Origin of the sequence: Andreprevotia lacus DSM 23236 (genome assembly GCF_900176275.1) — a bacterium.
Lineage (GTDB): Bacteria > Pseudomonadota > Gammaproteobacteria > Burkholderiales > Chitinibacteraceae > Andreprevotia > Andreprevotia lacus.
The window spans coordinates 56,707-112,587 of record NZ_FWXD01000014.1; the positions used below are offsets into that span (position 1 = coordinate 56,707).

Consider the following 55,881-nt stretch of genomic DNA (forward strand, 5'->3'; position numbering starts at 1 on the left):
GAATGCATATGCACTGGCCGTAGCCGTCTGCGCATGAAGAGAAATGATATTGCTCATCGGTATGAAGACGGAGCGCATGGCAGCCGCCCGAAGGCGACCGCCATGGTTCATGCTGTTTCCTTATCTGTGCATCTGGTTCACGACGCCCCGCTTCGTGCCGCTGACGAGCCTGAGCGAGGCTCCCTCGCGGCGGCGAGGGCGGGGGGAGTGGAGTCGAACAGGGAGCGCCGGCGGGCAACGTCCGACGCCCGCAAGAACCCGGCCATGCCGGGTTCTTGATGCCGCTTATCCACCACAACGGGCACCAGATGCATCAAGGCGCTCAATAGTAACCACGCGGACGCAACGGGCTGACGCCGCCAACCGACGTCATATAGCTCTTCCATTGCTGGATCAGCGTGCTGGTCAGTTGCGGGTACTGCGCCGACAGGTCCTTGGTCTCGCCACGGTCCACGCTCAGGTCGAACAGCTCCCAGTGGCCGTCCAGCGGGCCGAACGGCGGCTCGGTAAAGCGCGCCTTCCAGCGGCCATCGGCACTGTAGATGGCAGTACGCCCGTAGCTTTCCTCGCCAAACGGCACCACGCGCACCGCGCTGCTGCTGTTTTGCTTGAGCGCATCGACCAGCGATTTGCCGGTCACCGGGTACACATTGCGACCGTTGTAGACCACCTTGCCGCTGTTCAGATCCTTGCCGGTGGCAGGATCGAGCTTGGGTGCTGCCGCCTGTGTCGGCAGCGTCACCTTGCCCAGCGCCAGGAAGGTGGCGGTGTTGTCGGTCACATGCGTAAAGCCGCTGAACGGTGGCAGGCCGGTTTTCTGGCCCGGCAGCTTGGCAATGGCCGGCGTGGAAATGCCACCCTCGCCCATATGGCCCTTGGTCTGCGCGAACGGCGTGGCGCTGACTTCACCCCAGCGGATGCCGTAGGCGAGGCCCGGCAGGCTGGCATAGCTGATGTCGGTGCCCAGCTTCTCGTACTTGCCTGGCTGCGCGTTGGCGGTATCGGTCGCAAGCGGGTCAGCGCCCGAATCGATCGGCCAGCCTTCCGCGCCGTTATCCGACTGGAACAGGATGAAGGTGTTGTCGTACTGACCGGTGTCCTTCAGGTGCTGGATCAAACGGCCGATGTTCCAATCGAGGTTGGACACCATGCCGGCGTAGATTTCCATGTAGCGCGCCTGTGCCTTCTTCTCGTCGGCGGTCAGGCTGGCCCACTTCTTCACTACGCGGCCCGGGCCGTAGTCGACAAAGCCGTCGGCAGCGGCATTGACGGCGCTGGTGTACTTGGCGCTGGCGGTGCCGTTGTTCGGCGTGGCAGTCGGACGCACCAGTGTTTCGGGCGAGCCGGTGCTGGCCGGCTGGCCGGCCGGGATGATGCCCAGCGCCTGCAGGCGGGCATAGCGCGCGGCCGCAATCGGCTCATAGCCTTGGTCGTATTTGCCCTTGTACTTGCTCAGCCAGGGTTCCGGCACCTGCAGCGGCCAGTGCGGCGAGGTATAGGCGGCGTAGGCGAAGAACGGTTTGCCGTCCTTGGCATTGCTGTCGATGTAGGAAATCAGCTTGTCGGTATAGAAATCGCTGGAGTAAAACACCGCCGGGCTGCCGCCCGTGCCACCCGGCTGGCCGGGTTGGCCCGGCTGCACGTAACGCCCGTCTTCGGTGTAGTTCTTCGAGCCGGCGGCTTCGTGGCCGAAATGGTTGCTGGCCGCGCCACCCAGCAGGGTGTAGCTGCGCTCGAAGCCCCACTGGTCCGGCGTCTTGCCGGCCGTTGCCGGGCCGCCGACGATGGACGAACCCAGATGCCACTTGCCGGCGATATAGGTGTGGTAGCCGTTGTCCTTGAGCAGTTGCGCCACCGACAGCGAGCTGTCGTTCAGATAGCCCTCGTAGCCCGGCAGACCCTTGCGTTCATCCTGCGGCGCACCCATGGTGCCCTCGCCCACCAGATGGTGGTCGGTACCGGAAATCAGCATCGAGCGCGTGATGGCGCTGACGGTGCCGGTGTGATGGTTGGTGAGGATGCGCCCGTCTGCCACCAGAGCATCCAGATTCGGCGTGTCGATTTCACCGCCGAAGGCATGGATGTCCGAATAGCCGAGGTCGTCGGCCATGATGTAGAGGATGTTGGGGCGGCCATCGGCCACCGAAGGGCTAGGGGTAGGCGTCGGATTGGCTGCGCTGCTGTCCGAGCTGTCGCAGCCGGCCAGCGCCAGACCGGCGACGATGGCGATGCACAGCGCGCTTTTCCCGAAGCGGCCGGGCAATTTGCCGTGTACAGGCATGATTCACTCCCTGAAGTGATCGTTATGGGAATGAACGATGCTAGCGATGCTCATTAAGTCCAATTAATACTTAATAAGCATCACCATAAAACAAATAGAACTATATGATCAGCAAACAATACAGAAAGGCATGTAAACCTTTGCCTTTATTGCCGTTCCTGCTGATGACAGCAGTGCTGCTTGCGCAGCAGCCGCACTGCTGGGTTATCCGCAGATGTGTGGTTTTTATGCAGATTGCCGACCACTACCGCATGTCCAGTGGTACCTCAAGTCCCGGCCAGAGCCGCTGACGAGCGATAGCGAGGCCCCCTCGCGGCGGCGAGGGCGGAGGGTGTGGAATCAATCAAAAGAGCGCCGTTGTTTCGCCCCCGGCAGCCGGTGAGCACCTGGCTTTGCCGGGCGCATGCTGCCGGTTGATCAACACCCGGCCCCCAAGGAAAGAAACAGGCGCTCAAGCCAGATGGCCCAGCCCGGCACGCGCCAGCAGGCTGGCGGTTTCATGCACCGGCAGGCCCATCACGCCGGTAAAGCTGCCCGAGAGCTGCGACACGAACAGCCCGCCCCAGCCCTGGATGCCATAGCTGCCGGCCTTGTCCATCGGCTCGCCACTGGCGACGTAGGCGGCGATCTGCGCCTCGGTCAGCGTGGCAAAGGTCACGTCGCTGACCGACAGCACCGCATCAATGTCATCGCCCCGGCATAGCGCCACGCCGGTCAGCACCTGATGCGTGCTGCCCGATAGCTGGCGCAGCATGGCGGCGGCATCGGCCGCGTCTTCCGGCTTGCCGAGGATGAGCGCGCCGAGCGCGACGGTGGTATCCGAACCCAGCACCGGCAGTGCCGGCTTGCCCTGCGCCTGCGCGGCCAGCCAGCCCGAGCGCGCCTTGGCGCGTGCCAGCCGCAGCACGTAGTCGTGCGGGTTTTCATCCTGCAGCACGGTTTCATCGACTGGCGCGCTGACGATTTCAAAGGTCACGCCGGTTTGCGCCAGCAGTTCGCGCCGGCGCGGGCTGGCAGAGGCAAGGTAGAGGTCGGTCATGCGGGGGTTCCGAAACAATATGAATATGTGAAATGAGCCAGCCGCTCATTCCCGGTGGTAAGGGTGGTTGTGCAGGATGGAATAGGCACGATAGAGCTGCTCGGCCAGCAGCACGCGCACCATGCCGTGCGGCAGGGTCATGGCCGACAGCTGCAGCAACTGGTCGGCACGCTGCTTCACGCTCGGGTCCAGCCCGTCGGTGCCGCCGATGATGAACACGGCATCGCGCCCGTCGGTGTGCCAGCCCTTCATCTTGTCGGCCAGCTGCATGGTGGTCCAGTTGGCGCCGCGCTCGTCCATGGCCAGCACGCGCGCGCCCTGCGGCACGGCGGCCAGGATGCGCTCGGCCTCCTCGGCCATCACCTGCTGCGGCGTTTTGCTGCCGGCGCGCTTGTCGGGCTTGAGTTCGATCAGGCTGAGCGCAAATTCGCGCGGCAGCCGCTTCTGGTATTCGGCAAAACCGTCTTCGATCCAGCCCGGCATTTTGTGGCCAACGGCAATGATGATGAGCTTCATGGCAGGCGCATCGCTAAAATGACACGATTTTACGCCAGAACCGCCGCCGCACCCCATGTCCGCCACCGATCCCGCCCACAGCCCCTATCCCGATTGCCTGACCCTGCACACGCCCGAGCCCGATCACGCGGCAGTGCTGCAGGTCGAGGCCGATTTCATCGTGGCCTACAAGCCGCCCGGCATGAGCTTCCACCGCGAGGGCGAGCTGCCCGGGCTGCTAGACCATTTGCGCGTGCTGCACGAGGGCGAGCTCTACCCGCTGCACCGGCTGGACCGGCTGACCTCGGGCCTGCTGCTGCTGGCACGCAACGCCGCAGCGGCCAGCGAATTCGGCAGCATGTTCGCCGCGCACCGGCTGGACAAATACTATCTGGCGCTGAGCGCGCGCGCGCCGCAAAAAAAGCAGGGCACGGTGGCCGGCGCCATGTTGCCGGCACGCGGCGGCAGCTGGCGGCTGGGCGAGGGGCAGGAACAATACGCGGTGACGCAGTTCTTCAGCCATGGCGTGGGCAATGGCCAGCGCCTGTTGCTGCTGCGCCCGCTATCCGGCCGCACCCACCAGCTGCGCGTGGCAATGAAAAGCCTGGGCGCGCCGCTGCTCGGCGATGTGCGCTATGGCGGCGCAGCGGCAGACCGCGGCTATCTGCATGCCTATGCACTGGCCTTTCTGTGGCGCGGCCAGCCGCATGCCTATCGGCTACCGCCGGCCGCCGGCATGCACTTCACCTCGCCGGCATTCAGTCAGCTGCTGAGCGGCATGTCATTGCCATGGGATTATGCGTGGCCAAGCCGCAAGAAATAAGTGACAGCAAAAAGTCAGCGCGACGTTAGAAACAAACAAAAAGACAATACCATTACAACAGCACGAAGCACGCCACTCGGCTGTTTTTTGCATAACAGACTACATTTCTGTACGTTATTTTCTTACATAAGAAAGCACTAATTGCTGCCATGCAGCATGAAAATATTAGACAAAAACTCATACTTATCAAAATGTTAACAACATGCATCGCACCAGCAGCATGCAGGTGCACAAGGGGAAATGTAGTTGTAGCTGTTTTTGTTACAAACGCACTTTCATGGCGTCAGGCAGGCTATTGACAAGCCGCAATACCTGCCCGCTAATCATCATCCATGGCTGGTATCTGCGGATGCACAGACCTGTAGCGCTGACATTCTTACCAAAGACTGACGAGCGCCGGCCACGGCGAAAAGCCGGGTCGACCCAAACAATGGATGGAGAGAGTAAATGCTCAATCGTTTCGCCCTGGCAGCCATTCCGGCTGCACTGTTTGCTGTTCATGCCTATGCCGCCTACCCGGCTTGGCAGGAAGGTACGACCTACACCGCCGGCACCTTCGTCAGCTACAACGGCCATGACTACAAATGTCTGGTTACGCACACTGCCTATGTAGGCGCCGGCTGGACCCCGTCCGGCACGCCGACACTGTGGCAGGATCAGGGCGTGAGCAGCGGTGGGACGCCGACTCCGGCGCCCACCGCAACCCTGCAGCCAACTGCGACACCGAAACCGACCGCAACACCGGTACCAACGGCCAGCCCGACTGCAGCACCGACAGCAACACCCAAGCCCACCGCCACACCGGCACCGACAGCTACCCCGCTGCCGACTGCGACCCCGGCCCCGACCGCTGCACCGACTGCCACACCGGCACCGTCGGCCGGTTGCTATACCGCGTGGAGCAGCAGCACTGCCTATAACGGTGGCGACAAGGTGACCTACAACGGCCGCAACTATCAGGCCAAGTGGTGGACCCAGAACAATATCCCGTCGTCGAACACCGGCGACGGCCTGCCGTGGACCGACCTCGGCGCCTGCGGCGGCGTGAACCCGACCGCGACACCCGCACCGACCGCTGCCCCGACAGCCACACCGAAGCCGACCGCCACTCCGGTACCGACTTCGACCCCGACAGCCACACCGACCAACACGCCGACGGCTACACCGAAACCGACAGCAACACCGGTTCCGACCGGCACACCGACCGCCACGCCGGCGCCGGTTGCCACCCCGGTGCCGACCTCGACCCCGGCTGCCTACAAGCCGCAGATCACTTACATCACCGCACCGGCCGGCTATCCGACCGATGCACAATTCAGCGCTGCAGAAACCGCACTGGCTTCGCAAGTCGGCACCGATTCGAGCACGCTGGCCCGCATCCGCGCCGCACTGGCCGTGCTGCCGGACGCACAAGTGAACGCAGTCACCGCCGGCAACAGCAACAACCCGGACAATGTGAAGCGCGTCGAGCGCATCATGAATGAAGCGAAGTTCGATTCGCTGTTCCCGGTGCGCAACGTGGCCTACACCTATGTGAACTTCCTGCGTGGCGTGGCCAAGTTCCCGGCGTATTGCACCACCTACACCGACGGCCGCGACAGCGATGCCATCTGCCGCAAGCTGCTGGCTACCTCGTTTGCCCACTTTGCGCAGGAAACCGGTGCCAACTGGCCGGCACTGACCCCGGCCACCGCGCGCACCTACCCGGCGCAGAACAACCCGGTGCTGGCGACCATGGACCAGAACACCGCCATCCCGTCGTACAAGCAGGCACTGTGGTATCTGCGTGAGTCGGGTTACAACGAAGGCTCAGCAGTTGGCGCATACCAGGATTGCTTCCGTGGCGCCGGCAGCTCGATCTTCTCGATCTTCTACCCGTGCGGCCAGAACTCGGCCGGCCAGACGCTCGATTACTTCGGCCGTGGCTCCAAGCAGCTGTCGTGGAACTACAACTTTGGCCCGTTCAGCAAATCGCTGTATGGCGACGTGAACGTGCTGCTGGACAACCCGGGCCAGGTTGCCGACACCTGGCTGAATTTTGCCTCGGCCATCTGGTTTGCCGTGTATCCGCAATCGCCCAAGCCGCCAATGACCTGGGTGGTTGACGGTACTTGGGTGCCGAACGCAGTGGACGTGGCCAACGGCATGAGCCCTGGCTTTGGCGCCACCGTGCAGATCATCAACGGCGGCATCGAGTGCGGTGGCGGCGGTGCTGAAAAATCGCAGGTGCAGAACCGTATCGCAGCCTACAAATCGTTCACTGCCGAGCTGGGCGTGACGATTCCGGCCAACGAAGTACTGGGTTGCGCCAACATGAAGGGCTTCCAGCCGGGCTCGGCCGCGGCCACCAAGACCTATCTGGACAAGAACTGGGGCTACAACGCCAACAACCCGGGCGGCGTGAGCTGGGCGTGCTCGCTGGTGGATTACCAGATGCCGTTCTCGCTGGCCAACCCGGGCGATTACAAGCAATGCGTCGATTACATGTTCCGTGGCCAGGTGAAGTTCAATGGCCAGGTCGTGATCGACAACACCAAGTAACAACCGAGCAGCAGGAACTTGAACGGCGACCTTAGGGTCGCCGTTTTTTTATCTACTTAAGCTCGCACCAGTTATTGCGATAACGATCAAGCTACCTTGGCTTGCACGATTTCTTTAGGGCGCCTGGCCAGCAGGTACACCGCCAAGCCAACTGCACTCAAACCGGCCCCCAGCACCGACACCCCCAGCCAGCCAGCATGCGCATAAGCCAGCGCCGACAGCAACGAACCACTGGCGCCGCCGATGAAATAGCTGGTCATATAGGCCGAGGTGATGCGGCTGCGTGCCTCGGGGCGCAGTTTGTAGATCACGCTCTGGTTGCTCACGTGAATGGCTTGCACGGCGAAATCGAGCACCAGGATGCCGATGATGAAGGCAATGATCGACGACGGCGCGAACGCAATCGGCAGCCACGACAGCAGCAGGCTACCCAGACCCCACAAGGTGCTGCGCTCGGCATGGCCGCGATCTGCCCAGTGGCCGGTCTGGCGTGCAGCCAGCGCACCGGCGGCGCCCACCAGACCGAACAGCCCGATCATGGCTTCGGAAAAATGATACGGCGGCGCGCTGAGCAAAAAGGCCATCGGTGTCCACAACACGCTGAAAATCGCGAACGACAGCCCGCCCAGCAATGCACGCAGGCGCAACTGCGGAAACTCGACCATCAGCCCCCAGACCGAGGCCAGCAGCTGCGGGTAGCTCAGCCGGTTGGCTTCCTTGTGCTCGGGCAGCGCACGCCACAGCGCAACGGCGGTCAGCAGCAGCAGCGGGGCGGCCACCCAGTAGACGGTGCGCCAGCCACCCAGCCCGGCCAGCAGGCCGGCCACGGTGCGCGCCAGCAAGATGCCCAGCAGCAGGCCGCTCATGATGGTGCCCACTACCTTGCCACGTTGCTCCGGCTCGGCCAGCGTGGCCGCGAACGGCAGCAGGATTTGCGCCACCACCGACAGCAAGGCGGTGAGCGCCGTGCCCAGCAGCACCATGCCGATATGGTTGGCGCTGCCGGTAATCAGCAGCCCCAGCGCAGCCAATACCGTCATGCCGACGATGAGCTTGCGCCGTTCGAGCAGATCGCCCAGCGGCACCAGCAGCACCAGCCCGACAGCGTAACCGAGCTGCGCAGCAGTGACGATGAAGCCCGCCGCGCCCAGGGTAATGCCAAAGGTGGTGGCCAGCGTTTGCAGCAGCGGCTGCGCGTAGTAGTTACTGGCAACGGCAAGGCCGGTGGCAAAGGCCATCAGCCCCACCAGCGCGGGGGTCAGTACGGGTTTTGTTGTCATTTGGCAGCTCCAGTTACCTGCAGCGCAGTATGCGTGTGGCCTTATCCATGACACCAATGTATTGTTTTCATTCCATCCATCGTTTTTTGAGATGACATGAACCTGCGCCAGATTGCCTATGCCGTTGCAGTGGCCGAGGAAGAAAACTTCACCCGCGCTGCCGAGCGCTGCCATACCGTGCAATCGGCACTCAGCCACCAGATTGCGCGGCTGGAAGAGGAACTGGGCGCGCAGCTGTTCGAACGCAGCTCGCGCCGCGTGCGCCTTACCCCGGCCGGCCATGCCTTTCTGCCCGCCGCGCGACAGTTGCTGCACAGCGAGCAACGCATCCGCGATGAAGTGGCCGCTGCCACCGGGCAGATCCGTGGCTCGCTGGTGGTGGGGCTGATTTCGGCGCTCACCGTGGTCGATACCGTCGATCTGCTCGGCCGTTTCAACACGCTGCACCCGCGCGTGGACGTGCGGCTGGCATCGGGCATGAGCGAAAACCTGCTGGTGGACGTGCGCGAGCACCGCAGCGATGTGGCCTTTGTCGGACTATGGCCGGGCGAGCGCATCGAGGGGCTGAATACGCTACTGCTGGCCGACGAAGCGCTGGTGGCGGTGATGCTGCCCGACCACCCGCTGGCGCAGGGCGGCAAGGTGTCGCTGCGCGATCTGTCGGTGCAGCGCTGCGTCGATTACCGTGCCGGCAGTGGTGCGCGGCGTCAGACCGACGAGGCCTATGCCGCTGCCGGCCATGCGCGCCATGTGCATTTCGAGGTCGATCACGCCACCCTGCTGGAGCGCATCGTGCGGCGCGGCCTTGCCATCGGCATGGTGCCGGCGGAAACCGCCGTGGGCATGCAGGGCCTGGCCATCGTGCCGGTGTGCGATGCGCCGCGCCGCCGCGTGTATTGCGTGTGGGCGCAACACCCCACGCCGGCCGCCATTGCCTTTATCGACATGGTGAAAACGCAGACCGCCGCAGTGCGCGATGCCTTGCAGACACGCATGGCCGAGCACGTGTAACGAATGCACAGCAGCGGCATCAACAGCGCTATCATCCGGGCTGATTTTCCAACTTCCTGCGCCACCCATGCCCACCACCATCCCTGCCCTCGCCCGTGACCTCCAGCCTGCGCTGCAACACAAGCTGGACCGCAAGACCAAGCCAATGGGCAGCCTGGGCCGGCTGGAAGCGCTGGCGCTGCAACTGGGCCTGATCCAGCAGCGGCTGGACCCGCAAATCGTCCAGCCCACCATGCTGGTATTTGCCGGTGACCATGGCCTGGCGCGTGCCGGCGTCAGCCCCTTTCCGCCCGAAGTCACGCCTCAGATGGTGCTCAACTTCCTGTCCGGCGGCGCTGCCGTCAACGTGCTGTGCCGTGCCAACGGGCTGGACTTCAAGGTGGTGAATGCCGGGGTAAACTACAAGTTTGCCCCGCACCCGCTGCTGATCGACGTACCGCTGGCACACGGAACAGCCAGCAGCCTGGATGGCCCGGCCATGACGCGCGAACAGGCCGAACTGGCGCTGCAACGCGGCGCGGACATCGTAGCCGGGCTGGCCGCGCAGGGTTGCACCGTGCTGGCGCTGGGCGAGATGGGCATAGGCAATACCTCGGCCGCTTCGCTGTTGATGGCGCAGCTGACCGACGTACCGCTGGCCGACTGCACCGGGCGCGGCACCGGGCACGACGACGACGGGCTGGCGCGCAAACTGGCCGTCCTGCAGCAGGTGCAGGCGCGCCATGCAAGCCTGAGTGCCCCGCTGGACATCCTCGCCGCCGTGGGCGGTTTCGAGATCGCCATGATGGCGGGTGCGTATCTGGCCGGCGCGGCCAGCGGCATGCTGCTGCTGGTGGATGGCTTCATCGCCACTGCCGCGCTGCTGGTGGCCAGCCGCATCAACCCGGCCGTGCTGGACTACTGTGCCTATGCGCATTGCTCGGGCGAGCAGGGCCACCGCCGCCTGCTGGCCGAGCTGAGTGGCGAGCCGCTGCTTGATCTGGGCCTGCGCCTGGGCGAAGGCAGCGGTGCCGCCACGGCCTTTCCGCTGCTGCGTGCGGCCGCAGCCATTCTCAACGAAATGGCCTCGTTCGAATCGGCTGGCGTGAGCGACAAGGATGGCTGAGCAGCCGCTGAACGCGCTGCAACGCAGCCTGCGCCCGCCGCTGGTGGCGCTGGCCTATTTCACCCGCATCCCCATTCCGGCCTGGGTAGGCTACCGCGACGACGATCTGGACCGCGCCGCGCGCTGGTTTCCGCTGATCGGCATCGCGGTGGGCTGCATCGTGGCGCTGGTGTGGTGGCTGGGTGTACACGTTTTTCCGCTGCGCGTTGCGCTGGGGCTGAGCCTGGTGGCCAGCGTGCTGCTCACCGGCGCATTCCATGAAGACGGCCTTGCCGACGCCATCGATGGTTTCGGCGGCGGCTATACGCGCGAGCGGGTGCTGGAAATCATGCACGACTCGCGCATTGGCAGCTTTGGCGCCATCGCACTCATCCTCGCACTGTGGCTGAAACTGGAAGCGCTGGCAGCACTGCCGCAAGCATGGATCGCCCCGGCACTGGTTGCCGCACACGCGGCCAGCCGCTGGCTTGCGGTCAGCCTTTTGTGCACGCTCGACTACGTGCGCCCCGAGGGCAAGGCCAAGCCGGTGGCCACACGTCTGGGCGGTGCCGGCCTGCTGATTGCCACCGTGTGTGGCCTGCTGCCACTGGGCCTGCTGCCGGGCTGGCAGGCCGCCCTGCTGGCGTTGCCACTGCTGGCGCTGCTGCGCATCGCAGTGAGCCGTTACCTGCGCCAGCGCATCGGTGGCTATACCGGCGATGCCTTGGGCATGACACAACAACTGGCCGAACTGCTGCTCTATCTGGGCTGGCTGGCCTGGGTGCACAACGCATGGCGCTTTATCTGATCCGCCACTTTCCGCCGCGCATTGCCGCCGGCGTGTGCTACGGCCGCCTGGACATCCCCCTGCTCGACCCGGCGGATGCCAGCCCGCTGCGCGCGCAGTTGCCGGCGCAATTCATCTGCCACAGCAGCCCGCTGCAGCGCTGCCGGCTGCTGGCCGAAGCCCTCACGCCGCGCCCCGTGATCGACCCGCGCTTGCAGGAAATGGATTTCGGCCGCTGGGAGGGCCTGCGCTGGGATGATATTGGCCCGGCCACGCTTGATCACTGGATCGCCAGCGGTTACGACGCGGTGCACGGCGGCGAAAGCCTGCGCCAGCTGCAGCAGCGCGCGTATGAATGGGCTGGCGAGGCCGCCAGCACTGGCGGCGACGTGGTGGCCCTCACGCACTCGGGCGTGATCCGCGTGCTGCTGGCGGCGCGCTATGGCTGGCAGGTGGAACAGATGCTCAGCCACAGCGTACCCTGCGGCAGCGTCACCATCCTCGACTGGAGAGCCCGATGAGCATCACCCTGATCCTGGGCGGCGCGCGCTCGGGCAAAAGCCGCCATGCAGAACAACTGGCGCAGGCCAGCGGCAAGGCGGTGACGGTGATCGCCACCGCCACGGCGGGCGATGCCGAAATGGCGGCGCGCATAGTCCGCCACCGGCAGGATCGGCCCGCCCAGTGGCAGGTGGTCGAAGAACCCTGCGCACTGGGCAGTGCCATCCTGCACGCTGCCGCACCAGACCGGCTGGTGCTGGTGGATTGCCTGACCTTGTGGCTGGCCAATACGCTGTTCGGCAGCGACAGCCATGCCGAAGACGCCATCCCCGCCCCCTCGCCGCTGTTCGAGCATGAACGCAGCGCTTTGCTGGCGGCCTTGGCCCAAGCTACTGGCGATGTGGTGCTGGTGAGCAACGAAATCGGTCTGGGCGTGGTGCCGCTGGGTGCCGGCAACCGGCTGTTCGTCGACGAGGCCGGCCGGCTGAATCAGGCAGTGGCGGCGGCCAGCCAGCGGGTGTTCTTTATCGCTGCTGGCCTGGCCCTGCCACTCAAAGGCTGATTAGCGCTCGCTATCGAGGTGGGCCATCTGCTGCGCCATATAGCGCTCGCCCGCTGCCGCACCGGCCGGTACTGCCGCCTCGATGCGTGCCAGATCGGTGGCCGATAGCTGCAAGGTGGCCGCGCCCAGCGATTCGGCCAGCCGCTCGCGGCGGCGTGCACCGATCAGCGGCACGATATCGTCACCACGCGAGCGCACCCAGGCAATCGCCACTTGCGCCACCGTGGCGCCCAGGTCGGCCGCCACTGCGCGCAGTGCCTCGACCAGTGCCAGATTATGCGCCAGGTTGTCTGCGCCAAAACGCGGACTGACGCTGCGGAAGTCGCCCTTGGCGAGCTGCGTATCGGCAGCCCAATGCCCGCTGATCAGGCCGCGCGACAGCACGCCATAGGCGGTGATGCCGATGCCCAGCTCACGGCAAGCGGGCAGGATCTCGGCCTCGATCCCGCGCGAGATCAGCGAATACTCGATCTGCAGGTCGGAAATCGCATGCACGGCCGCCGCGCGGCGTATGGTATCCGCGCCGGTTTCGGACAAGCCGATATGGCGCACCCAGCCCGCCTTGACCAGATCGGCAATCGCACCGATGGTGTCCTCGATCGGCACATCCGGATCGACGCGCGACAGGCGATAGATGTCGATGTAATCGGTACGCAGGCGGCGCAGCGAATAGGCGGCAAAGTTCTTCACTGCCTGCGGGCGGCCGTCGTAGCCCAGCCAGTTGCCGGCGTAATCGCGCAGCGCGCCGAACTTCACGCTCAGCTGCACCTGCTCGCGCTTGCGGCCCTTGAGTGCATCACCGATCAGCATTTCGTTGTGGCCCATGCCGTAGAAATCACCGGTATCGAGCAGGGTGATGCCGGCATCCAGCGCTGCATGCAGGGTGGCAATGCTCTCGGCCTCGTCGGCCGGGCCATACAGGTCGGACATGCCCATGCAGCCCAGACCCAGGGCAGAGACTTGCGGGCCATTGCGGCCCAGGGTGCGCTTTTCCATTTCCGGTTTCCTTTGCGTTCAGTTGAAGGCATCCGGCAGCCTGGCCGCCGTGACGTTTGGAACTGAGACGGATTGTGCGCCGACCTGCCGCTTGAATAATCCAGCCAGAATTGAAATGATTATTCGAATTTACCCAACAATCTGGAGCCCGCATGGACCAGCTGCACGCAATGCGCGTGTTTGCCCGCGTGGTGGAAACCGGCAGCTTCACGCAGAGCGCCGAGCAGCTCAACCTGCCACGCGCCAGCGTGACCAATGCGGTGCAGCAGCTGGAGCGGCATCTGGGCGTGCGCCTGTTGCACCGGACCACGCGCAAGGTCACCCTGAGCAGCGACGGCACGCTGTACTACCAGCACTGCCAGCGCGTGCTGGCGGCGCTGGATGAAAGCGATGCGCTGTTCAGCGGCGCACTGGCTGCGCCGCACGGCACGGTGCGGGTCGATCTGCCCGAGCGGCTGGCGCGGCTGGTGGTGATCCCGGCGCTGCCGGACTTCTGCAGTCGCTACCCCGGCATACAGCTGCGCCTGAGCGCCACCGACCGGCTGGTCGATCTGGTCGAGGAAGGCATCGATTGCGTGGTGCGCGTTGGCGCGCTGGCCGATTCCAGCCTGATCGCGCGCCGTGTGGGCGAAATGCGCCAGATCAACTGCGGCGCACCGGACTACCTTGACCGCCACGGCCGGCCGCAAACACTGGCCGAACTGGCCGGGCACCTGGAAGTGAAGTTCTTTTCCAACCGCACCGGGCGCGATCTGGACTGGGAATATGTACAGGATGGCGAGCGCAAGACCATCAAACTGCAAAGCGCCGTGGCGGTCAGCAGCGCTGAGGCGTATCAGGCCTGCTGCCTGGCCGGGCTGGGGCTGATCCAGGCCCCCCTGCACGGCCTGCGCGACGACATCGCCGCCGGGCGGCTGGAAGCCATCCTGCCCGACTACCCGCCCCCGCCGCTGCCCGTGTCCATTGTATACAGCTCGCAACGCCTGCTGGCGCCACGGCTGCGGGTGTTTATTGATTGGCTGGCGGAGTTGCTGGCAGGGCAGGATTGGGGCTGATCAGGCAAATGCCAACGTGGAGCCGTTGGCAAAGCCCAGTGCAGCGGTACTGGCAAGGCGCGCGAAACGCAGACAGTACAAAACGTACGGCAAGTGAGCGCAACGCAGCCAGCAGAGCTTTGCTAACGGCTCAATAATCCGGCACACCGTAGGCAGTGAGGATGTAATCGAACTGGGCAATGTCGAGCTGCTGCCCCACATAGGGCTGCAGCGCGGCGATGCGCGCGGCATCGAGCATGTAGGACAGCTTCATGTCCGGATCGGGCTTGTCCTGCTCGTGCTTGAACAGGTCGAACAAAAAGGCGGGCGATACGGTATCGGCCAGCGGCAGGTGGCCGAGGAAGCCCCCTTCCATGCCTTTTTCCCAGACTTCGAGCGCGCGAACGACTTTCATGATGCGGTTCCTTGGTACAGAGCCTCATTATACCGCCCCCGCCTTGGTGGTGAGTGGCGGACGGCAAGCCCCGCCCGAGCGCACTGCGTCAGCAACGTGTATCCGCGCCACGCACGAGCGTAGCGAGGCCCCCTCGCGGCGGCGAGGGCGGGGGGAGTGGAATCCAACAGGCAAGAGCCGCTGTTTCGCCCTGCATTGCCCTTGAGAGTCCGGCCTAGCCGGACTATTGATGCCGGCTGAACCACCAGGAGGTGGAAAAAGACACAAGGCTCTGCGGCGAGGGCGGGGGGAGTGGAATCAAACAGGCAAGAGCCGCTGTTTCGCCCTGCTGTGCCCTTGAGAGTCCGGCCAAGCCGGACTATTGATGCAGGCTGAACCACCAAGAAGTGGAAAAAGACACAAGGCTCTGCGGCGAGGGCGGGGGGAGTGGAATCAAACAGGCAAGAGCCGCTGTTTCGCCCTGCTGTGCCCTTGAGAGTCCGGCCAAGCCGGACTATTGATGCAGGCTGAACCACCAAGAAGTGGAAAAAGACACAAGGCTGTGTGGCGAGGGCGGGGGAAGTGGCATAAAACAAGCGATCGCCGCTGTTTCGCCGGCTCAAAACGACAAGAACCCGGCTTGGCCGGGTTCTTGATGCCGCTTCATTCACTGCCTGAGTGGCAAATCAACTGCGGCGATCAGAAGTGCGCGGTCAGCGATGCCATGAAGCTGCGTCCTTCGGCCGGGTACAGGCTATAGGCGCCTGTCGTGCCGGTGCTGCCGGCACGGATGCCGTAGCTGGCGTACTTCTTGTCGAACAGGTTGTCGACGGTCAGCGCTGCATCCCAGTTCTTGCTCAGGCGCTGGGTGTACTTGGCGCCGAACAGCGCATACGACGACTGCTTGGTGCCGAACTGGTTGGCCTGATCGTTGTCCAGCCGCTGCTCGCCCACGTATTGCAAGTTGAACGCCAGTTGCGAGCCCTCGCGCACTTGCCAGGCCACAGCGGCGTTGGCCAGCCATTCCGGCACCATCGGTACCTGGTTGCCGGCGAGCGCAATGCCGCTGACGGTACCATCGCGGAAGGTGGCACGCTGCCAGCTCAGATTGCCCGAGATGGTCACGCTGGCATTGACGGCGTAGCGGCCCGACAGCTCGATGCCCTCGCGGCGCGTCGGGTCGAGGTTGACGTTGGCACCATAGCCGAAGTTGGCCAGCGGGCTGTAGTAGATCTCGTTGTCGAGGTCATAGCGGTAGTAGGCCAGCTGCGCGCTGGCGTCCTTGCCGTCCCACGCCAGGCCGATTTCCTTGTCGTTCGACGTTTGCGGCTTGAGCGGATTGCTGGTGTAAACCAGCTCGTCGGCATTGGCGAGGCGATAGCTGCGGCCCACCTTGGCATAGGCGGCAAAGCCTGCGCCCAGCGGCTGGCGCACGCCCAGTTGCCATGCATTCAGGCCCTGATCGGTTTGCGAGCTGGTGCCATAGCCGCTCAGGTCGGTCACATCATCTTTCAGCCACGCGTGGCGCGCGCCAACGGTGATGCGCGTGTCGCCAAACGGCTGCAGGCTGGCTTCGGCAAACACGGCCGTGTGGCGCTGCCCGGTTTTCATGCTCGGCACGGCTACGGCGCCCTGATCGACGTCCATATCGCTGCCCAGCCAGTCGATGCCGGCCACCACTTGCTGGCCGTTGCCGAACGGCAACTGGTAGCGCAGTGCGGCGCTTTTCTCGCGCAGGTCGCGCTTGTCGAAGTAATCGCCCCAGCTGCTGTTGTAGTAGCTCTCGGTCTGCTTGCCGCGCAATGCCAGCTCTGCATACAGGGTGCCCGTGCCGATGTCCTGCTTGAGCTGCACACCGCCGCTGCGGTTTTTCACGTCGCTGTAATCGCGCGGGGTGGATGTGCCGTCCGGGTTGCTGGCGTATTCGTCGATGCCCTTGGCAGGGTCGATCTTGCGGCTGCCCGCCAGGCCCAGGTGCTGGTTGCCGGCGCGCACATAGGCATTGATACTGCCACCTTCGTGCTGCCATGCGGCATTCACGCCCACGTTGTCGCGGCGCTCGGCATTGTTGTCACGCTGGTGGTCGGTGCTCATGCTTTGCGCATAGGCATCCAGACCGACGCTGTCGGTGGCCTTGTGCAGGGCCAGGTCGAGCTGGCGCAGATTGTTGCTGCCCACGGTGGCCGTCGCTTCGACGGTATCGGCCGCCTCGAACGGGCCGCGCGTGATGATGTTGATCACGCCGCCCGTAGTGCCGCCGCCGTATTGCACGCTGCCGCTGCCACGCACGATTTCAATGCGGGCAATGGCGGCCAGCGGCAAAAAGGCCAGCTTGGGCGACGACAGGTCGTTGGTGTTTTGCTTGACGCCGTCGACGAGGATCAGCGTGTTGCTGCTGCCGGTCATGCCGAAGCCGCGCAGGTCGATGGTGCCGTCGGCCGAACCGCTGGTGCTGAAGAAGTGGATGCCGGCGACAGACGACAGTACCCCCTGCACGGTACTGGCGGACGATTGCGCGATATCGTCGGCGGTGATGACCGTCACGCTGCCGGGAATGGTGCTTTGCAGCGAGGGCACGCGCGAGGCGGTGATGATCACCGGGTCGGCGTTGTACACCGGCAGATCGGCGGCATGGGCACCCAGCGCGGCGCACAGGGCGGCCAGCGGCGTGAGGCGGCGGCATTGAATCAGTTGGAACATGGAACACACTCCCGTGGACATGGTTGGGAGTGCGAAAGACCGACGGGCCGGTGCGGGCGCAGCATGAGTCCGCGCCCGGCCACTGGCCGGTCGTACTTCGGACTTCACCCCGAGTCTTCCGCACTGCTGGGCCAGGCCGGTCTCCGGGCTCATCGCTCGTCTGCTTCGCCTTCCCGGCCCGTGGGCCAGTGGCATGTGGAAGCAGCGTCGTCACGATTTACCGTTGCGGGGGCAGCTCGGGGATCACCTCAGGGTTCACCCGATTCCCGTTTAACCGGCGATTGTCGCCGGCACCTGACAGGGCGCGGAGTGTAGCACCGTTATGTGTTTTTTCCCTGTCCGGCTACGTCAGCCGCTGATATGCGGCCGCATCTCTGGCGGTAAAAGGCCGGGCACATGTCCGCCAGCGCTCAATCGTCGGTATGCACCACGCCACAGGCGGCATCTGCCGCCAGCAGCAGGTCTTCCAGCGTATCGGTTTCGTCGCTGATCGCAGCGGCGCCGACGGTCACCCCCACCTTGATCTCGCGGCCATCCTCCAGCTTGACCGGCGTGGTCATCACGCGCAGGCGGATACGGTCGGCCACGGTTTGCGCGCCATCGAGCGGGGTATCGGGTAACAGCAGCGCGATTTCCTCGCTGGAAAAGCGGCCGATCAGGTCGAAATCGCGCACGCTGCCACGGCAGCACTCGGCCACGTATTGCAGCACCAGATCGCCGCCCTGGGTGCCATAGCGCTCGTTCAGCTTGCGCATCTGGTCCACATCAACCAGCAGCGCCGACAGCACATGCCCGGCGCGCTGGCTGCGGTTCACCTCGCGGCCGGCGTTTTCCAGAAAGGCAGCGCGGGTAGGCAAGCCGGTGAGCGCATCGACATACTCGTTGGCCGCCTGCGCAGCCCGCTGGCGCGCCCGCTGCCACGACAGGCCGAGCGCCAGCGCGGCCAGCCAGCCCAGTGCTGCCACGCCCCATGCGATTGCCATCCAGTTGTCGTCGCCACCCATCAAGCCACTCCTGCCGTTAGGATTAGTGTAAGTGGTGATGCAGGAATTTGCATCCGCGCCCGCAGCCGCGCAGTACCGGGGCCTGCGGCTGGCGCACCGCCAGTCGGCAGCAATATGTAAAGCGCATCGCCGCAAGTAAGCGCGGCAAGTACAATCGCGCCCATGTCACGAATCTTGCTGCTTCGCCTTTCGTCCATGGGCGACGTCATCCATACCCTGCCGGCGGTCAGCGATCTGGCGCGCGCGCGGCCGGGCACCACGGTCGACTGGGTGGTCGAAGAAGGCTTTGCCGAGTTGCCACGCCTGCACCCTGCCGTGGGCGAGGTGCTGCCGATTGCGCTGCGCCGCTGGCGCAAATCGCCGCTGAACGCACACACCCGCAGCGAATTTGCCGACTTTCGCAGCCGCTTGCAAAGCAGCCGCTACGATCTGGTGCTCGATATCCAGGGCCTGCTGAAAAGCGCCGTGGTGGGCAAGCTCGCGCACGGCCCCATGGCCGGTTACGACCGCCACAGCATACGCGAGCCGCTGGCCAGTCTGCTTTACCGCCAACGCCATGCCGTTGGCCGCCATCTGCACGCGGTAGAGCGCAGCCGCCAGTTGATGGCTGCTGCAGTGGGCTATGCGCCGGGTGGTCCGCTCGATTACGGTCTGCGGGTGCCGGCCTTTACGCCGGACTGGCTGCCGCAACAACCCTATGCGGTACTGCTCACCGCCACCAGCCGCGCCGACAAGGAATGGGCCGAGGCCAACTGGATTGCGCTGGGCCAGCAACTGGCCGAGCGCGGCATCGCCAGTGTGCTGCCCTGGGGCAGCGCTGCCGAGCGCGAACGCGCCGAACGGCTGGCCGCCGCCATCCCTGCTGCATGTGCAGCCCCCAGGCTGGGCCTGGGCGATGCTGCCGGCCTGCTGGCTGGCAGCCGCATCGTGGTCGGCGTTGACACCGGGCTGGCGCATCTGGCTGCTGCGGTGGCCGCGCCCGTGGTGGCGATTTTCTGCGCCTCTGACCCCATCAAGACCGGCGTGCTGGCCGACAGCTACGCGGTCAACCTCGGCCAGCATGGTGCAGCGCCCGACGTGGCCACCGTGTGGCAAGCCGTCACCGCCGGAATGCGCCCGTGATCCGCTGGCTGTATTCGCTGTGCCTCTACCTGATCACGCCGGTCATCATGGGCTATCTGCTCAAACGCGCGCGCAAGCAGCCCGAATACCGCCAGCACTGGCGCGAGCGCTGGGCCATTTACGACCGCAGCCCCCGCAACGGCGCACAGCCGCTATGGCTGCACGCGGTATCAGTGGGCGAAATGCGCGCCGCGCTGCCGCTGGTAAAGGCGCTGCGCGAGCGCTACCCCGATCACCCGCTGCTGCTCACCTGCATGACGCCCACCGGCCGCGCCACCGCTACCGAGCTGTATGGCGACATCGCCGAAATCGTTTACCTGCCCTATGACTACCCGTGCGCAATGCGCCGCTTTCTGCGTCGCTACCGGCCGGTGCTGGGCCTGCTGCTGGAAACGGAGCTGTGGCCCAATCTGCTGACCGCCTGCCGCAAGCACGGCGTGCCGCTATGGCTGGTGAATGCGCGGCTGTCGGAAAAATCGGCGCGCGGTTACGCCCGCATCCGCTGGCTGGCCGGGCCTGCCTTTGCCCGCTTGAGCGGCGTGCTGGCGCAGGCCGATGCCGATGCCGGCCGGCTGCGCGCGCTGGGCGCCACCAATGTGCACGTGACCGGCAACCTCAAGTACGACAACCAGCCCGAGCCGGACATGGTGGCACGTGGCAAGCGCTGGCATGGGCTGTTCGGCCAGCGGCCGGTGCTGCTGCTGGCCTCCAGCCGCGACGGCGAGGAAGTCTTGCTGGGCGACGCACTGCGCCGCGCCGGCCTGCCGGCCAATGCACTGTGGATCGTCGTGCCGCGCCACCCGCAACGCTTTGACGAGGCCGCACAACAACTGCAGGCCAACGGCTGGCGGGTGCACCGCCGCAGCCAGTGGGATGAAGGCGCGCTGCCGGCCGACGTGCAGGTACTGCTGGGCGACAGCATGGGCGAAATGCTGGCCTGGCATGCGGCGGCGGATGTCGCCATCATCGGCGGCTCGCTGCTGCCCTTTGGCAGCCAGAGCCTGATCGAAGCCTGCGCGGTGGGCACGCCGGTCTTGCTGGGGCCATCCACCTACAATTTTGCGCAGGCCGCTGCCGAGGCACTGGCCTGCGGCGCAGCGCAGCAGGGCGACAATGCCGACGCGGTTGCGGCACTGGCCATCCCCCTGCTGTCTGACCCGGCCGGCCGCGAGCGCATGGGTGCCGCCGGCATGACGTTCACCAGCGCCCATCGTGGCGCGACCGCGCGCATGCTGGCACATCTGGGGCAGGCGCTTTAGCGCCGCTGCATTCGCTCAACGATAGCGGGCAGAAATCCGTTCCAGTTCGCCGGCCTTCAACACGGCCTGCACGGCAGCATTCAGCCGGTCAAACGTTGCGCCACCCAGCTGCGGATTGCAGGCCAGCCACATTTGCGTGTCCTTGCCGGAAGCCAGGGTCAGCACCGGTTTGATGCCATTCTGAAAGCCGGCCAGCCTGGCCCGGTATGGCCCCACGCGTGAGCCGGCCACCCACAGGTCAATGCGGCCGGCGCGCAGCTTGAGTAAGTTCTGCACATCGCTGGCGGCGCGCTCGAGCGGTATGCCCATTTTCTCGGCCAGGTCGGAATAGGCATCGCCGTTGTAACCGCCCACCCTGAACTTGCTGGCGTCTGCCGCGCTGTTCAGGCGCAGCGGGTTGTCGGCACGCGCAAACAGCTTGATCTCGTCGGCAACCAGCGGGCCGATCCAGCGGTAAAAACGCTCGCGTTCGGCGGTACGCACGGCGGAGTACACGCAGGTATCCGGCTGGCTGCGCGCCAGGAAGAGTGCACGTGCCCAGGGCATCAGCTCGAATGACGCCTGCAGGCCGGCGCGCTGCAGCGCCTGGGCAAGCAGTTCGGTTGCGATGCCGCTCACCTCGCCATCCACCTGCATATTGAAGGGCGGGTAGTCCTCGGTAACAAAAGTCAGCGCGCAGGCAAGCTGCGCGCACACGCAAAAACCCAGCGCTGCCCCCAGATGCTGGCGCGTACCCATCATTCCCCCTGTTTGCTGAAACTGGTTTCAGCCTAGCCCAAGCGGCGTATCGCCGCCCTGGCGCCAGCGCAGCTGGTGCACCACCAGACCGGCAATGATGAGCGCGGTGCCGGCCAGCATGGCCGGGGTGACCAGCTCGGCATTGAGCGCCTTGCCCAGCCACAGCGCCGCAGCGGGCGATGCCAGCGACAGCAGCGCCACCTGCGCCGGGCGGCATTCGCGGATCATCCAGTAATACACGCTGAAGCCCAGCGCCGACCCCACCAGTGCCAGATAAGCCACCGCCCCCACGGCACGCCAAGGCAGCGCCCTGACGTCCGGCAGCGGCGCACCGCTCAGCAACCAGAACACGCCGGTGAGCGTGGCACACACCAGCAATGCGCCGGTATTCACCGCCAGCGCCGACAATCCTTGCGAATCAATCTTCAGCCGCACAGCGGCAGCCGATTGCAACAGCACCGCCAGCAAGGTGACCGCCAGCCCCAGCGCGGCGCCGCCAAAGCCGTGCGCAAAGATCGTGGACAGCCCGGCCACACCCAGCGCCACACCGATCAACTCGCGCGCGGCGGGCTTCTCGTGCAGCCACCAGTGGGTGAACAGCGCGGTGGAGAATGGAATCAGCCCGAACAGCACCGCCACCGTGCCGGATGACACCGAGCGCGATGCCCAGTAGGTGCACGCCATCGACAAACTGGTGCCCAGCCCGCCCACCAGATAGGCGCGCCGCGCTGCGGCATGCATGGGCAGCTCGCGCCCAGACACGCGCAGCGACAGCCAGCACGCCAGTGCGGCCAGCGCGAAGCGGCCCACCAGCGCCAGCGGCACCGGCAAGCCGTGCACGCTCCAGTTGATCGCCAAGGCCGTGGTCGACCACACGCCGATCAGCAACAAACCTGCCAGCCAATAGCGCATCAGGCGGCCAGCAGGAAACGGCCGACGTCGATACCGTATTTTTCGGGGGATTCAAAACCGGCGATGCGATCACCGCCCTGCTTGGCGGCCAGTGCGAGGTCGAGGTCCTCGGGCGGCAGATAGCCGGGGGTCTTGGTGGAATAGATCACCTTGACCAGCGGCGTGAGCGGCGCGGCATCGTTCTGCTCGGTCACTACCGCGAGCCGGCCCGACTGCAGCTTGACCAGCGTGCCTACCGGGTAAATGCCTATGGTGCGGATGAAAGCCTGCACCAGTTGCGGGTTGAAGTGGTGCGGACTCCACTCCCACAGCTTGCGCAGCACCTGCGGCGCCGGCATGCCCTTGTGGTAACAGCGGTCCGAGGTGATGGCGTCATACACGTCAACGATGGAGGCCATCTGCACCATCTGGCTGAGCTGGTCGGCCTTGCGTTTTTCGGGGTAACCGCTGCCGTCCTGCCGTTCGTGGTGCAGCAGGGTGATCTCCAGCGCCACCGGGTCTATGCCTTCCACCTGCTTGAGGATTTTCCAGCCCTCCAGCGGGTGCGAGCGCATCACGGCGAATTCCTCGTCGGTCAGCCGGCCCGGCTTGTTGAGGATGTGGTCAGGCACCAGCATCTTGCCGGTGTCGTGCAGCAGGCCACCCACACCGCCCTGCCGCACCTCCTGCGCCGACAGCCCCAGGCTCTTGGCAAAAGTGATCATCAGGGTGCCGACGGCCACCGAATGCAAAAAGGTGTATTCGTCCTTGTTCTTGATGCCGATCAGCCCGATCAGCGCCCCGGCATTGCGGTCTATCGAGTCCGCGATCAGCTCGGCCACTTCCTCGGCCTGCGCCACCTCGATGGCGCGGCCCATGCGCACGTCGCTCATCACCTGCCGCACCATCTGGCCGGCTTGCTGGTGAATGCGACTGGCGCGCGACATTTCCTCGCGGCGCGACAGCGGTGCCGGCTTTGCCGGCTCGGCCAGCGCGGCCAGCAACGAGGCCTCGGTGGCGGCCTCGGCCTCTTCCAGCGTGGGCGCATCGTCCACATCGCGGCCGCGTGCGGCGTCGATATACAACGATTGCACGCCGGTCGCAACGATGCGCTGCAGGTCGGCATCGCTGTCGAGCAGAAACTGATTGCGCACGAAAGGATGATCAAACCACGCCAGATTCAGATCGTGGATGTACATGCCGGGCGTGAGCTGATCGATACGGATTTTCTTGATCATGTGACACCATGTCACTGCAGGCTTTATTGTATGGTTGATTGTAAACACTCGTACGCGCTTGCACCGGTGAAATGTCGCCGCCAGCACACGGGTGTCATGGCCATAAAAACATTAGAAAACACTACTAAATGCCGTCGTCCAGCCTGTTTGATTCGCAAACCCGCCGCCAGTGGCGCCACGTCTGGCTGCTCGGCGTCATGCTGTGCGCCTCGGCGCTGATTTTGCTGGCGTGGGAGAGCTGGGATGACTACCGCTCAAGCGAAGCGCAATACCGCCGCCGCTTGCTGTCGGCCGCGCGGCTGATCACCCAGCAGTTCGACCAGACGATGACGCAGAGCGTGGCCAGCGTCGACAACATCGGCACCGAGCTGGCCGTGCGCGCCAACCGCGACCCGCTGGACGGCGTCGATTACCTGGACGTGCTGCGCACCGCCGCGCGCTACGACACGCAATCGAGCCACCTGTTCGTGCTGGACGAGCAGCAACTGTGGCTGATTGACCGCACCGGCCGGCTGGAAGGTCGGCTGGGCGTGCAGGACAGCATCAAGGCTGCCGTGGCGGCCAATGGTGGCCAGACGCTGGGCCTGCCGCTGCAGGTGCAGGCCGATGGCCCCTTGCTGCTGCCGGTGCTGCGCCACTACACCTTGCGCAACGGCCATCGCATCGTGGTGGGCCTGCTGCTGCCGCCGCAACGCTTTGACGAAATGTACCGGCGCCTGATCGGCAGCCCGGGCCTGACCTTCGGTCTGGTGCGCAACGACAGCCGCCTGCTGTTGTGCATCCCTACCCTCAACGATCCACGCTCGGGCCAGACGGTTACATTGCAACAGGACAGCTTCGGCGCCTTGCTGCAGGCGCCCTGCGGGCCACTGGCGGCACAGCCGCGGCGCGGCCTGTTCATGCTGTCGCCCTCGTCGCTGCACGCCTACAGCATCTTCTATGGCGTTGACCGCAGCACTTACCTCGACATGTGGCGGCAGCGGCTGCAATGGCGCATCACCTCGCTGTTCATTCTGGGCTGCGTGATCGCGCTGTTCTCGCACCTGCTGCGGCGCTTTGTGCGCCAGCTGGTGCAGCAGGGCAGCTTTCACCGGCAGATGTTCCTCACCGTCAATGACGGCATCCTGCTGCTGGACAAGGGCAAGGTGGTCGATGCCAATGATGCCGCCTGCGAGCTGTTCGGCGTATTCGGCAGCGACGCGCTGATGGGCCGCAGCCTGGCCGAGCTGTCGCCATTGCTGCAGCCCGATGGCCAGCCCTCGGGCCTGCACGGCGCCGAGCTGCTGGATGCCGCCGCGCAGGGCATACTCAACGGCTTCAACTGGCAGTTGCAGCGGCTGGACAACCACCAGCCCTTCGACAGCGAAGTGCGCCTCAACGCTTTCCAGCATGACGAACAACGCCAGCTGCTGATGGCGATCCGTGATGTGTCCGAGGCACAGCACTACCTGGCACAGCAGGAATACCTGGCCAACCATGACCTCTTGACCAAGCTGCCCAACCGCTACTGGCTGAGCCGCCGGCTGGACGGCCTGATCGCCAGCCAGCCGCAGCAGCCGATGGCGCTCTTGGTGCTGGACCTGAACCGCTTCAAGGAAATCAACGATACCTTGGGCCATCAGGCCGGTGATGAAATCCTGCGCACACTGGGTACGCGGCTGTCCGACTGGGTGCGCCAGCATGGCGCCGATACCGCGCGGCTGGGTGGTGACGAACTGGCGGTGGTGCTGCCCTACGACGGCCACGACGGCACGCTGGCACAGGCGTGCGACGACATCGCCGCCGTGATCCGCGAGCCGCTGTGGGCCGGCAATCTGGCGCTGGAACTGACGGCCAGCATCGGCGTGGCGCTGTATCCGCAGCATGGCAGCGACACCGTATCGCTGGCGCGCTGCGCCGACATTGCCATGTATGAGGCCAAGCGCAACCGCCATCACGTCAGCATCTACCGCGCCGGCATGGACCGCTTCACGCCCGAGCGGCTGGCGCTGCACGGCGAGCTGGCGCAGGCGATACGCGAAGACGGGCTGGCGCTGGTCTACCAGCCCAAGGTCAACGTACACGACGGCAAACTGGCCGGCTGCGAGGCACTGCTGCGCTGGCAGCACCCCGAGCGCGGCATGATCTCGCCGGTCGAATTCATCCCGATGGCCGAGAATTCCGAGCTGATCCGCCCGCTCACCGCTTGGGTGATCGACCATGCGCTGGCGCAAGTAAGACTCTGGCTCGATGCCGGGCTGAACATCCCGGTGGCGGTCAACATCAGCGCGCGCAATCTGCTCGACGCCGATCTGGTCGGCCTGGTGGTGGACAGCCTGCGCCGCCACAACGTACCGCCTGCGCTGCTGGAACTGGAAGTCACCGAATCGGCGCTGCTGGAAGACCCGGAAACCGCGCTGTCGCGCCTGACCCGCCTGCACGGGCTGGGCATACGCATGGCGATTGACGACTTCGGCACCGGTTATTCATCGCTGGCCTATCTCAAACGCCTGCCAGTGCAGGTGCTGAAGATAGACCGCACCTTCATTGCACCGCTGGTCACCAGCCAGCCCGATGCGCTGATCGTGCAGTCCACCATCGGTCTGGCGCACAGCTTCGGCCTGCAGGTGGTGGCCGAGGGCGTCGAGGATGGCGCGATTCTCGACGTGCTGCGCAGCATGGGCTGCGATCTGGCGCAGGGCTATCACATTGCCCGGCCGCAGCCGCCGGCCGCTTTCGAGGCATGGAGTCGTGAGCACCGCAGCGCCTGAAGCCGGCCCGGCCACGGTGCAGCTGCGCTTTGCCGACCACGACGGCCAGCCGCTACTGGCCGCCATCGCACCGGCTGGCAGCCGGCTGATCGACGTGGTGCGCGAGCTGGCACGGCAGGGGCGGCTGACGCTGCAATGGCGCTGTGCGCAGGGCACTTGCGGCACCTGCCTGGTCCATCTTGAGCACGCCGGCAGCGGTCAGCCGTTGCAGCTCACCCCCATGGAGCGCAATGTACTGGTGCGGCACGGCCACCTGCCGGCAGCGGCGAATTTGACGCAAATTGATGAAAAACAAACACCCCGTCTGGCCTGCCACGTCCGCTGTAGCGCGGATTTGTTGATTTATATCCAAAAAGAATAAAAACAAAAAACATCATTATTTATTGCATATAACGTCATCTGGCACACTCCGTCGTGTTCATATTCCAAATACACACGGAGTTCGCAATGTCTTATCGCAAATTGTTCGCTGCCCTGACGCTGGCTGCCGTCGCATCTTCCGGCTGGGCCGCCAGCATCGAGCTGCTGAACGTCTCCTACGATCCGACCCGCGAGCTCTATCAGGATTACAACAAGGCCTTTGCCGCGTACTGGAAGAAAAAGACCGGCGACGATGTGGTGATCAAGCAATCGCACGGTGGTTCGGGCAAGCAGGCCCGCTCGGTGCTGGACGGTCTGCAGGCCGACGTGGTGACGCTGGCGCTGGCCTACGACATCGACGAACTGAACACCAAGGCCCACTTGCTGGGCGCCGACTGGCAGAAGAAGTACCCGGACAATGCCTCGCCGTATACCTCGACCATCGTCTTCCTGGTGCGCAAGGGCAACCCCAAGGGCATCAAGGATTGGAACGACCTGATCCGCGCCGACGTGAAGGTGATCACCCCCAACCCCAAGACCTCGGGCGGTGCACGCTGGAACTTCCTGGCTGCCTGGGCCTGGGCCAAGAAAACCTACGGCTCGGATGAAAAGGCCCGTGACTACGTAACCAAGCTGTTTGCCAATGTGCCGGTGCTCGATTCCGGCGCACGTGGCGCCACGGTGACCTTTGCCGAACGCGGCCAGGGCGACGTGCTGCTGGCGTGGGAAAACGAAGCCGTGCTGGCCGGCAAGGAATGGGGGCCGGAGAAGTTCGACATCATCGCGCCGAGCATCTCGATCAAGGCCGAACCGCCGGTGGCCGTGGTCGACAAGGTGGTGGACAAGAAGGGCACCCGCAAGGTGGCCGAAGCCTACCTGCAGTACCTGTACTCGAAGGAAGGTCAGGAAATCGCCGCGCAGAATTACTACCGCCCGATCGACAAGGACGTGTACGCCAAGTACGCCAAGCAGTTCCCGAACGTGAAGCTGTTCGACATCGACGATGTGTTCGGTGGCTGGACCAAGGCGCAGACCACCTACTTCAACGACGGTGGCGTGTTTGACCAGATCCAGGCTGCAATTGCCGCCAAGAAGTAATCAACCACCTCATCACCCGGCGGGCACTGCCAGTGGCAGTGCCCGCGCCCACCACGAAGGAAACCGATCATGAGCTTGCGTCTTGGCGATACCGCCCCCGATTTCACCCAGCAATCGTCGGAAGGCGAAATCCGTTTTCACGACTGGGCCGGCGACCACTGGGTGGTGCTGTTCTCGCACCCGGCCGACTTCACGCCGGTGTGCACCACCGAGCTGGGCTATACCGCCAAACTGGGTGATGAGTTCAAAAAACGCAATGCCAAGCCGCTGGCGGTGAGCGTTGATCCGGTCGATTCGCACCACAAGTGGATAGACGACATCAACGAAACGCAGAACACCCGCGTCAACTTCCCCATCATTGCCGACGCCGACCGCAAGGTGGCCGAGCTGTATGACATGATCCACCCCAATTCGCTGGCCAACCTGACCGTGCGCACGGTGTTCATCATCGACCCGGCCAAGAAGATCCGCCTGACCTTGACCTACCCGGCCAGCACCGGTCGCAACTTCAACGAGATTTTGCGCGTGATCGATTCGCTGCAGCTGACCGATGGCTACAAGGTGGCCACGCCGGCCAACTGGCAGGACGGTGACGACGTGGTGATCGTGCCGTCGCTGCAGGACGAGGCGGAAATCGCCCAGCGCTTTCCCAAAGGCTATCGAGCCGTACGCCCTTATCTGCGCCTGACGCCGCAACCGAACCGCTAAGCTGCTTGCCGCCATGATCTGCAGGCAACCGGTATCAAGACCCCGGCAGCGCCGGGTTCTCACCTGTTGTTACAGGCGAAGCACCGGTTGGCCCTGATCGATTCATTCCTCCCAACCTCGCTACCGTTCGTGGCGGGGTTGAGGCTGGATGATGCGGCTGACGACGACAGGACGTGCCGGGCCGGGGGCAACCCCGGCCTTTTCACTTCCGGATGCATTCCATGAGCATATTGACTGAACATCTGGCGGACCGATTGCCGGTTCCCATTCCGCTGCCGACACTGGAAGACTGGCCCAATGCCGAATTCCTGGTAGACCCGGCGCGCGGCATTACCGTGAAGGCGCTGGGGCTGAACCTGGCCAGCGTGTTCCAGCCCATTTTCAATGCCGCCGGGCAAGTAGTGGCGCAGGAAGCGCTGCTGCGCGCCACCGCGCGCGGCCGGCCGCTGCCGCCGATGCAGGCTTTTGCCAGCGCGGCCAGCCAGCAACTGGTGGCGTTCGACCGGCTGTGCCGCACCTTGCACCTGCTCAACTACGCCACCTTCCAGCATGGCGATACACGGCTGTTCCTCAACGTGCACCCGCAGCTGCTGGTGCAGGTGGAATCACGCCATGGCGAGGCCTTTGGCCGCATTCTGGACAGCCTGGCGTGGTCGCCCGAGCGCGTGGTGCTGGAAATCACCGAGGATGCGATCCCCGATTCGCGCGTGGGCCAGGTGCGTGCCGCCATCGAGAGCTACCGTGCACGCGGCTATGGCATTGCCATTGACGACTTTGGCTCGCGCCATGCCAATCTGGACCGGCTGTGGACTTTCGAACCGACCATCGTCAAGGTCGATCGTGAGCTGATTGCCCGCGCCGAGCATTCCGCGCCATTGCGCCGTGCGTTGCCCAAGCTGGTGGAGCTGCTGCACGAGCTGGAGGCCGAAGTCATCGTCGAAGGCATTGAAACATCCACCCAGCACCAGCTGGCGCTCGATGCCGGCGCCGATGCGGTGCAGGGCTTTCATCTGGGCGAGCCGCGCTATTTCGGCTCGTCGACGCAACTGGGGGCACGCTGATGGATTTGATTGAACGCTGGCTGGATGCCGGCAACAGCATCGTGATTGCACCGGGCTGGCAGGATTCCGGCCCCGAGCACTGGCAAACCCAGTGGGGCAGCGAATACCCGCGCTTTGGCCGCGTGCAGCAGCGCGACTGGCAGGAACCGGTCGCCAGCGACTGGGTACGCGGGCTGGGCGAGGCCGTGGCGGCTGCCAGCGGCAAGGTCATCGTGGTGGCACACAGCCTGGGCTGCGTGACCACGGGCCACTGGGCCGCGCTGTCACGGCTGCGCGACAAGGTGGCCGGCGCCTTGCTGGTGGCCCCGGCCGACGTGGCGCGCGAAGATGCACCGTCCAGTTTTGGCAGCTTTCTGCCGTTGCCGATTGCACGCCTGCCCTTTCCGTCCCTGCTGGTGGCCAGCGACAACGATCACGCTTGCTCGCTCGACCGCGCGACCACGCTGGCCGAGGTCTGGGGCAGCCAGCTGCATACGCTGGAAGGCGCAGGCCACATCAACGTCGACTCCGGCCACGGCGAATGGCCGGAGGGCCTGAAGCTGCTGCGGCAATTGCTGCGGCGTGTGCCTTTGTAAGGGCCGGTTTCCGCGCGGGCACTATGCATCGCGGCAGGGCCGGGCCTGCACTGCCGCGCCCGGCAAACGCCCGATCAACCAGCGCACGGCCTTGCCCAGCCAGCCCGCGCCGGATGGCTCTTTCAGCCCGCGTGCCGACAGCGTGGTGCTGTGGTCGGCCATCAGCGTGATCCAGCCGCTTTCCGGCAACACATGCACGCAGCCGGCGCGCAGCCGGCGCTGTGGCCGCATGGCGTAGCTGCACAGCCAGATGGTCGGCTCGGCCAGTGTGAGTTCACCATCATGCACATGCAGCACGGCACCGCGCCGGGCTTGCAGATGCAGCGTCTGGCCTGCAGCCAGCTGGAGTTGTTGCGCTTGGATGGGGGTAGTCATATCAACCTCCTTGACGTGCCCCCAGCTTAAAAAATCACCGCCCGCGCCAACAGGCACAAGGATGCGAAACAGCAGCCACAACAAGCACAGCACCGGCCATCTGTTTCGATGCAGTTATGCACCATCTGTATGTGTTCTGCACCGCTGGCTGGCGCACAATGGGGCATGGATACCGCACCGCTCTATCGCCAGCTCGCCAGCCACTACCTGCACGCCATCGAAGCCGGCACCCTGAATGCCGGCGAGCGCATGCCATCGATCCGCGTGCTGATGGCGCGGCATCAGGTTTCGCTATCGACCGCGCTGCAGATGTGCCGCCACCTGGAAAGCCGCGGCGTGCTGGAAGCGCGGCCGCGCTCGGGCTATTTCATTCGCAAGCCGGCCAAGAGCACGCTGACCCCGGCGCGCGAGCCGCAATGCACCACGCCCGACCCGGCGCAGTTCGTTGGTGTGCATGCGCGCGTATCGGACATCCTCACGCGCGGGCAGGCGGCGCAGGTGCACACCAATTTCTCCGGTGCGGTCGGCGCGCCCGAGCTGTATCCGTACGAAGCGCTGCGCAATGCGGCCATACGCGGGCTGCGCAACCACCCCGACCTGTTCGGCCGGGCAGTGCCGCTGCACGGCGACGCCACCTTCCGCAGCGTGCTGGCGCGGCGCGCGCTGGATGCACGCATCAATATCGGTGCCGACGAGATCATCATCACGCAAGGCTGCGTGGAAGCACTGAACCTGGCGCTGCGCGCCATTGCCCAGCCGGGCGACGTGATCGCGGTCGAATCGCCTACCTTTTATGGCCTGCTGCAAATCCTCGAAAGCCTGGGCCTGCGCGCGCTGGAAATCCCCACCAGCCCGCAAACCGGCATTTCACTGGAGGCACTCGATCTGGCGGCGCAGACCTACCCCAATATCAAGGGTGTGGTGGTGGTGCCCAATCTGCAGAACCCGCTGGGCAGCATCATGCCGGACAGCCACAAACAGAAGCTGGTGCAGTGGTGCGAGGCCCAGCAGATCGCGCTGATCGAGGACGATACCTATTCGGCGCTGGGCAATAGCGATGTGCCGCTGTCGGCCATCAAGGCGTGGGACCACAGCGGCAACGTGATTTACTGCGCATCGCTGCACAAGATCCTCGCGCCGGGCATGCGGCTGGGCTGGATCAGCGCCGGGCGCTGGCAGGCAAGGGTGGAAATGCTCAAGTACGCACAATCACGCCCCAACGAGGCACTGCCGCAGATCGCCGCCGCCGACTACATGGCATCGAGCGCCTACGAGCGCCACCTGCGCCGGCTGCGCGCCCGCCTGCGCGAGCAGCGCGAACAGATGGCCGATGCCATCGCCAGCTACTTCCCCGCCGGCAGTTGCCTCACCGTGCCGGATGGCGGGCTGGCGCTGTGGGTGGAAATGCCGGCACAGCGCTCGTCCGACGCGGTGTTCGATGCCGCGCTGCAGGCCGGCATCCGCATTGCACCGGGGCTGATGTTCTCCAACCTCAACCGCTTCGATCACTTCCTGCGCATCAGCTGCGGCCAGCCGTTCACCCGCGAGCTGGACCAGGCGATACGCACGCTGGCAAGCATCGTCGAGCGCGCTTGAGCGCTCAAAACAGCATGATGCCCCAGCGCCGCACCAGCAAGGCAAACAGCGCAAAGCACAGCATGGTGATCACCACGCTGGCGGCCAGCGCCACGCCAAAACCCCAGCGCTGCATCAGCCACGGAAACAGCAAGAACATCGGCAAGGTCGGCACCACGTACCAGAAGGTTTAGGGCCTGTTAACACTTATTTCGCGCTTACGCTGGGCCGCAAAGAGGTCAGCTACAAGGCACGCAACGCAGGCAATAACCGGTTATTGCCAAGGCGCGTAACGCCGTAGATGGCCTCTTTGCGGCCCAGCCCTGCGGGTGCGGGGTATTTCGGGCGGTTCGCTGCGTTGCAAACCGCTTGCGGTACCCGTACCGCGGCGCGTTCTGCGCCTTGCGCTCCATCCCGAACTACCCCGAACGCAAGCGTGAAATAAGTGTTAACAGGCCCTAGTACGCGTGGTTGGCAATCTTGTCGGCGGGCTGTTTTTCCAGATACAGCCAGCACAAGGTGAGCACCGTCACCAGCGGCAGCGAGGCAATCAGCGCACCCAGCCGGTCGCTGCGCTTGGCAAATTCCGACACCAGCACCACGACGGCGGCAGTGATGCCGTATTTGATGATCAGGTAGTACATGCTGCCTCCGCTGTGCCGCGCTGGCGGCGGTAATGCAGCCACCACAGCAGGCTGCCCAGGGTGGCAGTGAGCATGTCCTTGTGCGCATCCCACATATCGCCCTGCTGGCCGTTATAGGCCTCGGCCTGTGTTGGCGAGAGGGTGACGGCGATCAGCCACTCGAACCATTCGTACCACAGGCTGGTGACCATGATGGCGGTAATCGCCACGCCAAAGGCAAAGCGCCCGCTCTGCCGATAGCGCTGCACCACATGCGCGGCAATCGGCGGTGTCAGGCAGAAGCCGTACAGAAAATGCACCAGCCGGTCGAAGTTGTTGCGTTGCCAGCCCAGCAGCTGGTTGAGCGACACACCCAGCGCCGATTGCGCCCAGTGATCATAGGGCACGTTGGAATACAGCCAGCGCGCGGCAATACAGTGCGTGGCGATGAACACGGCAATCAGCAGATAGTCGCGCTCGCTCAGCACATAACGGCGGCGATACCACCACAGTGCCGCAAAGCCGAGCACGGTGAGCGAGCTGTGCAGCGCCTGCTCCACCGGCCACAGCGGCTTGATCCAGCTGGCAAGGAATACCAGCAGCATGAACACGGTGGTCGCACGATACGACGGCAGCAACCTCATGCCGTGCCCTCCGGCCGGCGCAATGCGGCAAAGGCCTGTGGCTCCCATTCGCGCATGGCCAGCAGCACGCCGGTGCCGCGCCGGTGCGCCAGCGGCAGGCTGAGGCTTTCGCGGTGCAATTCGGCAAAGTCCTGCCGCAGCCGTTGCAGCTTGTGCTTGAACTGCAACGCTGCGGCCTCGCTGAGCATGCCGTGCACGAACAGCATCTGTTCGCTGTCGGCGTGGAAGTCGGCATCAAGGAAATCCGGCCGGCCCTCGGCGCGGAAATAGCGGCGTATCGGGCCATCGGGCCGCCAGTCGAAATCGCGTGCGATATTCAAGCGGATGCGGTTGCCCGGCAGCAGCGCAATCAGGCCGATGCGATCAAGCTGCAGCAGCTTGGCAATGCATTCGGGTTCGCTCAGCGCATAGGTGGCCACGATTTCGGCCATGCGCCAATGGTTGAGCGCCAGCACGGCCACCAGCAGCAAGCGGGGGTCGCCCACCAGCTGCGCCTCTTGCGCATCGCTGAGCTGTTGCAGCGCCACGCCCTGCTGCTGGCTCTCGGCTACCAGCTCGGCCAGGCTGTAATCGACCAGCGCGGCCAGCGCGCACAGCCGGTCGACGGCGATGCTGTCGCCGCTGAACATGCGCTTGAGCGTGGGCTCGGACACGCCCAGCTGCAGCGCGGCCTGCTTGTAGGTAAGGCCGCGCGCCTTGAAGCGCAGCTTGAGCGTATCGAGCAGCCGACGGGTTTCGTTCATCGCAAAGTATCAGGATTTGATACCTGCCAGCCTAAATGCTGCGACCTTGCCGGGCAAGGTTTTCCACGACAGCGGCATCTGCAATGCTGGCGGCATCCATAACGAGACCAACCGCCCATGAAGCTCCACCACCTTGCCCGCGCACTGCCCGGCCCGCTAATTGCCCTGATCACCATCGCCCTGCTCTGGCACGGCCCGATTGCGCAGTTTCAGCACTATCACGACTTTGCCGACCAGCGCGGCTGGGGCGGGCTGCCGCACGCGGCCGACGTGCTGTCCAACCTGCCGTTTGCACTGGTCGGGCTGTGGGGGCTGCTGCGGCTGTGGCCACTACGCCAGCACGGCGTGTTGGCGCGCAGCTGGCCGGCGTGGCTGCTGTTCCTGCTGGCGCTGCTGGCCACCTATGCCGGGTCGAGCTGGTATCACCTGGCGCCGGATGACCACCGACTGGTGTGGGACAGATTGCCCATCGCACTGGCCTGCGCCGGCTTGCTGGCTGCGGTGTATGCCGAAACGCAGCCGGTAAGCGCCTTTGCCGCGCTGGCAGCGCTGCTGGGGCTGACCGCGTTCGGTGTGGCCGGCGTGGCATGGTGGGCCCAAACGGCAGACCTGCGCCCCTATCTATTGCTGCAGGGCATGCCGCTGCTGCTGGTGCCGTTGTGGCAGTGGAGCAGCCGCTCGCATGCCGACCTCAAGGCATTCGGGCTGGCGCTGGGCTGCTATGTGCTGGCCAAGGCGGCAGAACTGACCGATATGCCCATCCTGCTGGCCACGGACATGGTCAGCGGCCATACCCTCAAGCACCTGCTGGCTGCACTTGCGGCGGCCATCATTGTCGGCCGGCTGATTGCACGCGCCGGCACTGCCGAAGCGCGGGGTCTGGGCTATCCCAGACCTGCTTGATCATCTGCGGCAATGCGCTTGAGCACATGCCGGCGTGCAGCAGCGTTGAAAATCATCAACCCCACCAGCGCCACGGCCGAGCCGACCAGCACATCGATCACGCGCACGCGCAGCAGGCTGATGTCGCCGCCATTGGGCAGCCAGACGATGTCGAGCAGGATAAGCACCAGCGCGGTCATCGCCGCCGTGTGCACCCAGTAATTGCGCGCCATGCCCAGCGGCCGCAGAAAGGCCAGCAGCACCACAGCCAGCAGCAGATGGCGTGGATCATGGCTGAAGCGCACCACTGCCCACGCCAGCGGCACCCCTGCCAAGGTGCCGACCGCATTCTGCAGCAGCCGGCGCAGGCTGTCCGGCCCGTCGGGCTTGAGTACGAACAGGGTGACGGCGGCAATCCAGGCCGGGCGCTGGAACTCCAGCGCCAGCGCAAGGCCCAGTGCCGTGGTGCAGGTAAAGGCAAAACACAGCGCGTGCGGCAGGCCGGCATTGCGCCCGGCCAAAATGCGCACCAGCCCGAGCTTGAGGCCGCGATGGCTGCTGTCGGCCCGCTGCCACAGCAGGCTGTCCAGCCCGGTCACCGCCAGACCAATGGCAAAACCCAGCAGCACATAGGGCACCGCCGACAGCGGAAAGCCCGGCGTGTAGGCATAAATGAGCAGCACCAGCGCAGCCAGCCGCAAGATGGTTTCCAGCGCCAGGTCATTGCCGTCCAGCCAGCCGATGCCAAAAGTGAGCGCCGCCAGCAGGGGCAATATCCATGCCTCGTGCCGGCCCATGTAGACGCCAAACGCACCGCAGGCGAGGATGAGCAGCGCGCCAGTGAGCTGGGAGGTCACACGGTGGCGAAAGGTGGCGCCAAAGTCGATCAGCGTGGCATAGAGGCCACCCAGCGCACCGAACAGGATGCCGGCCGGCTGCTGCAGCCAGATTGCCAGCAGCGCCGGCAGCCCCACCGCCAGCGCCGAGCACCACGCCTTGCGCCACGGATTGGTGGTGGGCTTGAGTTCAAACAGGTGCAGGGGTAAGCGCAATGCAACCGTCCTTTTAAGAACCTGCCAATACCCGGATACCTGATTTGCCAAGCGCCAACCCGTGCCACGGAGAAGCGCAGCGAGGCGCCCTCGCGGTGGCGAGGACGCGGGGTGTGGAATCAATCAGGGAGAGTCGCTGTTTCACCTGCCATATCCAGTGAGTACCCGGCTTTGCCGGGTGCTTGATGCCGGTTGCGCCAAAGATGACAGCCAAAGGTACACCGGCGCTCACCCCTCGGCGAACTGCACCTTATGCATCTGCGCATATGCGCCGCCATGCGCCAGCAGCTCGGCATGGCTGCCGGTCTCGACAATGCGGCCGCGCCGCATCACCACGATGCGGTCGGCGTTTTCGATGGTGGACAGGCGGTGCGCAATCACGATGGTGGTGCGATCCTGCATCAGGTTTTCCAGCGCGGCCTGCACCTTGCGCTCGGACTCGGTATCCAGCGCCGAGGTGGCTTCATCCAGGATCAGCACCGGTGCGTTTTTGTAGATGGCGCGCGCAATCGCCAGCCGCTGGCGCTGCCCGCCCGACAGGCGCACGCCGTTCTCGCCCAGCATGGCGTCAAAGCCCTCGGGCATGGCAGCGATGAAATCGGTGGCAAAGGCCGCATCGGCTGCGGCGCGCACGCGGGCAGCATCGGGCTGCGGGTCGCCATAGGCAATATTGGCAGCCACGGTGTCGTTGAACAACACCACATCCTGGCTGACTACGGCGAATTGGCGGCGCAGGTCAGCCAGCTTGTAGTCGGGCAGCGCCACGCCGTCGAGCTTGATGGCACCGCCGCTTGGCTCGTAGAAACGCGGCAGCAGATTGGCCAGCGTGGTCTTGCCGCTGCCCGAGCTGCCGACCAGCGCGATGGTTTCACCGCGCGCCACCGACAGATTGATATCGTCCAGCGCCAGCTTGCCATCGTCGCCGTACTGGAACGACACGTGGTCGAAATCGATGCGGCCTTCGCTGCGCGCCAGCGGGGTCTGGCCCTTGTCCTGTTCGATGTCCTGATCAAGCACCGCGAACACCGACTCGGCGGCAGCCAGGCCACGGTGCATCACCTGGTTGATCTTGGTGATGTTCTTGATCGGCTGCTGCAGCGCCATCATCGCCGTCATGAACACGATGAACGCGCCGGGGGTCAGGCCACCCGCCTGCGCGCGCAGGCTGGCAAAGTAGACGATCACCGCCAGCGTGATGCCGATCAATAGCATGATCACGCCCGAGTTGAGCGCTGCTGTCGCCGCCTGCTTGGTGCTGAGATTCTTCACGCCACGGTTGCGCAGCGAAAAGCGCCCTTCCTCATAGCTGATGCCGCCAAACAGCTTGACCACGCGCTGGCCGGCCAGACTCTCGTCGAGGATGCGCGTCATGTCGCCCATGGCCGCCTGTGTCTCGCGCGAGATGCGGCGCTGCCGTTTGCCGACAATGGCGATGCTGGCTGCCACGCCGGGCAGCAGGAACAGGCACAGCAAGGTCAGCCGCCAGTCCTGATACAACATGATGCTGAGATAGACTGCAGTGGCAATCGAATCGCGGCAGAACACCGTGAGCGTCTGCACCCCGGCTTCCATGATCTGGTTCACGTCGTAGGTCACGCGCGACAGCAGCACGCCGACGGAAGATTGATCGTAATAGCGCGTGGGCAGCCGCATGTAGCGGCCGAACATTTTTTCGCGCAAATCGTGCATCACTCGTGCCGACAACCAGGTGCTGGTGTATTCGTTACCGAAGTTGGAACCCAGCCGCAGCACGGCCAGCACAAGGATTTGCGCCGGCATCACCCACACTGCGCTGCGCACCAGCGCATCTTTGGAGAGGGTTTTGTCCACCAGCGGCTGCAGCAGGGAGAGCAGCGCGCCGTCAACCAGTGCAGCCACCGCCATGCAGGAGATGGTAACCAGGATCACCCGCCAATAGGGTTTGATTTCGCCCAGGAGGCGCAGGTAAAGCTGACGACTGTTCATGCGGTATCACGCGGAGGATGCCAAGTCCGGATTATAGCCGCCCGACCGCACCGGCCGTGGAGGGAATCACGGTCAAAATGCCGCGCAGGGCCATCCGAATGCGGCTGGCTCCGCTAACGAGCGACAGCGAGGCTCCCTCGCGGCGGCGAGGGCGGGGGGTGTGGAATCGAGCAGGTCGCGCCGCTGTTTCGCCAGCAGCAAACGGCAAGAACCCGGCTTGGCCGGGTTCCTGATGCAGCATGCTCGCCAAACTGGTGGCAAGTCAAAAAGGCGCGGCGCTCAATAGTCGCCGTATCTTGCCTGGAGGATCGCCGCCATGGCCGGCCCAGCGGTCTCGGTGCGCAGAATGCGCGGGCCGAGGATGATGGGCTGATAACCGGCGGCGCGCGCAGCGGCTTCTTCGTCGGGCGACAATCCACCTTCCGGGCCGACCAGCACGGCGGCGCTGGCTGCAGCAGCGGGCAGTTCAGCAGCGCGTATCGCGCCAGCTGGCGACAGCAACAGCTTGAGCGCGGCGTCCAGCGGCTGCGCCAGCCATTTGTCCAGCGCGATCACCGCATCGATCTGCGGCACACGGGTACGCTCGCATTGCTCGCACGCGGCCTGTGCCACGGCGCGCCAATGCGCCAGGCGCTTGTCGGCGCGCTCGCCGCTCATGCGTTGCTGGCAGTACTGGCTGTACACCGGCACGATACGCGTCACACCCAGCTCGGTGGCTTTCTGAATTGTGTAATCCATGCGCTCGGAGGCCGACACAGCTTGCACCAGCACCAGCTGCAACGGTGATTCGCGCTCTGCGGCCTGGTGCTCGCCCACCTGCACATCGACGGTTTTCTTGCCCATGGCGGTGATGGTGGCGCTGTATTCGCCACCTTGTCCGTTGAACAGCGTGATGGTTTCGCCGGGCTGCATGCGCAGCACCTGCACGTGACGTGCCACGCCTTCGGGCAGGCCAAGACCGGCGCCAGCCTGCAAGGGTTGATCGAGATAGAAACGGGGCATCAGTGCGCCAACCTGTCGAGTATGAGCCAGCCTGCCAAAACAGCGAGCAGCACCAGCAAAACCCAGATGGTAATCAGTATCATGCGCCACCAGAAGCGGTCGCCGCTGCGGCGGTACTTCACCCCGGCATAGCCCAGCCAGACCACGGCAATGATGAACAACAGCCGGACGATGGCGAACATGGCTCAGATGGTCAGCGGCGGCAGATCGTGGAAAGCGCTGGGTACGGCTTCGCGCTTGTCAAAGCTGACCAGCTCGTAGTTGCTCTTGTCGGCCAGCAGCGCGCGCAGCAGCTTGTTGTTCATGGCGTGCCCACTCTTGTAGCCGGAGAACGCGGCAATCAGCGGCTGGCCGAGGATGTACAGATCGCCGATTGCATCGAGCACCTTGTGGCGTACGAATTCATCCTCGAAGCGCAGGCCGCCTTCGTTGAGCACACGGTATTCGTCGATGACGATGGCGTTTTCCATGCTGCCGCCACGCGCCAGACCATGCATGCGCATGTATTCGACTTCATGGATGAAGCCAAAAGTGCGCGCGCGCGAGATTTCCGACACGTAGTTGGTGTTGGCGAAATCCAGCACCACCGTCTGCGCCGATTTCTTGAACGCCGGATGCTGGAAGTCGATGGTGAGCGAAATCTTGTAGCCGTTGTGCGGCTCCAGCTTCACCCACTTGTCGCCTTCGACCACTTCGACGGTCTTGAGCACGCGCACAAATTGCTTGGGCGCCGGCTGGTCGACGATGCCGGCCGACTGGATCAGGTAAATGAACGGCGCGGCGGAGCCATCCATGATGGGCATTTCGGGCGCGTCGACTTCCACCAGCACGTTGTCGATGCCCAGCCCGGCAAAGGCGGACATCAGGTGCTCGATGGTGCCGACGCGTACCTCGCCATCGACCAGCGTAGAGGAGAGACGCGTGTCGTTGACGAGGTCGGGCCCCACCTTGAAGAGGCGCGATCCGGGCAGATCGCTACGGGCAAACACGATGCCGTGATCGACCGGTGCCGGCTTCATGACGAGCGTGACACGCTCGCCCGAGTGCAGGCCGACACCAACCGCGCGCACGGCGCTCTTCAGGGTGCGTTGCGAAAACATGGTCTTTTCCTTCCGCCCCGGCGCAGCCATCCGGCTGCCGCCGGCAGTGCGGCTCAAACTTTGAACTGCTCCGATTCTAGCAGCCGCGGGTCATCGACTGGATTGATCGTTGCAATGTTCACGATAGCCGCACTGCATTCCACGCCGGCAGGCTCTGCGCGCAGCCGCACACTCGGACGGGGTCGGCGTCCGGTTTGCGGCGCGCTGCGGGTGCGCCGGTCGCGGGGGCATGCCGCGTATCAGTCAGCCTGACGACGCAGGAAGGCCGGAATATCCATGTCGATGTTCGACACCGCCGGGCGGGCAGCCGGCTCGGCAGCCGGTGCAGCGCCGCGACGCGAACGCCAGATGGCCGGCGTGTCGTAGTCTTCGGCGTTGAAGCCCACAGCATGATCGGTACCGGTCTTGAGCGCTTGTGTCGGCACGACGGACAGCTCGGGCTTGCCCTTGCCGTTCAGGCCGGTGGCGACCAGGGTCACGCGGATCTCGTCGCCCAGGCTTTCGTCATACACCACACCGTGCTTGACCAGCGCACCATCGGCCACACCGGCTTCGATGATTTCCAGCGCCTGGCGGATTTCCGACTTTTTCAGCGTGCCACGGCTGGCCGAGAAGTTGACCAGCACGCCACGGGCGCCCTTGAAGTTGATGTTGTCCAGCAGCGGGCAACGGATCGCTTCTTCGGTGGCGACCACGGCACGGTCAGAACCGGAGGCCAGTGCCGAACCCATCATCGCCATGCCCATTTCGCGCATCACGGTCTTCACGTCGGCAAAGTCGACGTTGATCAGGCCCGGGTAGTTGATGATTTCAACGATGGAGCCCACCGCGTTGCGCAGCACATCGTCGGCAGCGCGGAACGCTTCGTCGATGGTGACGTCTTCACCCAGCACTTCTTCCAGCTTCTGGTTGGAGACGACGATCAGCGAATCGACATAACGGCTCAATTCGTCGATGCCCTGTTGCGCCACTTTCTGGCGGTTGCCTTCGTCCAGACCCGGCTTGGTGACCACGCCGACGGTCAGGATGCCCTTTTCACGCGCGACCTGCGCGATCACCGGCGCAGCGCCGGTGCCGGTGCCACCGCCCATGCCGGCGGTGATGAACAGCAGGTCGGCGCCGTTGATCAGATCGGAGATATGCTCGCGATCTTCTTCAGCGGCCGCACGGCCGATGTCCGGATTGCAACCGGCGCCAAAGCCCTTGGTCAGGTCGTGGCCCAGTTGCACCACATCCTGCGCCTTGGACAGCTTGAGCACCTGTGCGTCCGTGTTGGCGGAAATGAACTGCACGCCGCTCATCGCGTGCTCGATCATGTTGTTGATTGCGTTGCAGCCTGCACCGCCCACACCGATGACCTTGATGTTGACGTGATGTGCAACCTCTTGAACTTCAATCGTCAATGCCATTTTGATTCTCCTCTGACCCGATATTGCTACTGCTTTACTGATTAAAAGTTGTTCTGGAACCACGATTTCATGCGGCCCAGCATGTCGCCGAACGACCCGTCCCTTTGCCGCCCGGTCGGATTTTTCTGGTACTGCTCCCGCGCCAGCAACAGCAGGCCCACTGCCGTCGAATAACGCGGGTTCTTCACCACCTCCGCCAGGCCGCCAACGTATTTGGGCAAGCCAATACGCACCGGCATGTGGAAGATTTCTTCAGCCAGCTCGGTCATGCCCGGCATCAGCGCCGCACCGCCGGTAATGACGATGCCGCTCGATAGCCGGTCTTCGAAACCGAAGCGGCGCAGCTCGGCCTGCACGAGGCCATATAACTCTTCAACGCGCGGCTCGATGACTTCGGCCAGCGTGTGGCGGCTCATTTGCCGTGCACCGCGCTCGCCCACGCCCGGCACTTCGATCATCGCTTGCGGGTCGGTCATGTGGCGCAGCGCCACGCCGTGCTGCAGCTTGATGTTCTCGGCCTCGGACGTCGGCGTGCGCAACGCCATGGCGATGTCGTTGGTAACCTGGTCACCCGCAATGGGGATCACCGCCGTGTGGCGGATGGCGCCGTTCATGAACACCGAGATATCCGTGGTGCCGCCGCCGATATCGACCAGGCACACGCCCAGATCGCGTTCGTCCTCGGTCAACACCGCATTGGCCGACGCCAGCGGCTGCAGGATCACCTCGGCGATCTCCAGCCCGCAGCGGCGCACGCACTTGGTGATGTTCTGCACCGCGCTGACCGCGCCGGACACGATGTGCACGTTCACATGCAGGCGCACGCCCGACATGCCCAGCGGCTCTTTCACGCCTTCCTGGCCGTCGATCATGTATTCCTGCGCCAGGATGTGCAGCACCTGGTGATCGGTCGGGATGTTGACCGCGCTGGCGGTTTCGATCGCACGATCGACGTCGGCCTGGGTGACTTCCTTGTCCTTGATCGCCACCATGCCGTCCGAATTGATGCCCTTGATGTGGCTGCCGGCGATACCGGTGTATACCTCGCGGATTTTGCAGTCCGCCATCAATTCGGCCTCACCCAGCGCAGCCTGGATCGCACCAACGGTTTTCTCGATATCGACGACTACGCCGCGCTTGAGCCCCTTGCTGGCGGACGTGCCCATGCCGACGACGTTGAGCGAGCCGTCATCCTGAATCTCGGCCACCACGGCCACCACCTTGGAGGTGCCGATGTCGAGGCCGACGATGAGGTTTTTTGCGTCTCTAGTCACTGACAACCTCTTTACAATACTTGATATTTTGCTTGAAAAAACACACTCAACCTACGGTTTTGTTGCGTTTTCCTTAAATTCTTATGTACCGTTTTGTACGTCATCATGCCTTCCCCGGTTTCTTGCCCTTGGCCGGCTCGGCGGGCTGATAGCCCGGCAGGCGTACGGCAAACCCGTTGGGGTAGCGCAGGTCGACGTATTCAAACGGGTGCTTCTCGGCGATCAGCGCCAGCGAGTTCGGATACGCCTCGGCAAAACGCTGCACGCGCGCGACAGCATCATCGCGCCCTACTTCCACAATCAGCTGGTGATCCAGCTCCAGCCGCCACGCCCGGCGCGGCGACAACCACAGATGCGTGGCACTCTTCTGCAGCGGGCTCAGCACCGCCTGCAACTGGCGATAGCCATCGACCATCTGCTTCTCGCTGCCATCCGGGCCTTCCAGCACCGGCAATGATTCATTGCTGGCCGCATCGAAGCGCTCACCGAAGGTGTTCACCAGCGACACATTGCTCCAGCGCGCAAACGCCTTGTGTTCTTCGATGCTCACTTCCAGCCGGTCCGGCCAGCGGCGGCGCACGCTCACCTGACGCACCCAGGGCAGCTTCTCGAACGCGCCGCGCGTCTTGTCCAGATCGAGCGTGAAGAAAGTGCCTTTCAGCTCGTTCTTGATCACGTACTGCAGCTGCTCGCGCGTCACGTGGCTCAGCTCGCCATCCACCTTGATGCCCCGGATCGGGAACAGCGGCGAATGCACGCCGAGGAACAGCAGTGAATAGAACAGCAACAGCACCGCCAGCGCGGTCAACAGGTTGGCAAACCAGAGCAAGAGTTGCGGCTTATCCCACATACGTGCCTCGCCAGAACTACTGCGCGACCGCGCTACAGCGTCGTGCGCTGCTCGCCATCCTCACGTACTCATGTACGTTGCGGTGGCTGCGCTGCTGACTCCTTGTTCCGCGATCGCTCGCTACGTTCTGACAAGGCCCGTTCGCTACTTTTTTCATTGTTCCTTTTTGTCCCGTTTCACAGTGTTGTATCGAGGATCTGCAACACCAGATCCTCGTAGCTCAGGCCGACCGCGCGCGCAGCCATGGGGAACAGGCTGTGGCTGGTCATGCCCGGTGCGGTATTCACTTCCAGCAGGTAGTGCTTGCCGGCTTCGTCCATCAGAAAATCGACACGACCCCAGCTCTTGCCACCGATCACCCAGAACGCCTTCTTGACGTCCTCGGCAATCTGCGCCGACGCCCAGGCCGGAATCGGTGCCGGGCACAGGTATTTGGTGTCGTCGCGGATGTACTTGGCTTCGTAGTCGTAGAACTCGGTGGCCGGCTCGATTTTCACGAAGGGCAGCACCTGCTCGCCCAGCACGGCGGCGGTGTATTCACCCGCACCGATGAATTGCTCGGCAATCACCAGCTTGTCGTACTTGCTGGCCTCGGCAAACGCGGCGCGCAGGCCGCCTGCTTCTTTGACCTTGATCACGCCGACGCTGGAACCCTCGGTGGCCGGCTTCACGAACAGCGGCAGGCCCAGTTTCTTTTCGATGGCGTCGAAATCGCTGGCCGCATTCACCAGCTCGAAAGCCGGAATCGGCAGGCCCAGGGCCTGCCACAAGAGCTTGGTGCGCAGCTTGTCGAGACCGATGGCCGATGCCAGCACGCCACAGCCGGTGTAGGGCAGGCCCAGTACCTCCAGTGCGCCCTGCACCGTGCCGTCCTCGCCGAACGGGCCGTGCAGGATGAGGAACACGCGGTCATAGCCCTCACGCTTGAGGTCGGCCAGCGGCCTTTCGCTCGGGTCAAACGGGTGTGCATCGACACCGCGATCCAGCAGCGCGGTCAGCACGCCGCCGCCGCTCATCAACGAAACTTCGCGCTCGCTGGACGAACCGCCCATCAGCACTGCAACTTTGCCGTATTTCTGTTTCATATCCATCTTCAGACACCTGCCACCAGTTTTGCCGGGATGCCGCCGATAGAGCCGGCCCCCATGGTGATCAACACGTCGCCGTCCTGTGCCACCGCTGCGATCGCAGCCGGCATGTCGGCGATTTGTTCAACGAATACCGGCTCGACCTTGCCCGCCACACGCACGGCGCGCGCCAGTGCACGGCCATCGGCCGCAACGATGGGCGCTTCGCCTGCGGCGTAAACCTCGGCCAGCAGCAAGCCATCGACGGTGTTGAGCACCTTTACGAAGTCTTCAAAGCAATCACGCGTGCGCGTGTAGCGGTGCGGCTGGAAGGCCAGCAAAAGCCGGCGGCCCGGGAAAGCGCCGCGCGCGGCAGCCAGCGTGGCGGCCATTTCAACCGGGTGGTGGCCGTAATCATCGACCAGCGTGTAGCTGCCCCCTGCGGCCAGCGCCACTTCGCCATAGCGCTGGAAACGCCGACCCACGCCCTGGAACTCGGCCAAGGCTTTCTGGATGGCTGCCTCGGGCGCACCGACTTCCAGCGCGCTGCCAATGGCGGCCAGGGCATTCAGCACGTTGTGCATGCCCGGCATGTTGAGCACGACCGGAATGCGGCGTGTTTCGCCGTTTTCCCACACCGCGTCAAAGCGCATCTGCCCGTCGGCAGCGACGATGTTCTCGGCGCGCAACATGGCATCCGGGCTGGTGCCGTAGGTGGTCACCGGGCTGGTGACGCGCGGCAGGATTTCGCGCACTACCGGGTCATCCACACACAGCACGGCACGGCCGTAGAACGGCAGGTGGTACAGGAAATCGACAAAGGCCTGCTTCAGTTTCTCGAAGTCATGGCCATAAGTGTCCATGTGGTCGGCATCGATATTGGTGACGACCGAAATCACCGGCGACAGCAGCAGGAAGGACGCATCGCTCTCGTCCGCCTCGGCCACCAGGAAATCACCGCTGCCCAGCCGCGCGTTCGAGCCGGCAGCGTGCAGCTTGCCGCCGATCACGAAGGTGGGGTCGAGGCCAGCCGCTTCCAGAATCGACGCGGTCAGGCTGGTGGTGGTGGTCTTGCCGTGCGTGCCGGCAATGGCAATGCCCTGCTTGAGGCGCATCAGCTCGGCCAGCATCATGGCGCGTGGCACTACCGGAATCTTGCGGCTGCGCGCTTCGATCACCTCGGGGTTGTCATCCTTCACCGCGCTGGAAATCACCACCACGTCGGCGTTCTGCACGTATTCGGCCGCGTGGCCCTGATGCACGACCGCACCCGCCGCAGCCAGTCGCTGCGTGGTGGCGTTGCTGCCCAGATCGGTGCCGGACACCTCGAAGCCGAGGTTGAGCAGCACCTCGGCGATGCCGCTCATGCCCACACCACCGATACCGACAAAATGGATGCGTTTGACTTTGTGTTTCATGCTGCCAATTCCTCTAACACCTGCACAACGCTTAGGGTTGCGTCAGGCTTGGCAAGTTGCCGGGCCCGTTCGGCCATTGCAAGGCAACTTGCACGATCTGTTTCACGCAGCAGCGCGGCAAAACGCTCGGCACTGAACTGCGCTTGCGGCAACAGCAGGCCCGCGCCTGCGTCGCTCAGGTAACGCGCATTGCCGGTCTGGTGGTCGTCCACCGCCGACGGGAAAGGCACCAGCACGCTGGCAGCCCCCACGCAGGCCAGCTCGGCCACGGTCAGCGCGCCGGCACGGCACAGCACCAAATCGGCGTCGGCATAGGCATTGGCCATGTCGCCGATGAAGGCCACGCACTCTGCATCCACGCCGGCAGCGGCATAGTTGGCCTTGAGCGCCTCGATATGCTTTTCGCCGGCCTGATGGATGACCTGCGGGCGTTGCTCGGCCGGCAACAGCGCCAGCGCCTTGGGCACCTGTTCGTTGAATACCTGTGCCCCCAGACTGCCGCCCACTACCAACAGGCGCAGCGCACCGCTACGCTCGGCAAAGCGGGCCAGCGGCTCGGGCAGGCCGGTGATTTCGCCGCGCACCGGGTTGCCCACGCAACCGTCACGCGCCGGAAAGGCACTGGGGAAGGCAAACAGCACGCGGCTGGCGATTTTTGCCAGTGTCTTGTTGGTGAGCCCCGCCACCGAGTTCTGCTCGTGCACCACCAGCGGCAGCCACAGCAAGCGCGTGGCGAGCCCCCCGGCAAAGCCGGTAAAGCCGCCAAAACCGATCGCCACATCCGGGCGATGGCGGAAGATCACGCTGAACGACTTGCACAGCGCCTTGAGCTGCACCCACGGCTGTACCAGCTTTCTGGCAAGGCCCTTGCCGCGCACGCCGGTAATCGCCAGCGTTTCCAGCGGGATGTCATGCTGCGGCACGATGCGGGTTTCCATGGCGCCCTGCGCGCCCAGCCACACCACCTTCCAGCCCTTGGCGCGCACGGCTTGCGCCACCGCCAGTGCGGGAAAGATGTGGCCGCCGGTGCCACCGGCCATGATCAGCAGGGTACGGGATGTGCTCATTGGCCATACCCCCGCATCAATTGCCGGTTTTCATAGTCGATGCGCAGCAGCACGCCCAGCGCCAGCAGGTTGGCCACAATGCCCGAGCCGCCAAAGGACAGCAGCGGCAGGGTCAGCCCCTTGGTGGGCATCAGGCCCATGTTCACGCCGATATTGATCACCGCCTGCACGCCGATCCAGATCGCAATGCCCTGCGCCACCAGCGCCTGATAGGCGCGATCCAGCTTGGCAGCCTGTACGCCGATCATGAAGGCGCGGAACACGATAAAGCCGAACATCAGCACCACGAAGGCCACGCCGATGAAGCCCAGCTCTTCGGCAATGATGGCCATCAAAAAGTCGGTATGCGCTTCGGGCAGATAGGAGAGCTTCTCGACGCTGGCGCCGAGGCCCACGCCATGCCACTCGCCACGGCCGAATGCGATCAGCGAGTGCGACAGCTGGTAACCCTTGCCGTAGGGGTCGTCCCACGGGTTGAGGAAGCCCAGCACACGCGCCCGGCGATAGGGCGAGCTCGATACCAGCCCGACAAAGCCGACGGCCAGCAGCACCACGAGGCCGGCAAACAAACGCCAGTTGAAGCCGCCCAGGAACAGCAGGCCCATGGTGATGGCGGTAATCACCGCAAACGCACCGAAGTCCGGCTCCAGCAGCAGCAGACCACCGACCACCAGCATCACCGCCAACATGGGCAGCAGGCCCTTGGTGATGCTCTCGACAAAATTGCCGCCCATGAACGCGGCCTTGCGCACCGTGTAGTCGGCGGCATAAATGCAGGCAACGAACTTCATCAGCTCGGACGGCTGCAGGTTGACCACGAACAGCGACAGCCAGCGCTTGGAGCCATTCACCTCGCGGCCGACGTGCGGGATCAGCACCATCACCAGCAGGATCACGGCAACGATGAACAGTGCCGGCGCATATTGCTGCCAGGCCTTGGTGGGCACGGTAAACGCGGCAAAGCCGGCTGCCAGCCCCACGGTCAGGAAGATCGCGTGGCGGATCAGGAAATAGGTGGCACGGTAGCCAGTGTCCTTGTCGACCTCGGCCATTGCTATCGATGCCGAATACACCATCACCAGACCAAAGGCGAGCAGCAGCAGCACGCCCCACAGCAGCGCCTGATCATAGGCGTTCATGCTGGGGCGGGCGCGCTTGAGGGCCTGGTAGAAGAGTGCTTTCATGGCTGCAACGCCTTCACCGCCTCAATGAATACCTGCGCGCGGTGTGCATAGTTGCGGAACATGTCGAGGCTGGCGCAAGCGGGGCTGAGCAGCACCACATCACCCGGCTCGGCCAGGTTGGCTGCCATGTCCACGGCCATTTCCAGCGTGGGCACCTGTAGCACCGGCAGGAAGGCCTCGCCTTCGTCATTGGCGTGCACCAGCGCCGACTGTGCGTCGTTGAGCACTTCGGCAATTTGCGGTCCATCGCGACCAATCAGTACCACGGCGCGGCAGATACGCTCGCACGCGGGCAGCAGTGGACGGAAGTCCTGCCCCTTGCCATCGCCACCGGCAATCAGCACCACCGGGTGCGTCATGCCCTTGAGTGCTGCTTCGGTCGCGCCGACATTGGTGCCTTTGGAGTCGTCGTAATAGGCAACGCCAGCCACCTCGGCGACGAACTCGACGCGATGCGGCAGGCCCTTGAAGTGTTTGAGCGCAGCCAGCAGCGGGCCGGTCGGCAGACCGATGGCCTTGCATAGCGCCAGCGAGGCCAGTGCGTTCACGGCATTGTGCAGGCCGGCGACCGGCAGCTCTGATGCCGCCATCAAGACCGATGCGCCCAGCTGCAGCTGGGCATTGCCAGCCACGTCGACCACACCATATTCGTCCGCAGCACGCGGTGCATCCTGGCCGAACCACACGACGGAGCGGCCGTCCTGCGCCATGGCGCGGCAGTAGCTGTCTTCACGGTTGAGCACCATGGTGCCGTTACCGTTGAAAATGCGCGCCTTGGCAGCGGCATAACCGCTCATGCCGTCGTAGCGATCGAGATGATCCTCGGACAGGTTGAGTACGGTGGCGGCATCCGGTGCCAGGGTGTGCGTGGTTTCAAGCTGGAAGCTGGACAGCTCCAGCACAAACACGTCGGCATCGGGCATTTGCGTCAGCGCATCAAGCACCGGCAGGCCGATATTGCCGGCTACAGCGGTCTTGAGGCCGGCAGCCTCGCACATCTGGCCAACCATGGTGGTGACGGTCGACTTGCCGTTGGAGCCGGTAATGGCAATCACCTTGGCCGCGCTGTTGCTGCGCTTGAGTTCGCGCGCCAGCAGCTCCACATCACCCGCGTACGGCACGCCACGCGCAATGGCGGCGGAAATTTCCGGCGTGGACAGCGGCACACCCGGGCTGACGACCAGCAGGTCGGCATCGGCAAAGGTTTCGGCATTGAACTTGCCGGCGCGCACCACCGCATACGGTACCTCGGCGCGCAGCGCGTCGAGGTTGGGCGGGTTGTCCCGGCTGTCGGCCACCGTCACACGTGCGCCGTGGCGGCTGAGCCAGCGCGCGGCAGACAGCCCGGTTTCCCCGAGGCCGATAACGATGACGTGTTGGTTCGAATAGGGCATCGGATCACCGCAGCTTCAGCGTGGCCAGCCCGACGAGGACCAGCAGCATGGTGATGATCCAGAAGCGGACGACGACCTGCGTCTCCTTCCAGCCCTTGAGTTCGTAGTGGTGATGCAGCGGCGCCATGCGGAACACGCGCTTGCCGGTAAGCTTGAAGCTGGCGACCTGGATCATCACCGACAGCGCCTCGACCACGAACACGCCACCCATGATGAGCAGCACGATTTCCTGGCGCACGATGACCGCCACGGCGCCGAGACCTGCGCCCAGCGCCAGCGCGCCGACGTCGCCCATGAATACTTCGGCCGGGTAGGCGTTGAACCACAAAAAGCCCAGCCCGGCGCCAGCCATGGCGGCGCAGAACACCATCAGCTCGCCCGCGCCCGGCACGTGCGGCACGCCCAGATAGGTGGCGAACTTCACGTTGCCGGCCACGAAAGCAAAAATGCAGAACGCGCCGGCAATCAGCACCGTGGGCATGATGGCCAGGCCATCCAGACCATCGGTCAGGTTGACCGCATTGCTGGTGCCGACGATCACGAAATAGGTGAGCACGCAGAAACCCACCGCACCGAAGGGGTAGAGGATTTCCTTGTAGAACGGAATGATGAAGCCGGTGTGCGACGGCAGCTGGCCGGCATTCACCAGGAACAGGCCAGCGGTGATGGCAATCGCCGACTGCCAGAACATCTTGGCCTTGGCGCTCAGGCCCTTCGGGTTCTTAAGCGCAACCTTCTTGTAGTCATCGACAAAGCCGATGATGCCGGTGGTCAAGGTGACCAGCAGCACCAGCCACATATACTTGTTGCGCAGATCGCCCCACAGCAGGGTGGTCAGACCGATGGACAGCAGAATCAGCGTGCCACCCATGGTCGGCGTGCCAGCCTTGACCAGATGGGTCTGCGGGCCGTCGTTGCGCACCGCCTGGCCGACCTTCAGCTCGGTCAGCTTGCGGATCACCCACGGGCCCAGCGTCCACGAGATGCCCAGCGCGGTCATGGTGGCCAACACCGTGCGCAGGGTCAGGTAGTTGAAGACGTTAAAGGCGCGGATCGATTCGCCCAGCCATTGTGTCAGCAGCAGCAGCATGATTATTGGCCCTCTTCGCTGGTGGCCAGCGCATCGACGACACGCTCCATGCGCATGAAGCGCGAGCCCTTGACCAGCGCGACCGACGCCGGCGCCAGGCGCTGGCGCAATGCGGCAATCAGGCTGTCGGCATCGGCAAAGTGCTGTGCGCCGGCAAACGCGGCGGCGGCGTGCTGCATCTGCTCGCCCAGCGTGTACAGGGTGCGGATGCCGCGTGCATGTGCATAGGCACCGATTTCACCGTGCAGGCGCGGGCCATCGCTGCCGATCTCGCCGATATCGCCCAGCACCAGCACGGTGTCTTCACCGGCGCCGACCAGCACGTCGATGGCTGCCTTCATCGAATCCGGGTTGGCGTTGTAGCTGTCGTCGATCAGCCGTGCGCCGTTGAAGGCGGTCTTGGCTTGCAGACGGCCCTTCACGCCCTGATAGCTTTCCAGCCCGTCGGCAATGTCGTTCAGGTTGAAGCCCAGCGCGCAGGCAACTGCGGTGGCCGCCAGCGCGTTGCGGATGTTGTGCAGCCCCGGCACGGCCAGATGCAGTTGCGCCTCGGCATGCGGGGCAGACAGGATAAAGTCGCTGGCGCCGGCCTGCGGCACGATCTGGCGTGCAGCCACCTCGGCGCTGCGGGTGCCGAAAGTCAGCTGCTTGTGACCGAGGGCCAGCTGGGCCCAGAGCTCGGCATAGGCATCGTCGGCATTGATGATCGCGACACCCTTCTTGCCCAGCCCGGCAAAAATCTCGCCCTTGGCGCGCGCCACGCCCTCGACGCTGCCCAGTGCTTCCAGATGCGCGCTGCCGGCATTGTTGACCAGCGCCACGTCCGGCTCGGCCAGCCGGGTCAGGTAATCGATTTCACCCGAGTGGTTCATGCCCATTTCGACCACGGCATAGCGGTGGCCCTCGCGCAGCGACAGCAGGGTCAGCGGCACGCCGATATGGTTGTTCAGGTTGCCCTGTGTGGCCAGCACGGCATCCTTGCCGGCACAGTGGGCCAGCACGGTGGCGGTCATTTCCTTCACCGTGGTCTTGCCATTGCTGCCGGTAATGGCCACGACGACGGGGTTGAGCTTCTTGCGCCAGTAGTGCGCCAGGGTGCCCAGCGCGGCCAGCGTATCGCTGACGACGATATGGTTGCCGCCATCCAGCGGCTGCTGCACCAGCACGGCCACGGCGCCCTGCGCCAGCGCGGCGGCGGCAAAATCGTGCCCGTCGAAACGCTCGCCCTTGAGGGCGACAAAGAGATCACCGGCGCGGATGTCGCGGCTGTCGGTGGTCACCCGCGAAAACGCGACCTCGCCCGGCCCGGTCAGATGACCGGCCAGCGCCAGTGCGGTTTCACGCAAATTCAACATCATGCTTTCTTCCTTTGCAGCGCGGCAGCAGCCACTTCGACATCGTCGAAGTGATGGCGCACGCCGTTGACTTCCTGATAGTTTTCGTGACCCTTGCCGGCAATCAGCACGACGTCACCGGGGCCGGCCAGCGCAATCGCATCGCCTATCGCATCGCTGCGATCCGATTCGATGGTGTAGTTGTCGGTGCCGGTGCCGGGCACGCCCGCCACACCCTTGATGATGTCGTTGATGATGGCGCGCGGTGTTTCGCTGCGGGGGTTGTCACTGGTGATTACCACCGCGTCGGCCAGCCGGCATGCCACCTCGCCCATCATCGGGCGCTTGCCCGGATCGCGGTCACCGCCACAGCCGAACACGCAATACAGCCGGCTGCCTTGCGGCAGCAACTGCTTGAGCGTGGCCAGCGCTTTTTCCAGCGCATCGGGCGTGTGCGCGTAATCGACAACCACCAGCGGCTTGCCGTCGCCGCCCAGCCGCTGCATGCGGCCCGGTGCGGATTCGATCTGGCCCAGCACCTGCACCGCATCGGCCAGCGGCACATCCAGCGCCAGCAGCACGCCCAGGCAGGCCAGCAGGTTGTAGGCGTTGAAGCTGCCGATCAGGCGCGAATGGATGGTGGCCTCGCCCAGCGGCGTGGTCACGTCAATATTCAGCCCGGCCAGCGTCATGCCGATGCGCAGCGCGCGGATATCGCCACCCTGTATGCCATAGCTGTACACGCGCGGCGCGCTGGTGGACTTGATCAGCTCAGCGCCGAATGCATCATCGGCATTGATGACGGCGGCCTGCAGGCCTTGCCAGTCGAACAGCCTGGCCTTCTCGGCGCCGTACTGCTGCATGGTGCCGTGGTAATCGAGGTGATCGCGCGTGAGATTGGTGAACACCGCCACCTTGAACTGCGTACCGTGCGCGCGCGCCTGCGCCAGCCCGTGCGAGCTCACTTCCATCGCCACATGGCTGGCGCCCTGCGCGGCAAACTCGCCCAGCCATTGCTGCAGCGCGACCGGGTCCAGCGTGGTATGCGTCGATTCAATCAGCGCCGGATACAGGCCATTACCCAAGGTGCCGAGCACGCCGGTCTGGTGGCCGAGTGCGCTCAGCGCCTGGCCCAGCCAGTTGGCAATCGAGGTCTTGCCGTTGGTGCCGGTAATGCCGATCACGGCCAGCCTGGCGGATGGGTCGCCCAGCAGGTGGCTGGCCACGATGCCGGCCTGCGCGCGCAATTGCGGCACGGCCAGATTGGGCACGGTCCAGGCCGGATTCCACGTGAAGTCGTCGGCTTCCCAGATCACCGCGCCAGCGCCGGCGGCAATGGCCGCGTCGATATAGCTGCGGCCGTCGGCATATTCGCCCTGGAAGGCCAGGAACACGTCGCCGGCCTGCACCTTGCGGCTGTCCATCACAAAACGACGACCGGCCGCCAACGCATCGATGGCAGCCAGGTCCAGTGGGGGAAGATTCCAGCTCTGCGGCTTCATCTAGGTTTCTTCCTTCACGTCTTCATCCTCTTCCTTGTTGGGCAGCAGGATATTGGTCGTCGGGGCATCGGGCGGCACACCCAGCAAACGCAGGCTGCCGGCCACCACATTGGCGAACACCGGGGCGGATACCATGCCGCCGTAGATGCTCTTGTCGGTCGCGGGTTCGTCGATCATCACCGCGATGATCAGGCGCGGGTCGGACGCCGGCGCAAAGCCGACAAAGGACGCCACGTATTTCTTTTCGCCATAGCCACCCGCAGCCTGTTTGCGCGCCGTGCCGGTTTTGCCAGCCACGCGGTAGCCCACCACCTGCGCACGTGTAGCGGTGCCGCCAGGCTGGGTGACTTTTTCGAGCATGCCGCGGATTTCCTGCGCCAGCTCGGGCGGGATCACCTGCTTGCCCGGCATCGGGGCAACCTGCTTGGTAAAAGTGATCGGGCGAATCTGGCCGTCGGTGGCGTAGATCTGATACGCCTTGGCCATCTGCATCAGGCTGACCGAAATGCCGTAGCCGTAACCGATGGTGGCTTGCTCGATCGGGTACCAGGTTTTCCACGGGCGCAGCTTGCCGGCAGCTTCACCGGGGAAGCCGGTTTGCGGCTGGCTGCCAAAACCGACCGAGGTCAGCATGTTGTATTGCGTTTCGCGCGGCATCGACAGCGCGACCTTGGCCGCACCGATATTGCTGGACTTGACCAGGATGCCTTCAGGCGTGAGCGCGCCGTAGTTGTGCGTGTCCTTGATTACGTAACCGGCCATGGGCATCTGCCCTGCCGTGGCGAACACCGTGGTGTCGCGTATCGTGCCGGCCTGCATGGCTGCGCCGATGGTGAACGGCTTCATGGTCGAACCCGGCTCGTACAGGTCGGTCAGCGCGCGGTTGCGCTTCTTGGACGGGTCGATGCGCGAGCGGCTGTTGGGGTTGTACGACGGCGCATTAGCCAGTGCCAGCACCTCGCCGGTGCGGGCGTCGAGCACGACGATGCCGCCACCGACAGCGTGGAAAGCGTCAACCTGCGCCTTCAGCTCGCGGTAGGCCAGGTACTGGATACGGCTGTCGATGGACAGCGTGAGCGTTTCGCCATCGCGCGGCGGCACGATGGTGGAGATATCTTCGACGATATAGCCGCGACGATCGCGGATCACCGTGCGGCTGCCGGCCTTGCCTTCCAGCATGGCGTTGCGCGTCAGCTCGAAGCCTTCCTGACCTTTGCCGTCGATATCGGTGTAGCCAACGATGTGCGCCATTACCTCGCCCGCCGGGTAGAAACGGCGGTATTCGGTCTGGCTGTAGATACCCGGAATGCCGAGGGCGATCACGCCCTTGGCGTCGTCCGGCGACATGTGGCGCTTGAGCCAGGTGAAGTCGGAGCGGATGTCCTCACCCTTGTCGTTCTTGCGGCTTTCGGACAGCTTCTTGACGATATCGTCGGCAGAAACCCCCAACACCTTGGACAGCCTGGCGATATCGTCACGCGAGACCGGCACCGGGTCCTTGTCGCTCTTGGGCTCCCAATCGGGGTCGCGCTTTTGCCCCGGCGGCAGCAGGGTGATGCCGCGCGGGCTGGCCCAGATCGATTGCACCGGGGTGGAGATGGCCAGCGGCTCGCCGTTGCGGTCGGTAATCTTGCCGCGATCGGCTTCCAGACGCAGCGTGCGGGTATAGCGTGCATCGCCCTGCTCTTGCAGAAAGCCTTCGTTGTAAACCTGCAGATAGAGGCCGCGCGCCAGCAGCGCGCCAAACAGCGCGACCAGTGCGGCCACCATGAACCAGACGCGCCAGCGCTCCAGCTTGAGCTGCTGCACATAGCGCTGACGCCCTTGCGGCGCCGTGGAGACGCGCTTCATTCCGTTGTCACCCTGGGCTGCGCCACACCCTGGCCGTGCGGCAAGATGGCTTGCGTGCGGTTGCTGCCAGGCACTTGCATGCCCAGTTTCTTGGTGGCCTCGGATTCAATGCGCGAATGCATGGCCCAGGTGCTTTGCTCCAGCTGCA

53 protein-coding genes and 1 riboswitch (2 of these 54 cut by a window edge) are annotated in these 55,881 nt (G+C 64.5%); of the genes, 18 read left to right on the forward strand and 35 right to left on the reverse strand.

What is annotated here, in order from left to right:
- The 4 genes from B9A19_RS12670 to rlmH all read right to left on the reverse strand — a co-directional run.
- On the reverse strand, positions 1–78 hold the start of the coding sequence (locus tag B9A19_RS12670) for a YkgJ family cysteine cluster protein (RefSeq protein ID WP_139798818.1). Its footprint begins 837 nt before the window's first position; only the first 78 of its 915 coding nucleotides appear in the window; it begins with the start codon at positions 76–78; its stop codon lies beyond the left edge, outside the window.
- 244 nt (positions 79–322) lie between these two features.
- The gene (locus B9A19_RS12675) at positions 323–2,281 is read right to left on the reverse strand and encodes an arylsulfatase (protein WP_084091168.1); all 1,959 of its coding nucleotides are present in this window, start codon (positions 2,279–2,281) and stop codon (positions 323–325) included.
- A gap of 451 nt (positions 2,282–2,732) precedes the next feature.
- On the reverse strand, positions 2,733–3,320 hold the full coding sequence (locus tag B9A19_RS12680; RefSeq protein ID WP_084091169.1) for a Maf family protein: 588 nt from the start codon (positions 3,318–3,320) through the stop codon (positions 2,733–2,735).
- 45 nt (positions 3,321–3,365) lie between these two features.
- Complete coding sequence (rlmH, locus tag B9A19_RS12685; protein ID WP_084091170.1) at positions 3,366–3,836, reverse strand: 23S rRNA (pseudouridine(1915)-N(3))-methyltransferase RlmH; 471 nt, start codon at positions 3,834–3,836, stop codon at positions 3,366–3,368.
- A 55-nt stretch (positions 3,837–3,891) separates the two neighbouring features.
- On the opposite strand from rlmH, the gene B9A19_RS12690 reads away from it, so the two are divergent.
- Both B9A19_RS12690 and B9A19_RS22790 read left to right on the forward strand, forming a co-directional pair.
- The gene (locus B9A19_RS12690; RefSeq protein WP_139798819.1) at positions 3,892–4,638 is read left to right on the forward strand and encodes a pseudouridine synthase; all 747 of its coding nucleotides are present in this window, start codon (positions 3,892–3,894) and stop codon (positions 4,636–4,638) included.
- Positions 4,639–5,085: 447 nt separating this feature from the next.
- On the forward strand, positions 5,086–7,179 hold the full coding sequence (locus B9A19_RS22790; protein WP_139798820.1) for a carbohydrate-binding protein: 2,094 nt from the start codon (positions 5,086–5,088) through the stop codon (positions 7,177–7,179).
- Positions 7,180–7,265: 86 nt separating this feature from the next.
- On the opposite strand, the gene B9A19_RS12710 is transcribed toward B9A19_RS22790, so the two are convergent.
- Positions 7,266–8,459 carry an MFS transporter gene (locus tag B9A19_RS12710; protein ID WP_084091171.1) on the reverse strand — a complete coding sequence of 398 codons (1,194 nt, stop codon included), beginning with the start codon at positions 8,457–8,459 and terminating at the stop codon, positions 7,266–7,268.
- A 96-nt stretch (positions 8,460–8,555) separates the two neighbouring features.
- Here B9A19_RS12710 and B9A19_RS12715 point away from each other — a divergent pair, with 96 nt between their 5' ends.
- From B9A19_RS12715 to cobU, 5 genes are all read left to right on the forward strand, one after another.
- Positions 8,556–9,470: a LysR family transcriptional regulator gene (locus tag B9A19_RS12715; RefSeq protein ID WP_084091172.1), complete on the forward strand. Its 915-nt coding sequence runs from the start codon at positions 8,556–8,558 to the stop codon at positions 9,468–9,470.
- A gap of 67 nt (positions 9,471–9,537) precedes the next feature.
- On the forward strand, positions 9,538–10,575 hold the full coding sequence (cobT, locus tag B9A19_RS12720) for a nicotinate-nucleotide--dimethylbenzimidazole phosphoribosyltransferase (RefSeq protein ID WP_084091173.1): 1,038 nt from the start codon (positions 9,538–9,540) through the stop codon (positions 10,573–10,575).
- Entirely contained in the window at positions 10,568–11,362 is a 795-nt protein-coding gene (locus tag B9A19_RS12725) for an adenosylcobinamide-GDP ribazoletransferase (protein WP_084091174.1), read from the forward strand. Before cobT ends, B9A19_RS12725 begins: the two co-directional genes overlap by 8 nt.
- Positions 11,347–11,862: a histidine phosphatase family protein gene (locus B9A19_RS12730; protein ID WP_084091175.1), complete on the forward strand. Its 516-nt coding sequence runs from the start codon at positions 11,347–11,349 to the stop codon at positions 11,860–11,862. The genes B9A19_RS12725 and B9A19_RS12730 overlap by 16 nt, the downstream gene beginning before the upstream one ends.
- Complete coding sequence (gene cobU / locus B9A19_RS12735) at positions 11,859–12,404, forward strand: bifunctional adenosylcobinamide kinase/adenosylcobinamide-phosphate guanylyltransferase (protein ID WP_084091176.1); 546 nt, start codon at positions 11,859–11,861, stop codon at positions 12,402–12,404. Before B9A19_RS12730 ends, cobU begins: the two co-directional genes overlap by 4 nt.
- On the opposite strand, the gene B9A19_RS12740 is transcribed toward cobU, so the two are convergent.
- Complete coding sequence (locus B9A19_RS12740) at positions 12,405–13,400, reverse strand: aldo/keto reductase (RefSeq protein ID WP_084091177.1); 996 nt, start codon at positions 13,398–13,400, stop codon at positions 12,405–12,407.
- Between the two features lie 152 nt (positions 13,401–13,552).
- Between B9A19_RS12740 and B9A19_RS12745 the strand changes: the two genes are divergently transcribed.
- Positions 13,553–14,455: a LysR family transcriptional regulator gene (locus B9A19_RS12745; protein WP_084091178.1), complete on the forward strand. Its 903-nt coding sequence runs from the start codon at positions 13,553–13,555 to the stop codon at positions 14,453–14,455.
- 130 nt (positions 14,456–14,585) lie between these two features.
- Here the strand turns inward: B9A19_RS12745 and B9A19_RS12750 are convergent, their stop codons facing one another.
- The 3 genes from B9A19_RS12750 to B9A19_RS12760 all read right to left on the reverse strand — a co-directional run bounded on the left by B9A19_RS12750 (position 14,586) and on the right by B9A19_RS12760 (position 18,532).
- Positions 14,586–14,849, reverse strand: coding sequence for a hypothetical protein (locus B9A19_RS12750; protein WP_084091179.1), 264 nt, complete (start codon positions 14,847–14,849; stop codon positions 14,586–14,588).
- 678 nt (positions 14,850–15,527) lie between these two features.
- On the reverse strand, positions 15,528–17,528 hold the full coding sequence (locus B9A19_RS12755; protein WP_176216919.1) for a TonB-dependent receptor: 2,001 nt from the start codon (positions 17,526–17,528) through the stop codon (positions 15,528–15,530).
- A gap of 117 nt (positions 17,529–17,645) precedes the next feature.
- Positions 17,646–17,841, reverse strand: a riboswitch (cobalamin riboswitch).
- 97 nt (positions 17,842–17,938) lie between these two features.
- Positions 17,939–18,532, reverse strand: a complete 594-nt coding sequence (locus tag B9A19_RS12760; RefSeq protein WP_084091181.1) for a GGDEF domain-containing protein — start codon at positions 18,530–18,532, stop codon at positions 17,939–17,941.
- Positions 18,533–18,694: 162 nt separating this feature from the next.
- Here B9A19_RS12760 and waaC point away from each other — a divergent pair, with 162 nt between their 5' ends.
- The gene (gene waaC / locus B9A19_RS12765) at positions 18,695–19,654 is read left to right on the forward strand and encodes a lipopolysaccharide heptosyltransferase I (protein ID WP_084091182.1); all 960 of its coding nucleotides are present in this window, start codon (positions 18,695–18,697) and stop codon (positions 19,652–19,654) included.
- The gene (gene waaA, locus B9A19_RS12770; protein ID WP_084091183.1) at positions 19,651–20,913 is read left to right on the forward strand and encodes a lipid IV(A) 3-deoxy-D-manno-octulosonic acid transferase; all 1,263 of its coding nucleotides are present in this window, start codon (positions 19,651–19,653) and stop codon (positions 20,911–20,913) included. The genes waaC and waaA overlap by 4 nt, the downstream gene beginning before the upstream one ends.
- 15 nt (positions 20,914–20,928) lie before the next feature.
- On the opposite strand, the gene B9A19_RS12775 is transcribed toward waaA, so the two are convergent.
- Genes B9A19_RS12775 through B9A19_RS12785 form a run of 3 tightly spaced genes read right to left on the reverse strand, consistent with a single transcriptional unit; the run spans position 20,929 to position 23,780 of the window.
- Positions 20,929–21,654, reverse strand: a complete 726-nt coding sequence (locus tag B9A19_RS12775; RefSeq protein WP_084091184.1) for a substrate-binding periplasmic protein — start codon at positions 21,652–21,654, stop codon at positions 20,929–20,931.
- A 24-nt stretch (positions 21,655–21,678) separates the two neighbouring features.
- Positions 21,679–22,563, reverse strand: coding sequence for a DMT family transporter (locus B9A19_RS12780; protein ID WP_084091185.1), 885 nt, complete (start codon positions 22,561–22,563; stop codon positions 21,679–21,681).
- On the reverse strand, positions 22,563–23,780 hold the full coding sequence (locus B9A19_RS12785; RefSeq protein WP_084091186.1) for an HD-GYP domain-containing protein: 1,218 nt from the start codon (positions 23,778–23,780) through the stop codon (positions 22,563–22,565). Before B9A19_RS12785 ends, B9A19_RS12780 begins: the two co-directional genes overlap by 1 nt.
- A 128-nt stretch (positions 23,781–23,908) precedes the next feature.
- On the opposite strand from B9A19_RS12785, the gene B9A19_RS12790 reads away from it, so the two are divergent.
- The 6 genes from B9A19_RS12790 (at position 23,909) to B9A19_RS12815 (ending at position 30,332) form a co-directional block, all read left to right on the forward strand.
- Positions 23,909–26,530 carry a putative bifunctional diguanylate cyclase/phosphodiesterase gene (locus tag B9A19_RS12790; RefSeq protein ID WP_084091187.1) on the forward strand — a complete coding sequence of 874 codons (2,622 nt, stop codon included), beginning with the start codon at positions 23,909–23,911 and terminating at the stop codon, positions 26,528–26,530.
- Positions 26,511–26,891, forward strand: a complete 381-nt coding sequence (locus tag B9A19_RS12795) for a 2Fe-2S iron-sulfur cluster binding domain-containing protein (RefSeq protein ID WP_176216920.1) — start codon at positions 26,511–26,513, stop codon at positions 26,889–26,891. Before B9A19_RS12790 ends, B9A19_RS12795 begins: the two co-directional genes overlap by 20 nt.
- 86 nt (positions 26,892–26,977) lie before the next feature.
- The gene (locus tag B9A19_RS12800; protein ID WP_084091189.1) at positions 26,978–27,988 is read left to right on the forward strand and encodes a sulfate ABC transporter substrate-binding protein; all 1,011 of its coding nucleotides are present in this window, start codon (positions 26,978–26,980) and stop codon (positions 27,986–27,988) included.
- A gap of 69 nt (positions 27,989–28,057) precedes the next feature.
- A complete protein-coding gene (locus tag B9A19_RS12805; protein ID WP_084091190.1) occupies positions 28,058–28,696 on the forward strand; it encodes a peroxiredoxin in 639 nt (212 codons plus the stop codon).
- Positions 28,697–28,917: 221 nt separating this feature from the next.
- Positions 28,918–29,757, forward strand: coding sequence for an EAL domain-containing protein (locus B9A19_RS12810; RefSeq protein ID WP_176216921.1), 840 nt, complete (start codon positions 28,918–28,920; stop codon positions 29,755–29,757).
- Complete coding sequence (locus B9A19_RS12815; RefSeq protein WP_084091192.1) at positions 29,757–30,332, forward strand: RBBP9/YdeN family alpha/beta hydrolase; 576 nt, start codon at positions 29,757–29,759, stop codon at positions 30,330–30,332. The genes B9A19_RS12810 and B9A19_RS12815 overlap by 1 nt, the downstream gene beginning before the upstream one ends.
- A gap of 21 nt (positions 30,333–30,353) precedes the next feature.
- Here B9A19_RS12815 and B9A19_RS12820 read toward each other — a convergent pair whose 3' ends face one another.
- Entirely contained in the window at positions 30,354–30,707 is a 354-nt protein-coding gene (locus B9A19_RS12820; RefSeq protein ID WP_084091193.1) for a hypothetical protein, read from the reverse strand.
- 129 nt (positions 30,708–30,836) lie between these two features.
- On the opposite strand from B9A19_RS12820, the gene B9A19_RS12825 reads away from it, so the two are divergent.
- On the forward strand, positions 30,837–32,303 hold the full coding sequence (locus B9A19_RS12825; protein WP_245804340.1) for an aminotransferase-like domain-containing protein: 1,467 nt from the start codon (positions 30,837–30,839) through the stop codon (positions 32,301–32,303).
- A 4-nt stretch (positions 32,304–32,307) separates the two neighbouring features.
- On the opposite strand, the gene B9A19_RS22595 is transcribed toward B9A19_RS12825, so the two are convergent.
- From B9A19_RS22595 to B9A19_RS12840, 4 genes are all read right to left on the reverse strand, one after another.
- Positions 32,308–32,460 carry a hypothetical protein gene (locus tag B9A19_RS22595; RefSeq protein ID WP_505579036.1) on the reverse strand — a complete coding sequence of 51 codons (153 nt, stop codon included), beginning with the start codon at positions 32,458–32,460 and terminating at the stop codon, positions 32,308–32,310.
- A gap of 280 nt (positions 32,461–32,740) precedes the next feature.
- The gene (locus B9A19_RS12830; RefSeq protein WP_217807056.1) at positions 32,741–32,926 is read right to left on the reverse strand and encodes a DUF3147 family protein; all 186 of its coding nucleotides are present in this window, start codon (positions 32,924–32,926) and stop codon (positions 32,741–32,743) included.
- Complete coding sequence (locus tag B9A19_RS12835) at positions 32,914–33,549, reverse strand: DUF2238 domain-containing protein (protein WP_139798821.1); 636 nt, start codon at positions 33,547–33,549, stop codon at positions 32,914–32,916. Before B9A19_RS12835 ends, B9A19_RS12830 begins: the two co-directional genes overlap by 13 nt.
- The gene (locus B9A19_RS12840; RefSeq protein ID WP_084091195.1) at positions 33,546–34,292 is read right to left on the reverse strand and encodes a helix-turn-helix domain-containing protein; all 747 of its coding nucleotides are present in this window, start codon (positions 34,290–34,292) and stop codon (positions 33,546–33,548) included. The genes B9A19_RS12835 and B9A19_RS12840 overlap by 4 nt, the downstream gene beginning before the upstream one ends.
- 117 nt (positions 34,293–34,409) lie before the next feature.
- Between B9A19_RS12840 and B9A19_RS12845 the strand changes: the two genes are divergently transcribed.
- Positions 34,410–35,195 (forward strand): hypothetical protein, encoded by a 786-nt coding sequence (locus B9A19_RS12845; protein WP_084091196.1) that lies wholly within the window; start codon positions 34,410–34,412, stop codon positions 35,193–35,195.
- Here the strand turns inward: B9A19_RS12845 and B9A19_RS12850 are convergent.
- The 18 genes from B9A19_RS12850 to ftsL all read right to left on the reverse strand — a co-directional run.
- A complete protein-coding gene (locus tag B9A19_RS12850; protein ID WP_084091197.1) occupies positions 35,177–36,226 on the reverse strand; it encodes an FUSC family protein in 1,050 nt (349 codons plus the stop codon). The genes B9A19_RS12845 and B9A19_RS12850 overlap by 19 nt on opposite strands.
- Before the next feature lie 228 nt (positions 36,227–36,454).
- Positions 36,455–38,191: a lipid A export permease/ATP-binding protein MsbA gene (msbA, locus tag B9A19_RS12855; RefSeq protein WP_084091198.1), complete on the reverse strand. Its 1,737-nt coding sequence runs from the start codon at positions 38,189–38,191 to the stop codon at positions 36,455–36,457.
- A gap of 279 nt (positions 38,192–38,470) precedes the next feature.
- On the reverse strand, positions 38,471–39,193 hold the full coding sequence (locus tag B9A19_RS12860) for a 16S rRNA (uracil(1498)-N(3))-methyltransferase (protein WP_084091199.1): 723 nt from the start codon (positions 39,191–39,193) through the stop codon (positions 38,471–38,473).
- Positions 39,193–39,375, reverse strand: a complete 183-nt coding sequence (locus B9A19_RS12865) for a hypothetical protein (protein WP_084091200.1) — start codon at positions 39,373–39,375, stop codon at positions 39,193–39,195. The genes B9A19_RS12860 and B9A19_RS12865 overlap by 1 nt, the downstream gene beginning before the upstream one ends.
- 3 nt (positions 39,376–39,378) lie before the next feature.
- Positions 39,379–40,293 (reverse strand): UDP-3-O-acyl-N-acetylglucosamine deacetylase, encoded by a 915-nt coding sequence (gene lpxC, locus B9A19_RS12870; RefSeq protein ID WP_084091234.1) that lies wholly within the window; start codon positions 40,291–40,293, stop codon positions 39,379–39,381.
- 239 nt (positions 40,294–40,532) lie between these two features.
- Positions 40,533–41,702 (reverse strand): cell division protein FtsZ, encoded by a 1,170-nt coding sequence (gene ftsZ / locus B9A19_RS12875; protein ID WP_084091201.1) that lies wholly within the window; start codon positions 41,700–41,702, stop codon positions 40,533–40,535.
- A 41-nt stretch (positions 41,703–41,743) separates the two neighbouring features.
- Positions 41,744–42,976 carry a cell division protein FtsA gene (gene ftsA, locus B9A19_RS12880; RefSeq protein WP_217807057.1) on the reverse strand — a complete coding sequence of 411 codons (1,233 nt, stop codon included), beginning with the start codon at positions 42,974–42,976 and terminating at the stop codon, positions 41,744–41,746.
- A 103-nt stretch (positions 42,977–43,079) separates the two neighbouring features.
- The gene (locus B9A19_RS12885) at positions 43,080–43,826 is read right to left on the reverse strand and encodes a cell division protein FtsQ/DivIB (protein ID WP_084091203.1); all 747 of its coding nucleotides are present in this window, start codon (positions 43,824–43,826) and stop codon (positions 43,080–43,082) included.
- A 176-nt stretch (positions 43,827–44,002) separates the two neighbouring features.
- Positions 44,003–44,911 (reverse strand): D-alanine--D-alanine ligase, encoded by a 909-nt coding sequence (locus tag B9A19_RS12890; protein WP_084091235.1) that lies wholly within the window; start codon positions 44,909–44,911, stop codon positions 44,003–44,005.
- A gap of 8 nt (positions 44,912–44,919) precedes the next feature.
- On the reverse strand, positions 44,920–46,311 hold the full coding sequence (gene murC, locus B9A19_RS12895) for a UDP-N-acetylmuramate--L-alanine ligase (protein WP_084091204.1): 1,392 nt from the start codon (positions 46,309–46,311) through the stop codon (positions 44,920–44,922).
- Positions 46,308–47,378, reverse strand: a complete 1,071-nt coding sequence (murG, locus tag B9A19_RS12900; protein WP_084091205.1) for an undecaprenyldiphospho-muramoylpentapeptide beta-N-acetylglucosaminyltransferase — start codon at positions 47,376–47,378, stop codon at positions 46,308–46,310. The genes murC and murG overlap by 4 nt, the downstream gene beginning before the upstream one ends.
- Positions 47,375–48,562 (reverse strand): putative lipid II flippase FtsW, encoded by a 1,188-nt coding sequence (gene ftsW, locus B9A19_RS12905; RefSeq protein WP_084091206.1) that lies wholly within the window; start codon positions 48,560–48,562, stop codon positions 47,375–47,377. The genes murG and ftsW overlap by 4 nt, the downstream gene beginning before the upstream one ends.
- Positions 48,559–49,956: a UDP-N-acetylmuramoyl-L-alanine--D-glutamate ligase gene (murD, locus tag B9A19_RS12910; protein WP_084091207.1), complete on the reverse strand. Its 1,398-nt coding sequence runs from the start codon at positions 49,954–49,956 to the stop codon at positions 48,559–48,561. The genes ftsW and murD overlap by 4 nt, the downstream gene beginning before the upstream one ends.
- A gap of 4 nt (positions 49,957–49,960) precedes the next feature.
- Positions 49,961–51,046 carry a phospho-N-acetylmuramoyl-pentapeptide-transferase gene (gene mraY / locus B9A19_RS12915; RefSeq protein WP_084091208.1) on the reverse strand — a complete coding sequence of 362 codons (1,086 nt, stop codon included), beginning with the start codon at positions 51,044–51,046 and terminating at the stop codon, positions 49,961–49,963.
- Between the two features lie 2 nt (positions 51,047–51,048).
- Positions 51,049–52,404, reverse strand: a complete 1,356-nt coding sequence (locus tag B9A19_RS12920; protein ID WP_217807058.1) for a UDP-N-acetylmuramoyl-tripeptide--D-alanyl-D-alanine ligase — start codon at positions 52,402–52,404, stop codon at positions 51,049–51,051.
- Entirely contained in the window at positions 52,401–53,882 is a 1,482-nt protein-coding gene (locus tag B9A19_RS12925; protein ID WP_084091209.1) for a UDP-N-acetylmuramoyl-L-alanyl-D-glutamate--2,6-diaminopimelate ligase, read from the reverse strand. The genes B9A19_RS12920 and B9A19_RS12925 overlap by 4 nt, the downstream gene beginning before the upstream one ends.
- Complete coding sequence (locus B9A19_RS12930) at positions 53,883–55,733, reverse strand: peptidoglycan D,D-transpeptidase FtsI family protein (protein WP_084091210.1); 1,851 nt, start codon at positions 55,731–55,733, stop codon at positions 53,883–53,885.
- A protein-coding gene (gene ftsL, locus B9A19_RS12935) for a cell division protein FtsL (protein ID WP_084091211.1) crosses the window boundary here: on the reverse strand, positions 55,730–55,881 show its 3' portion. The gene runs 148 nt beyond the window's last position; the window shows 152 of its 300 coding nt (coding positions 149–300); the start codon falls outside the window, past its right edge — the gene reads right to left on this strand; the stop codon is at positions 55,730–55,732. Before ftsL ends, B9A19_RS12930 begins: the two co-directional genes overlap by 4 nt.

What these genes read in the sequence shown, in the direction of transcription:
- B9A19_RS12675 (WP_084091168.1), bottom strand. Translation starts at nt 2,281, where the DNA reads ATGCCTGTACACGGCAAATTGCCCGGCCGCTTCGGGAAAAGCGCGCTG.
- B9A19_RS12680 (WP_084091169.1), bottom strand. Translation starts at nt 3,320, where the DNA reads ATGACCGACCTCTACCTTGCCTCTGCCAGCCCGCGCCGGCGCGAACTG.
- rlmH (WP_084091170.1), bottom strand. Translation starts at nt 3,836, where the DNA reads ATGAAGCTCATCATCATTGCCGTTGGCCACAAAATGCCGGGCTGGATC.
- B9A19_RS12690 (WP_139798819.1), top strand. Translation starts at nt 3,892, where the DNA reads ATGTCCGCCACCGATCCCGCCCACAGCCCCTATCCCGATTGCCTGACC.
- B9A19_RS22790 (WP_139798820.1), top strand. Translation starts at nt 5,086, where the DNA reads ATGCTCAATCGTTTCGCCCTGGCAGCCATTCCGGCTGCACTGTTTGCT.
- B9A19_RS12710 (WP_084091171.1), bottom strand. Translation starts at nt 8,459, where the DNA reads ATGACAACAAAACCCGTACTGACCCCCGCGCTGGTGGGGCTGATGGCC.
- B9A19_RS12715 (WP_084091172.1), top strand. Translation starts at nt 8,556, where the DNA reads ATGAACCTGCGCCAGATTGCCTATGCCGTTGCAGTGGCCGAGGAAGAA.
- cobT (WP_084091173.1), top strand. Translation starts at nt 9,538, where the DNA reads ATGCCCACCACCATCCCTGCCCTCGCCCGTGACCTCCAGCCTGCGCTG.
- B9A19_RS12725 (WP_084091174.1), top strand. Translation starts at nt 10,568, where the DNA reads ATGGCTGAGCAGCCGCTGAACGCGCTGCAACGCAGCCTGCGCCCGCCG.
- B9A19_RS12730 (WP_084091175.1), top strand. Translation starts at nt 11,347, where the DNA reads ATGGCGCTTTATCTGATCCGCCACTTTCCGCCGCGCATTGCCGCCGGC.
- cobU (WP_084091176.1), top strand. Translation starts at nt 11,859, where the DNA reads ATGAGCATCACCCTGATCCTGGGCGGCGCGCGCTCGGGCAAAAGCCGC.
- B9A19_RS12740 (WP_084091177.1), bottom strand. Translation starts at nt 13,400, where the DNA reads ATGGAAAAGCGCACCCTGGGCCGCAATGGCCCGCAAGTCTCTGCCCTG.
- B9A19_RS12745 (WP_084091178.1), top strand. Translation starts at nt 13,553, where the DNA reads ATGGACCAGCTGCACGCAATGCGCGTGTTTGCCCGCGTGGTGGAAACC.
- B9A19_RS12750 (WP_084091179.1), bottom strand. Translation starts at nt 14,849, where the DNA reads ATGAAAGTCGTTCGCGCGCTCGAAGTCTGGGAAAAAGGCATGGAAGGG.
- B9A19_RS12755 (WP_176216919.1), bottom strand. Translation starts at nt 17,528, where the DNA reads ATGTTCCAACTGATTCAATGCCGCCGCCTCACGCCGCTGGCCGCCCTG.
- B9A19_RS12760 (WP_084091181.1), bottom strand. Translation starts at nt 18,532, where the DNA reads ATGGGTGGCGACGACAACTGGATGGCAATCGCATGGGGCGTGGCAGCA.
- waaC (WP_084091182.1), top strand. Translation starts at nt 18,695, where the DNA reads ATGTCACGAATCTTGCTGCTTCGCCTTTCGTCCATGGGCGACGTCATC.
- B9A19_RS12775 (WP_084091184.1), bottom strand. Translation starts at nt 21,654, where the DNA reads ATGATGGGTACGCGCCAGCATCTGGGGGCAGCGCTGGGTTTTTGCGTG.
- B9A19_RS12780 (WP_084091185.1), bottom strand. Translation starts at nt 22,563, where the DNA reads ATGCGCTATTGGCTGGCAGGTTTGTTGCTGATCGGCGTGTGGTCGACC.
- B9A19_RS12785 (WP_084091186.1), bottom strand. Translation starts at nt 23,780, where the DNA reads ATGATCAAGAAAATCCGTATCGATCAGCTCACGCCCGGCATGTACATC.
- B9A19_RS12790 (WP_084091187.1), top strand. Translation starts at nt 23,909, where the DNA reads ATGCCGTCGTCCAGCCTGTTTGATTCGCAAACCCGCCGCCAGTGGCGC.
- B9A19_RS12800 (WP_084091189.1), top strand. Translation starts at nt 26,978, where the DNA reads ATGTCTTATCGCAAATTGTTCGCTGCCCTGACGCTGGCTGCCGTCGCA.
- B9A19_RS12805 (WP_084091190.1), top strand. Translation starts at nt 28,058, where the DNA reads ATGAGCTTGCGTCTTGGCGATACCGCCCCCGATTTCACCCAGCAATCG.
- B9A19_RS12810 (WP_176216921.1), top strand. Translation starts at nt 28,918, where the DNA reads ATGAGCATATTGACTGAACATCTGGCGGACCGATTGCCGGTTCCCATT.
- B9A19_RS12815 (WP_084091192.1), top strand. Translation starts at nt 29,757, where the DNA reads ATGGATTTGATTGAACGCTGGCTGGATGCCGGCAACAGCATCGTGATT.
- B9A19_RS12820 (WP_084091193.1), bottom strand. Translation starts at nt 30,707, where the DNA reads ATGACTACCCCCATCCAAGCGCAACAACTCCAGCTGGCTGCAGGCCAG.
- B9A19_RS12825 (WP_245804340.1), top strand. Translation starts at nt 30,837, where the DNA reads ATGTGTTCTGCACCGCTGGCTGGCGCACAATGGGGCATGGATACCGCA.
- B9A19_RS12830 (WP_217807056.1), bottom strand. Translation starts at nt 32,926, where the DNA reads ATGTACTACCTGATCATCAAATACGGCATCACTGCCGCCGTCGTGGTG.
- B9A19_RS12835 (WP_139798821.1), bottom strand. Translation starts at nt 33,549, where the DNA reads ATGAGGTTGCTGCCGTCGTATCGTGCGACCACCGTGTTCATGCTGCTG.
- B9A19_RS12840 (WP_084091195.1), bottom strand. Translation starts at nt 34,292, where the DNA reads ATGAACGAAACCCGTCGGCTGCTCGATACGCTCAAGCTGCGCTTCAAG.
- B9A19_RS12845 (WP_084091196.1), top strand. Translation starts at nt 34,410, where the DNA reads ATGAAGCTCCACCACCTTGCCCGCGCACTGCCCGGCCCGCTAATTGCC.
- msbA (WP_084091198.1), bottom strand. Translation starts at nt 38,191, where the DNA reads ATGAACAGTCGTCAGCTTTACCTGCGCCTCCTGGGCGAAATCAAACCC.
- B9A19_RS12860 (WP_084091199.1), bottom strand. Translation starts at nt 39,193, where the DNA reads ATGCCCCGTTTCTATCTCGATCAACCCTTGCAGGCTGGCGCCGGTCTT.
- B9A19_RS12865 (WP_084091200.1), bottom strand. Translation starts at nt 39,375, where the DNA reads ATGTTCGCCATCGTCCGGCTGTTGTTCATCATTGCCGTGGTCTGGCTG.
- lpxC (WP_084091234.1), bottom strand. Translation starts at nt 40,293, where the DNA reads ATGTTTTCGCAACGCACCCTGAAGAGCGCCGTGCGCGCGGTTGGTGTC.
- ftsZ (WP_084091201.1), bottom strand. Translation starts at nt 41,702, where the DNA reads ATGGCATTGACGATTGAAGTTCAAGAGGTTGCACATCACGTCAACATC.
- B9A19_RS12885 (WP_084091203.1), bottom strand. Translation starts at nt 43,826, where the DNA reads ATGTGGGATAAGCCGCAACTCTTGCTCTGGTTTGCCAACCTGTTGACC.
- B9A19_RS12890 (WP_084091235.1), bottom strand. Translation starts at nt 44,911, where the DNA reads ATGAAACAGAAATACGGCAAAGTTGCAGTGCTGATGGGCGGTTCGTCC.
- murC (WP_084091204.1), bottom strand. Translation starts at nt 46,311, where the DNA reads ATGAAACACAAAGTCAAACGCATCCATTTTGTCGGTATCGGTGGTGTG.
- murG (WP_084091205.1), bottom strand. Translation starts at nt 47,378, where the DNA reads ATGAGCACATCCCGTACCCTGCTGATCATGGCCGGTGGCACCGGCGGC.
- ftsW (WP_084091206.1), bottom strand. Translation starts at nt 48,562, where the DNA reads ATGAAAGCACTCTTCTACCAGGCCCTCAAGCGCGCCCGCCCCAGCATG.
- murD (WP_084091207.1), bottom strand. Translation starts at nt 49,956, where the DNA reads ATGCCCTATTCGAACCAACACGTCATCGTTATCGGCCTCGGGGAAACC.
- mraY (WP_084091208.1), bottom strand. Translation starts at nt 51,046, where the DNA reads ATGCTGCTGCTGCTGACACAATGGCTGGGCGAATCGATCCGCGCCTTT.
- B9A19_RS12920 (WP_217807058.1), bottom strand. Translation starts at nt 52,404, where the DNA reads ATGATGTTGAATTTGCGTGAAACCGCACTGGCGCTGGCCGGTCATCTG.
- B9A19_RS12925 (WP_084091209.1), bottom strand. Translation starts at nt 53,882, where the DNA reads ATGAAGCCGCAGAGCTGGAATCTTCCCCCACTGGACCTGGCTGCCATC.
- B9A19_RS12930 (WP_084091210.1), bottom strand. Translation starts at nt 55,733, where the DNA reads ATGAAGCGCGTCTCCACGGCGCCGCAAGGGCGTCAGCGCTATGTGCAG.